This is a genomic window from Aliiruegeria lutimaris (assembly GCF_900099935.1).
GTDB lineage: Bacteria > Pseudomonadota > Alphaproteobacteria > Rhodobacterales > Rhodobacteraceae > Tropicimonas > Tropicimonas lutimaris.
The window spans coordinates 1-57,217 of sequence record NZ_FNEK01000028.1 but is presented as its reverse complement, the minus strand read 5'-3'; the positions used below and the strand labels follow the sequence as shown (position 1 = coordinate 57,217).

52 protein-coding genes and 1 pseudogene (1 of these 53 cut by a window edge) are annotated in these 57,217 nt (G+C 63.2%); 33 read left to right on the top strand and 20 right to left on the bottom strand.

What is annotated here, in order from left to right:
• Positions 1-1,526, bottom strand: the 5' portion of a protein-coding gene (locus tag BLR85_RS14425) for a glycosyl transferase family 90 (protein ID WP_139188401.1). The gene continues 214 nt to the left of window position 1, outside the view; the window shows 1,526 of its 1,740 coding nt (coding positions 1-1,526); the start codon lies at positions 1,524-1,526; the stop codon falls past the left edge of the window.
• Positions 1,527-1,832: 306 nt separating this feature from the next.
• On the opposite strand from BLR85_RS14425, the gene BLR85_RS14420 reads away from it, so the two are divergent.
• Both BLR85_RS14420 and BLR85_RS14415 read left to right on the top strand, forming a co-directional pair.
• Complete coding sequence (locus BLR85_RS14420; protein ID WP_139188400.1) at positions 1,833-4,676, top strand: calcium-binding protein; 2,844 nt, start codon at positions 1,833-1,835, stop codon at positions 4,674-4,676.
• 87 nt (positions 4,677-4,763) lie between these two features.
• Complete coding sequence (locus BLR85_RS14415; protein WP_093157289.1) at positions 4,764-5,600, top strand: 3-oxoadipate:acetyl-CoA acetyltransferase; 837 nt, start codon at positions 4,764-4,766, stop codon at positions 5,598-5,600.
• Between the two features lie 80 nt (positions 5,601-5,680).
• Here BLR85_RS14415 and BLR85_RS14410 read toward each other — a convergent pair whose 3' ends face one another.
• Positions 5,681-5,992, bottom strand: coding sequence for an ETC complex I subunit (locus tag BLR85_RS14410; RefSeq protein WP_068311042.1), 312 nt, complete (start codon positions 5,990-5,992; stop codon positions 5,681-5,683).
• A 379-nt stretch (positions 5,993-6,371) separates the two neighbouring features.
• Between BLR85_RS14410 and uvrB the strand changes: the two genes are divergently transcribed.
• The 4 genes from uvrB to BLR85_RS14390 all read left to right on the top strand — a co-directional run bounded on the left by uvrB (position 6,372) and on the right by BLR85_RS14390 (position 10,523).
• Positions 6,372-8,567, top strand: coding sequence for an excinuclease ABC subunit UvrB (gene uvrB, locus BLR85_RS14405; RefSeq protein WP_093157286.1), 2,196 nt, complete (start codon positions 6,372-6,374; stop codon positions 8,565-8,567).
• A gap of 200 nt (positions 8,568-8,767) precedes the next feature.
• Entirely contained in the window at positions 8,768-9,073 is a 306-nt protein-coding gene (locus BLR85_RS14400; protein WP_139188399.1) for a hypothetical protein, read from the top strand.
• Positions 9,074-9,148: 75 nt separating this feature from the next.
• Positions 9,149-9,886, top strand: a complete 738-nt coding sequence (locus tag BLR85_RS14395) for a hypothetical protein (RefSeq protein WP_139188398.1) — start codon at positions 9,149-9,151, stop codon at positions 9,884-9,886.
• 67 nt (positions 9,887-9,953) lie between these two features.
• On the top strand, positions 9,954-10,523 hold the full coding sequence (locus BLR85_RS14390; protein ID WP_244520736.1) for a YdcF family protein: 570 nt from the start codon (positions 9,954-9,956) through the stop codon (positions 10,521-10,523).
• A 4-nt stretch (positions 10,524-10,527) separates the two neighbouring features.
• On the opposite strand, the gene BLR85_RS14385 is transcribed toward BLR85_RS14390, so the two are convergent.
• The 4 genes from BLR85_RS14385 to BLR85_RS14370 form a co-directional block, all read right to left on the bottom strand.
• The gene (locus tag BLR85_RS14385) at positions 10,528-10,935 is read right to left on the bottom strand and encodes a universal stress protein (RefSeq protein WP_093157278.1); all 408 of its coding nucleotides are present in this window, start codon (positions 10,933-10,935) and stop codon (positions 10,528-10,530) included.
• Positions 10,936-11,012: 77 nt separating this feature from the next.
• Positions 11,013-11,762: an NAD(P)H-dependent oxidoreductase gene (locus BLR85_RS14380; RefSeq protein WP_093157275.1), complete on the bottom strand. Its 750-nt coding sequence runs from the start codon at positions 11,760-11,762 to the stop codon at positions 11,013-11,015.
• 7 nt (positions 11,763-11,769) lie between these two features.
• Positions 11,770-12,090, bottom strand: a complete 321-nt coding sequence (locus tag BLR85_RS14375) for an antibiotic biosynthesis monooxygenase family protein (RefSeq protein WP_093157272.1) — start codon at positions 12,088-12,090, stop codon at positions 11,770-11,772.
• Positions 12,091-12,261: 171 nt separating this feature from the next.
• Complete coding sequence (locus tag BLR85_RS14370) at positions 12,262-12,669, bottom strand: universal stress protein (RefSeq protein ID WP_093157269.1); 408 nt, start codon at positions 12,667-12,669, stop codon at positions 12,262-12,264.
• Between the two features lie 217 nt (positions 12,670-12,886).
• On the opposite strand from BLR85_RS14370, the gene BLR85_RS14365 reads away from it, so the two are divergent.
• On the top strand, positions 12,887-13,387 hold the full coding sequence (locus tag BLR85_RS14365) for a HugZ family pyridoxamine 5'-phosphate oxidase (RefSeq protein WP_093157266.1): 501 nt from the start codon (positions 12,887-12,889) through the stop codon (positions 13,385-13,387).
• Between the two features lie 4 nt (positions 13,388-13,391).
• On the opposite strand, the gene BLR85_RS14360 is transcribed toward BLR85_RS14365, so the two are convergent.
• A complete protein-coding gene (locus BLR85_RS14360; protein ID WP_093157263.1) occupies positions 13,392-13,985 on the bottom strand; it encodes a hypothetical protein in 594 nt (197 codons plus the stop codon).
• Between the two features lie 221 nt (positions 13,986-14,206).
• Here BLR85_RS14360 and BLR85_RS14355 point away from each other — a divergent pair, with 221 nt between their 5' ends.
• Positions 14,207-15,415, top strand: a complete 1,209-nt coding sequence (locus BLR85_RS14355; protein WP_093157325.1) for a trans-sulfuration enzyme family protein — start codon at positions 14,207-14,209, stop codon at positions 15,413-15,415.
• A 215-nt stretch (positions 15,416-15,630) separates the two neighbouring features.
• Here the strand turns inward: BLR85_RS14355 and dnaE are convergent, their stop codons facing one another.
• The gene (gene dnaE / locus BLR85_RS14350; protein ID WP_093157261.1) at positions 15,631-19,086 is read right to left on the bottom strand and encodes a DNA polymerase III subunit alpha; all 3,456 of its coding nucleotides are present in this window, start codon (positions 19,084-19,086) and stop codon (positions 15,631-15,633) included.
• A gap of 133 nt (positions 19,087-19,219) precedes the next feature.
• Between dnaE and BLR85_RS14345 the strand changes: the two genes are divergently transcribed.
• The 8 genes from BLR85_RS14345 to BLR85_RS14310 all read left to right on the top strand — a co-directional run bounded on the left by BLR85_RS14345 (position 19,220) and on the right by BLR85_RS14310 (position 29,804).
• Positions 19,220-19,987 (top strand): sulfite exporter TauE/SafE family protein, encoded by a 768-nt coding sequence (locus BLR85_RS14345; protein ID WP_093157258.1) that lies wholly within the window; start codon positions 19,220-19,222, stop codon positions 19,985-19,987.
• A 195-nt stretch (positions 19,988-20,182) separates the two neighbouring features.
• Positions 20,183-21,571, top strand: coding sequence for a xanthine dehydrogenase small subunit (xdhA, locus tag BLR85_RS14340; protein ID WP_093157255.1), 1,389 nt, complete (start codon positions 20,183-20,185; stop codon positions 21,569-21,571).
• On the top strand, positions 21,568-23,952 hold the full coding sequence (xdhB, locus tag BLR85_RS14335) for a xanthine dehydrogenase molybdopterin binding subunit (protein ID WP_093157252.1): 2,385 nt from the start codon (positions 21,568-21,570) through the stop codon (positions 23,950-23,952). The genes xdhA and xdhB overlap by 4 nt, the downstream gene beginning before the upstream one ends.
• The gene (gene xdhC, locus BLR85_RS14330) at positions 23,949-24,911 is read left to right on the top strand and encodes a xanthine dehydrogenase accessory protein XdhC (RefSeq protein WP_093157249.1); all 963 of its coding nucleotides are present in this window, start codon (positions 23,949-23,951) and stop codon (positions 24,909-24,911) included. Before xdhB ends, xdhC begins: the two co-directional genes overlap by 4 nt.
• Positions 24,908-26,470: an ABC transporter ATP-binding protein gene (locus BLR85_RS14325; protein WP_093157246.1), complete on the top strand. Its 1,563-nt coding sequence runs from the start codon at positions 24,908-24,910 to the stop codon at positions 26,468-26,470. The genes xdhC and BLR85_RS14325 overlap by 4 nt, the downstream gene beginning before the upstream one ends.
• A complete protein-coding gene (locus BLR85_RS14320; RefSeq protein ID WP_093157243.1) occupies positions 26,467-27,549 on the top strand; it encodes an ABC transporter permease in 1,083 nt (360 codons plus the stop codon). Before BLR85_RS14325 ends, BLR85_RS14320 begins: the two co-directional genes overlap by 4 nt.
• 214 nt (positions 27,550-27,763) lie before the next feature.
• Positions 27,764-28,696, top strand: a complete 933-nt coding sequence (locus BLR85_RS14315; RefSeq protein WP_093157241.1) for an ABC transporter permease — start codon at positions 27,764-27,766, stop codon at positions 28,694-28,696.
• Positions 28,697-28,730: 34 nt separating this feature from the next.
• On the top strand, positions 28,731-29,804 hold the full coding sequence (locus BLR85_RS14310) for a BMP family ABC transporter substrate-binding protein (RefSeq protein WP_093157238.1): 1,074 nt from the start codon (positions 28,731-28,733) through the stop codon (positions 29,802-29,804).
• A 114-nt stretch (positions 29,805-29,918) separates the two neighbouring features.
• On the opposite strand, the gene BLR85_RS14305 is transcribed toward BLR85_RS14310, so the two are convergent.
• Positions 29,919-30,389 (bottom strand): papain-like cysteine protease family protein, encoded by a 471-nt coding sequence (locus BLR85_RS14305; protein ID WP_139188397.1) that lies wholly within the window; start codon positions 30,387-30,389, stop codon positions 29,919-29,921.
• Between the two features lie 519 nt (positions 30,390-30,908).
• Here BLR85_RS14305 and BLR85_RS14300 point away from each other — a divergent pair.
• From BLR85_RS14300 to BLR85_RS14285, 4 genes are all read left to right on the top strand, one after another.
• Positions 30,909-31,682, top strand: a complete 774-nt coding sequence (locus BLR85_RS14300) for a DeoR/GlpR family DNA-binding transcription regulator (protein ID WP_068311085.1) — start codon at positions 30,909-30,911, stop codon at positions 31,680-31,682.
• A gap of 144 nt (positions 31,683-31,826) precedes the next feature.
• Positions 31,827-32,411, top strand: a complete 585-nt coding sequence (locus tag BLR85_RS14295) for a TRAP transporter small permease (RefSeq protein ID WP_342028789.1) — start codon at positions 31,827-31,829, stop codon at positions 32,409-32,411.
• The gene (locus BLR85_RS14290; RefSeq protein WP_093157229.1) at positions 32,411-33,910 is read left to right on the top strand and encodes a TRAP transporter large permease; all 1,500 of its coding nucleotides are present in this window, start codon (positions 32,411-32,413) and stop codon (positions 33,908-33,910) included. Before BLR85_RS14295 ends, BLR85_RS14290 begins: the two co-directional genes overlap by 1 nt.
• A 34-nt stretch (positions 33,911-33,944) precedes the next feature.
• Complete coding sequence (locus tag BLR85_RS14285) at positions 33,945-35,003, top strand: TRAP transporter substrate-binding protein (RefSeq protein ID WP_093157226.1); 1,059 nt, start codon at positions 33,945-33,947, stop codon at positions 35,001-35,003.
• A gap of 44 nt (positions 35,004-35,047) precedes the next feature.
• Here the strand turns inward: BLR85_RS14285 and BLR85_RS14280 are convergent, their stop codons facing one another.
• Positions 35,048-35,521: a tetratricopeptide repeat protein gene (locus BLR85_RS14280; RefSeq protein ID WP_093157223.1), complete on the bottom strand. Its 474-nt coding sequence runs from the start codon at positions 35,519-35,521 to the stop codon at positions 35,048-35,050.
• A gap of 15 nt (positions 35,522-35,536) precedes the next feature.
• On the opposite strand from BLR85_RS14280, the gene BLR85_RS14275 reads away from it, so the two are divergent.
• From BLR85_RS14275 to comE, 10 genes are read left to right on the top strand one after another with little or no spacing between them, the layout of a single operon-like run.
• Positions 35,537-36,829 (top strand): cytochrome-c peroxidase, encoded by a 1,293-nt coding sequence (locus BLR85_RS14275; RefSeq protein ID WP_425284483.1) that lies wholly within the window; start codon positions 35,537-35,539, stop codon positions 36,827-36,829.
• On the top strand, positions 36,829-37,713 hold the full coding sequence (locus tag BLR85_RS14270) for a PfkB family carbohydrate kinase (RefSeq protein WP_093157220.1): 885 nt from the start codon (positions 36,829-36,831) through the stop codon (positions 37,711-37,713). Before BLR85_RS14275 ends, BLR85_RS14270 begins: the two co-directional genes overlap by 1 nt.
• A complete protein-coding gene (locus tag BLR85_RS14265) occupies positions 37,713-38,738 on the top strand; it encodes a tagatose 1,6-diphosphate aldolase (protein WP_093157217.1) in 1,026 nt (341 codons plus the stop codon). Before BLR85_RS14270 ends, BLR85_RS14265 begins: the two co-directional genes overlap by 1 nt.
• Positions 38,739-38,748: 10 nt before the next feature.
• Complete coding sequence (locus BLR85_RS14260) at positions 38,749-40,131, top strand: L-fucose/L-arabinose isomerase family protein (protein WP_093157214.1); 1,383 nt, start codon at positions 38,749-38,751, stop codon at positions 40,129-40,131.
• 3 nt (positions 40,132-40,134) lie between these two features.
• The gene (locus tag BLR85_RS14255; protein WP_093157211.1) at positions 40,135-41,226 is read left to right on the top strand and encodes a Gfo/Idh/MocA family protein; all 1,092 of its coding nucleotides are present in this window, start codon (positions 40,135-40,137) and stop codon (positions 41,224-41,226) included.
• Positions 41,223-42,230: an aldose epimerase family protein gene (locus BLR85_RS14250; RefSeq protein ID WP_093157208.1), complete on the top strand. Its 1,008-nt coding sequence runs from the start codon at positions 41,223-41,225 to the stop codon at positions 42,228-42,230. The genes BLR85_RS14255 and BLR85_RS14250 overlap by 4 nt, the downstream gene beginning before the upstream one ends.
• Positions 42,227-43,681: an NAD-dependent succinate-semialdehyde dehydrogenase gene (locus tag BLR85_RS14245; protein ID WP_093157205.1), complete on the top strand. Its 1,455-nt coding sequence runs from the start codon at positions 42,227-42,229 to the stop codon at positions 43,679-43,681. Before BLR85_RS14250 ends, BLR85_RS14245 begins: the two co-directional genes overlap by 4 nt.
• Positions 43,678-44,604 carry a hydroxyacid dehydrogenase gene (locus BLR85_RS14240; protein WP_093157202.1) on the top strand — a complete coding sequence of 309 codons (927 nt, stop codon included), beginning with the start codon at positions 43,678-43,680 and terminating at the stop codon, positions 44,602-44,604. Before BLR85_RS14245 ends, BLR85_RS14240 begins: the two co-directional genes overlap by 4 nt.
• A 12-nt stretch (positions 44,605-44,616) precedes the next feature.
• Positions 44,617-45,123 (top strand): sulfopyruvate decarboxylase subunit alpha, encoded by a 507-nt coding sequence (gene comD, locus BLR85_RS14235; RefSeq protein ID WP_093157199.1) that lies wholly within the window; start codon positions 44,617-44,619, stop codon positions 45,121-45,123.
• A complete protein-coding gene (comE, locus tag BLR85_RS14230) occupies positions 45,120-45,674 on the top strand; it encodes a sulfopyruvate decarboxylase subunit beta (RefSeq protein ID WP_093157196.1) in 555 nt (184 codons plus the stop codon). The genes comD and comE overlap by 4 nt, the downstream gene beginning before the upstream one ends.
• A 60-nt stretch (positions 45,675-45,734) precedes the next feature.
• Here the strand turns inward: comE and BLR85_RS14225 are convergent, their stop codons facing one another.
• Positions 45,735-45,992, bottom strand: a complete 258-nt coding sequence (locus tag BLR85_RS14225) for a hypothetical protein (protein ID WP_093157193.1) — start codon at positions 45,990-45,992, stop codon at positions 45,735-45,737.
• Positions 45,993-46,132: 140 nt separating this feature from the next.
• A complete protein-coding gene (locus tag BLR85_RS14220; protein ID WP_093157191.1) occupies positions 46,133-46,627 on the bottom strand; it encodes a MarR family winged helix-turn-helix transcriptional regulator in 495 nt (164 codons plus the stop codon).
• A gap of 140 nt (positions 46,628-46,767) precedes the next feature.
• Here BLR85_RS14220 and BLR85_RS14215 point away from each other — a divergent pair, with 140 nt between their 5' ends.
• The 3 genes from BLR85_RS14215 to BLR85_RS14205 are packed head-to-tail and all read left to right on the top strand — an operon-like array spanning position 46,768 to position 49,546.
• Positions 46,768-47,718 (top strand): MBL fold metallo-hydrolase, encoded by a 951-nt coding sequence (locus BLR85_RS14215; RefSeq protein WP_093157188.1) that lies wholly within the window; start codon positions 46,768-46,770, stop codon positions 47,716-47,718.
• Between the two features lie 23 nt (positions 47,719-47,741).
• The gene (locus tag BLR85_RS14210) at positions 47,742-49,352 is read left to right on the top strand and encodes an FAD-dependent oxidoreductase (protein ID WP_093157186.1); all 1,611 of its coding nucleotides are present in this window, start codon (positions 47,742-47,744) and stop codon (positions 49,350-49,352) included.
• A complete protein-coding gene (locus BLR85_RS14205) occupies positions 49,349-49,546 on the top strand; it encodes a DUF2783 domain-containing protein (protein WP_093157183.1) in 198 nt (65 codons plus the stop codon). The genes BLR85_RS14210 and BLR85_RS14205 overlap by 4 nt, the downstream gene beginning before the upstream one ends.
• 21 nt (positions 49,547-49,567) lie before the next feature.
• Here the strand turns inward: BLR85_RS14205 and BLR85_RS14200 are convergent, their stop codons facing one another.
• From BLR85_RS14200 to BLR85_RS14165, 8 genes and pseudogenes are all read right to left on the bottom strand, one after another.
• Complete coding sequence (locus BLR85_RS14200) at positions 49,568-50,698, bottom strand: S8 family serine peptidase (RefSeq protein ID WP_170844575.1); 1,131 nt, start codon at positions 50,696-50,698, stop codon at positions 49,568-49,570.
• A gap of 293 nt (positions 50,699-50,991) precedes the next feature.
• Positions 50,992-52,014 (bottom strand): hypothetical protein, encoded by a 1,023-nt coding sequence (locus BLR85_RS14195; RefSeq protein WP_093157177.1) that lies wholly within the window; start codon positions 52,012-52,014, stop codon positions 50,992-50,994.
• Positions 52,015-52,074: 60 nt separating this feature from the next.
• A complete protein-coding gene (locus BLR85_RS14190) occupies positions 52,075-52,308 on the bottom strand; it encodes a hypothetical protein (RefSeq protein WP_139188395.1) in 234 nt (77 codons plus the stop codon).
• 71 nt (positions 52,309-52,379) lie between these two features.
• A complete protein-coding gene (locus BLR85_RS28515; RefSeq protein WP_139188394.1) occupies positions 52,380-52,742 on the bottom strand; it encodes a hypothetical protein in 363 nt (120 codons plus the stop codon).
• Positions 52,743-52,837: 95 nt separating this feature from the next.
• Positions 52,838-54,190, bottom strand: coding sequence for an HlyD family type I secretion periplasmic adaptor subunit (locus tag BLR85_RS14180; RefSeq protein WP_093157169.1), 1,353 nt, complete (start codon positions 54,188-54,190; stop codon positions 52,838-52,840).
• Positions 54,187-55,941, bottom strand: coding sequence for a type I secretion system permease/ATPase (locus BLR85_RS14175; RefSeq protein ID WP_093157167.1), 1,755 nt, complete (start codon positions 55,939-55,941; stop codon positions 54,187-54,189). Before BLR85_RS14175 ends, BLR85_RS14180 begins: the two co-directional genes overlap by 4 nt.
• Positions 55,942-56,322: 381 nt before the next feature.
• Entirely contained in the window at positions 56,323-56,607 is a 285-nt protein-coding gene (locus BLR85_RS14170; protein WP_093157165.1) for a hypothetical protein, read from the bottom strand.
• Positions 56,608-56,902: 295 nt separating this feature from the next.
• Positions 56,903-57,217, bottom strand: a pseudogene (locus BLR85_RS14165) (IS630 family transposase); the annotation flags it as partial.

Here is a 57,217-nt window from a genome sequence, read left to right as displayed (position 1 = left end):
CCATCCTCCTCCTTCAGGACAACCGAATTGGAGTTGGCCGCGGTGAAGAAATTCGAGCCGGTATCATGCCCCGACAGGCTGGCGATGTAGCGGTAGCCATAGACCCAGGAAAGCGGCACGCGCTCCGTACAGTAGAGCGACAGCAGGGACTCCTCCCGCAGCGTCCTGAACTGGTCCGGCAGGGTGAAACCGATATCGAAATCCGGGTGGCCGAAATAGCGGCTGACGAATTCGTATCGTGTCAGCTGCATCAGTTCCGCCTCCAGTAACGTCTCCGCCTCCCCGCCCCGCTCCGCCTTCATCAGGTCCTGCAGGATCTGGTGCGACGGGCGGCGGATCTTCTGTTCGGGGAAGCGCCCGGCCAGCGCGCGACCGGCGAGGTTGCCGCGCCAGGCCAACGCGTCCTTCTTCTCCTCGAACGGGATCGGGTCCGGCGTCACCGCCTGCGCGAAATGGCGCTCGCCGATCGTGTGGTAACCCGGCAGGGGCCAGAGCACGAGATTGGCCGCCCCGGGGCGCCGGTTATAGGTGACGATCCGGTTGTCGGGCGCACGCATCCCGTCCGCGCCGAGGTTGCGCCCATCCTGCATGTCGATTTCCATCGCCCGCGGTCGGTGCAACGCCAGAACCTCGTTCAGCACCCCCTGCACCCGGTCGAGCTTGGGCATGCGCGGCCGCGCGAGGAAACGGTCCACCTCCCAGCCTAGCTCCCGATAAAGAGGCAGCGGTTCGCCCTTTCGGTCGAGCACCTGCGCCCGCCCGTCCCAGACTGCATGCACGGCGGAATGGCGGTTTGCGTCGAGCAGGGCATCGGGGGCGGGGTCCAGCGCCGCGCAGTGGCGCGCCACCGATTCCACGAAAAGCCGATCGATCGGCGCCGCGCCACGTTTCGGCCCGGCAACCTCCATCCCACCGCGCAGCGCCACGAGTTGCCGCTTGCGCTTCTCCCGGATCTTGCGCCCCGGCCCGCCCGGGATCTTGCGCAGCTCGAACCACGGCGCCAGCCGCTCGGCAAGGTCGCCCGGCTGGTCGCTGTCTATATTGTACCGGATGAGCCGTTCATTGCCTTCGAAATGGGTCAGCACATCCGAGATATGCCGCTCCCAGTCCCGCAACCAGAATTGCGGCACTTCGTTGATCGGCAGACCCAGGTGATGAGCGTGGAAGCGGATATATTGCCCGTCGTGATGGCTCGCCCGGCTGGCGGCCCAGGCCTCCGGATCGCGCTCGTTCAGAAGAAAGACCGCCTCGGGGAACTGTTCCTCCAGGAAGCGGAACTCCTTGAAGGCTTCCAGCATGGGCCGGTCGTAACGGTGCACACTTTCGAGATCCGAAAACAGCCGCGCCTTAGGCCAATCCGTTAACGGAACCTGACCGGTCGCCTTGGCATAGAAGATATCTTCGGCCAGCCCGCCCTGCCCCCAGTGGCGTGCCTCGTAGCCATTTGCCTGAAACAGCTCGGTAATGAATTTCGTTCCGCATCGGTTGAATCCGATCTGAAAAACGACAGGGGCGGGCGATGCCATAAGGCGATCCTTGTGTTGAAAGGGCTTTCGCGCCGAACGCTCCGGCGCTGCATGCATGGGTTGAACTTAGTTCCTTGAAAAGTCGCAAACAACTTGGTCGGAAATTTGGCCCGAGCGTGCCCATTGGGTGCGCGTCGCGCCCTTGCACCGGCGATGTCCCCGCGCCGTTGAGGCAAATCGTAACGGGATGCCTTTCTTTTGCCCCAATTCGTTAAGTCGCGGGAAAGCCAGATATCATCACCTCAACCCATCGAGTTGATCCGCAGCAGAACCTTTCTGGATACGGACAATACGGTGGGGCAGAAGATGACAACGACCATCTCTTTCGAAACTTCCGATACGTCTCTGGGGACGGTCTCCGAAGACATGTTCGGCGGCAATTTCCTCATCGACCGCGACCGCATGGGCGATGGAACCTATGACGAGGCGATCACCGATCTCGGCCTGAGCAACCTCCGCTATCCCGGCGGCACGGTGACCGAATGGTATTTCGACCTCAACGACCCCAACAAGACCTGGGGCTGGGATCCCGAACGCGGGGCATGGCGCGAGCTGGAGCCGCTCTCCGATTTCCTGGCCGATGCAGCGGCGATGGGCGTTGGCGTCGACATGGTCATTCCCACCGGTTGCCTGCTGACCGAGGGCGATGTCGGCAGCCGCGTGCCCATCGATACCGCCTACCAGGATGTCTACAATTTCGTCTACCACCTGCTGTCGGGCGCCTATGGCGACGCCGATATCGTCACTCTCGAGATTGGAAACGAGTACTGGCTGGGCGGCGGCATGGATGTGGTCGAGTACGCCCAGGTCGCCTCCATCATCGCCGAGGCCTCCCAGGCAGCCATCGACCAGTTGAAGGCCGACGGTCTTGTTCCCGCCGATTGGGACGAGCCGGAAATTGCCATTCAACGCGGCCAGTACGGCAAGTATTCCACCGAAAAGGGCTGGGTTCAGAACGATTACCTGATCGACGCGATCTCCGACGAGGCCGCCGCCGCGATCGACGCCGTCGTGACCCATTACTACGCCTCGGGCGATTACGCGGACCTCGCCAACACAGCCTATCGCTTCGACTATCTCGACAGCTGGAACGAGAGCGGGCGCTTCGGCGACCTGGAATACTACGTCACCGAGTGGAATGTCGCCGGCAACAATTCCGACGATCTTGGCATGCGCGGCGCCTCGGTCATGTTCTACATCTTCTCCGAGATGGTGATCCGGGGCGTGGACGCCGCCTATGCCTGGCCCGTCCAGCAGACAACCGACATCACGCTCACCGGCAACGAGGGCGATACATCCCTGACCATTTCCGGCGAAGCCTTCGCGATGCTGGCCGACAACACCGCCGGAAAGGACCTGGTCGCGCGGTACGACTATGGCGACGGGCATGTCTATGTCTACGAAGACGCCGATCAGACCGTGGTCTATATCGCGTCCCGCAACGGGGGCGACAGCGAGGTGGAACTGGACCTCACGGCGCTCGGGCTGGACGGTTACTATTACACCACCACCGCGCTCGGCACCGACGGCGCGCTCGATGATCCCGATGCCGAGCCGATCCTCTCGATCGAGGCCGGCTTCACCAATACCGGCGGATCGGCCGTTTTCGACATCGGTGGCTATGGCGTCGTACAGATCGTTTTCGAGCGCAGCAATACCTTCAACTACGAACTCTACGGCACGGAGGGCAGCGACGTGCTGACGGGTTTCTATGCCGAAGACACGCTTTACGGGCTCGGCGGGAATGACACCATTTCCGGGGAAGGTTCCAACGACTGTCTCTTTGGCGGCGATGGGATCGACACGATCTCCGGCGGTGAGGGGCATGACAGGATCTTTGGAGAAGGCGGCGCCGACAAGCTCTACGGGGGCTCCGGATGCGACTGGATCGAAGGTGGCGAAGACAATGACCGGATCTATACCGGCACCGGCGCGGATATCGTGGGCGGCGACGCGGGCGACGACCAGATCATCGATGGCGGCGGAGCGGACCGGATCTGGATGGGCGATGGCAACGACAAGTTCGAGGATTGCGCGTTCTACGACAATGCCAGTGACGAGATCTATGGCGGCGCGGGAAACGACCGGATCGTTGCCTTTGCCGGCGATGACCTGCTCATGGGCGAAGACGGAAACGACCGCCTCTACGGGGGCACCGGCCATGACATTCTGGACGGCGGCACAGGCCGGGACGAGCTTTGGGGCGGCGATGGGCGGGACCAGCTGTTTGGTGGCGACGAGGACGATACGCTTTGGGGCGAGGGACAGGATGACCAACTGAACGGCGGCGCAGGCCGGGACAAGATGTATGGCGGCAATGGCCAGGACGCGCTCTATGGCATGGAGGACGATGACTGGATGTATGGCGAAGGCGGCGCCGACATCCTGGATGGCGGCGATGGCAGGGACTTCCTGGATGGCGGTGTCGGCGCAGACGTGCTGATCGGCAACGCCGGCAATGACAAGCTCTACGGCGGCGCCGGCGACGACTCGCTCGATGGCGGAACCGGCAGGGATTATCTCTATGGCAGTACAGGGAACGACACGCTCGCGGGTGGCGCCGAGGATGACCGCCTTTATGGCGAGGATGGCAGCGACCAGATCTTCGGAGACGATGGAAACGACCGGCTCGATGGCGGCCTCGGTTCCGACAGCCTCGACGGCGGCAATGGCAGGGATATCCTTGAAGGCGGCGCCGGCGACGACCTGCTCCACGGCGGCGCCGACGATGACTGGCTCTATGGCCAGGACGGCAATGACATGATGCACGGCGGTTCCGGGCGGGACCTGCTTCTGGGCGGCATCGGCGACGACCGCCTCTACGGAGACGACGAGAACGACTTCCTCGCCGGCGGTGACGGGCAGGACCTGCTTGTCGGCGGCGATGGCGACGACATCCTGGTTGCCGGCGACGACGGCGGTTGGCTGCAGGGCGGCGAAGGCCATGACACGTTCGTCTTCGACACGTCCGAGGCCCTGCACAATGTCTACGATTTCGAAGAAGGTGACACGATCCGGATCGCCGGGGGCGGCGAGATCGACATCGAATACCAGGAGAACGGCAATATCGAGATCACCTGCGGCGATACGACGATCGTGCTCTACGGCACCGATCCCGGCGTTATTGCAGACGATTACCTTGTCGCCTGATGCCGATTTGTCTCGGCCTTAGGCCTTGCCTTGGCATGTATTCGGCGCGATGAACCTGCGACCGAAGCTTCCAGGAGGGTCTGGGCCATGGCCAAACCATGCATCATCTGCGTCGCGATCACCGGATCGGTTGCAACCAAGCAAAACAATCCCTCCGTTCCGATCACGGTCTCCGAACAGATCGAGAGCGTCCACGAATCCTTCGAAGCCGGGGCGAGCATCGCGCATTGCCACGTCCGCAACGATGACGGCTCCCCCAGCTCGGACCCGGAGAAATTCGGCCGCCTGAAGGAAGGGCTGGAAAAGCACTGCCCGGGCATGATCCTGCAATTCTCCACCGGCGGCCGCTCCGGCGCCGGCGCAGCGCGCGGCGGCATGCTTCCGCTGGCGCCCGACATGGCCTCGCTGTCGGTGGGTTCGAACAACTTCCCGACCCGCGTCTACGAGAATCCGCCCGACCTGGTGGACTGGCTCGCCAGCGAAATGCGCAAATACGACGTGAAGCCCGAGGTCGAGGCCTTCGATCTCAGCCACATCCATCAGGCCGTCGCCATGAACCGCGACGGGCGCATTCCCGGCACGCTCTACGTGCAATTCGTCATGGGTGTGAAGAACGCCGTGCCCGTGGATAAGGATGTGTTCGACTACTACATCCGCACCATGGAGCGCCTCGCCCCCGAGGCCGAGTGGTGCGCCGCGGGCATCGGCCGGTTCCAGATCACCGTGAACGAGTGGAGTATTGCCGCGGGCGGCCACACGCGCACGGGCCTTGAAGACAACGTCCGGCTGGACGCCAACACGCTTGCCCCCTCCAACGCGGCGCTGGTCAGGCGCGCGGTCGAGCTTTGCGAGAAATACGAGCGCCCCGTCGCCACCTGGCAGCAGGCGCGCGAGATCCTCGAACGGCCGCTCAAGACCGCCTGAACCGGACCATCTTCGCAAATACAGGCAAACCGCCCGGAGCCACGCTCGGGCGGTTCTTCATGTCATCCCGATGCGATGGATCAGTGCGTCCAGACCGTGCGGCGGTTGGTGGCGAAATTCTCGCCATAGCCATTCTTGCGAATGACCGGCTTGCGCTTCTTGGGCTCGACCAGAACATAGTCGATCCCCTTGGCTTTCGCATAATCCACGGCGGCTTCGCGGCTGTCGAATTTCAGCTTGATCTGGGCGGCCATGTCCGAATTGCTCGGCCAGCCCATCAGCGGATCAATCGCGCGGCCCCCCTCGGGTACCATCTCGAGCATCCAGACCTTCGTCTTTCCGGTCCCCGATTGCATGGCATTCTTTGCAGGCTGATAGATACGCGCGCGCATGGGCACTCTCTCCTTGGATCCTGGCGAATATATCGCCAAGCTGGCCCCTTTGTGCAAGGGGCCAATCTGTCTCGGGAGGGTGGAGGGAGGTTGCCAGCCGGCGTCGAGGGAATGGGGGTGGGTCGTGAGGCGAACCGGCCGACAACCGTACTGCTGCGTGGACTTAACGTAGCGTCATTTTGTTCGAATCGCCAGCCAATTCACCCCATCCGGGAACTAATGATCCCCCACGCGGCGCATTTCCGCCACCCTGGAAACAAATAAGCGGGCAAGAACAAGCGCCTGCCCGCCCGTTCACAAGGCGCTTACTTGCACTTTGCCCTTGGGCAGTTGAAATGGAACAAAACCGGACCATTGCCCCAACCAAGGCGACTCGCCCATGCCCTATGCCCATTCCGACAAGCGCGAACCGACCCTTCACAGCCCTGCGCCCGATGTCAGGGCGCGGGAGAAACTGGAAGGCGGCAAGCACTTCGAGTTGCATGCGTCATTCGAGCCGGCCGGGGACCAGCCCCAGGCCATCGTCGAGATAACGGAAGCCCTCCGGCAGGGAGAGCGCGACCAGGTTCTGCTCGGCGCGACCGGCACCGGCAAGACCTTCACCATGGCCAAGGTGATCGAGCAGACGCAGCGCCCGGCGATCATCCTTGCGCCCAACAAGACGCTCGCCGCCCAGCTTTATGGCGAGTTCAAGAGCTTCTTTCCGAACAACGCGGTGGAGTATTTCGTCTCCTATTACGACTACTACCAGCCGGAGGCCTATGTCGCCCGATCGGACACCTATATCGAGAAGGAATCCCAGATCAACGAACAGATCGACCGGATGCGCCACTCCGCGACCCGGGCGCTTCTGGAACGCGATGACGTGATCATCGTCGCCTCCGTCTCCTGCATCTACGGTATCGGTTCGGTCGAGACCTACGGGGCGATGACGCAGGACCTGCATGTCGGCAAGGAATACAACCAGCGCGAGGTGATGGCCGACCTGATTGCCCAGCAATACCGCCGCAACGATCAGGGCTTCCAGCGCGGCTCCTTCCGGGTGCGCGGCGACGTGCTGGAGATCTGGCCCGCCCACCTCGACGACCGCGCCTGGCGGCTCTCTTTCTTCGGCGAGGAACTGGAAGCACTGACGGAATTCGACCCGCTCACAGGCGCGAAGACCGACACGTTCGAGCGCATCCGCATCTACGCCAATTCCCACTACGTCACGCCGAAGCCGACGATGAAACAGGCCATCAACGGCATCAAGAAGGAGCTGAAGCAGCGCCTCTCCCAGCTTGTCGACGAGGGCAAGCTGCTGGAAGCCCAGCGCCTCGAACAGCGCACCAATTTCGACCTCGAAATGCTGGAAGCCACCGGCGTCTGCAACGGCATCGAGAACTACTCCCGCTACCTCACCGGCCGCGCTCCCGGCGAGCCGCCGCCCACGCTGTTCGAGTTCATCCCCGATCGCGCGATTGTCTTCGCAGACGAAAGCCACGTCTCCGTGCCCCAGATCGGCGGCATGTATCGCGGCGACTACCGGCGCAAGTTCACGCTGGCCGAGCACGGCTTCCGCCTGCCCTCCTGCATGGACAACCGCCCGCTCAAGTTCGAGGAATGGGACGCGATGCGCCCGCAATCCGTCTTCGTCTCCGCCACGCCCGCGGCCTGGGAACTGGAGCAAACGGGGGGCGTCTTCACCGAACAGATCATCCGCCCCACCGGCCTGCTGGACCCGGAAGTGGAGATCCGCCCCGTCGAGATGCAGGTGGACGACCTCCTCGACGAGATCCGCAAGGTCACCGCGCGCGGCTTCCGCACCCTCGTCACCACGCTGACGAAACGCATGGCCGAGGACCTCACCGAATACCTGCACGAACAGGGCATCAAGGTCCGCTACATGCATTCCGACATCGACACGATCGAACGCATCGAGATCCTGCGGGACCTCCGCCTCGGCGCCTTCGACGTGCTGGTCGGCATCAACCTGCTGCGCGAGGGGCTCGACATCCCCGAATGCGGCCTCGTGGCGATCCTCGATGCCGACAAGGAGGGTTTCCTGCGCTCGGAAACCTCCCTCATCCAGACCATCGGCCGCGCCGCGCGCAACGCCGATGGCCGGGTGATCATGTATGCCGACCGCATTACCGGCTCGATGGAACGCGCGCTGAAGGAGACCGAGCGCCGCCGCGTCAGGCAGATGGCCTATAACGAGGAACACGGGATCACGCCGGAGACCATCCACAAGAATGTCGAGGACATCCTGCAGGGCCTCTACCAGGGCGATGTGGACATGGCGCGGGTCACGGCACAAGTCGACAAGCCGCTGCACGGCGCAAATCTCGAAGCCCATCTCCACGGGCTGCGCACCGAAATGCGCAAGGCCGCCGAGAACCTCGAATTCGAGGAAGCCGCCCGCCTGCGCGACGAGATCAAGCGGCTGGAAGCCGTGGACCTGACCATCTCCGACGACCCGCTGGCGCGCCAGAGCGCCGTCGAAGCCGCCAGCGAAGCCGCGCTGAAGGGTCAGGGACGCTCAACGGCTGGCAGGCCGGGACAGCGCGGGGGAGTTAAGAGGCGGAAGCGTTAGCTATCTGCCAGTGACTTCCAATCTCCGTAATCCACTAGGCTCTGGACCCATTAATTTGGTTGCGGTCTCCGCGTGATCTTGATTCAAGCTCCCAAACTTCAGGGGGCGTGATGAGCAATCTTTTCTGGCTGACTGACGAACAAAAGGCGCGGCTCCGACCTTAGCCTGCCATCGGCGGACTGGCTATGGGTGCAGATGCCATGGCGAAGACCACGGGAAGAATACCTCAGGCAGAAACCGCCGAGGGCTTGGGGAAGTTCATGGTGGTTGGTCTGGTTCTGGTGTCGGCCCTGATCGCAGCGAGCTGCGCGGGCCTGTCACTCTATGTCGGCAATGGTTGGCTGAGAACGATCGCGATTTTTTTCGCGACCGGCGTTGCCTCGTCCTTCGTGTTGTTGCTCTACGTGATCTTCAACGAAATGCGGAAGCAGGATCCGGACACGCAACCGGCGATCTCCCCGCACGCCCATGCGCAACCGCACGAGCGCTTGCACAAAGTGGCCTGAGCCCGGCGGCCGGCAAAGCTCCGGCAAGGCGAAAAGGGTAACCACTTCTTAACCGAGATGAACGAGCGTCGGGGCATGTGGACTCGTGCCGTTCTCCTGATTCACGGCGTGCTCGCCATGATCTTCGCAACAGCGCCCGCTTGCGAGGCCGGTGGCGGTTGGCCACGTGGAACGGATCGCGTTTTCGCCTCCGTCTCCTATTCGACCTTCGGCGACATGCAAGGTTACGTGACCGGTCTTACCTATAAAATTCCCGGCGTCGAACCTGTCGAGCTTACGGAAGAACTCGGTTTCTTCGTCGAGCTTGGCCTTTCCGAAACGCTGACCTTCGGTCTCGACCGGAACAGCCGCCCGAAGCAGGAAACGCAGAGCTCCGTCTTCTTCCTGCGCAAGAACTATTCCCGTCCCAACTGGCGCAGCAGCTACGGAATCGAGATCGGGCTTGGCGGGTACAGGGACTGGCGGCAAATCAACGACACCCAGTTGCGACTCGGCCTCGCCTGGGGGCGCGGCTTCGAAACACGCTGGTTTGACGGCTGGGCCGAGGTGGATGCGAAAGTGGCGACGCTCGAAAAGACGGAGTCCGTCTACTGGAAAGTCGATTCGACCCTTGGTTTCAAACCGACTGAACGCTCCACGTTCTTTCTCCAGATGCAATCGGGCGCCATGGACGATTTCGACATCTATACCCGCGCGGTTCCGACCTACGTGATGCGGATCAACCGGCACATCAGCCTGGAATCCGCCGACACGGTTGGCGTGCGAAATGACGACGCGCAGGGGATTAAAGTCGGCGCGTGGCTCGAATTCTGACCGCAGAACGACCGCTTCCGGGCGCAGAGCCCTTTTGAACCCGCGCGGATCGGCTATATCTCGACCCATGTCCGATCCGCATCCCGAGCTGCCCCCCGCAGCCAGTCCAACCACGAATGAGCGCGCCGCGATTCCGCCCGCCACGCCAGACACCCGTCTGGTCGCCGCGCTCGTGCTGGGCGCCGCCGTCTGGGCGGACGGACAACCGTCCCCCACTCTGCGTCGCCGCGCCCTGCACGCCGCGCGCCTTTTCCGGGACGGTCATGTCACGCATATCATCGGCTGTGGCGGGCTCGGGAAGAACCCGCCCAGCGAAGCTTCGGTGATCGCCGGGATCTGCCGGCAGGCCGGGATCCCGGAAGCTGCAATCCGGCAAGAGGCGCATTCGATGCGCACGCTCGAAAACATCGCCTACGCCCGGCCGATTCTACAGGAAATCGGCACGCACCAGGTGTGCATCGTCACCGACGGATACCACCTCCCGCGCGCGCGCCTTATTGCAAGGCGATTGGGCCTTAGCTGCATGGACGCACCGCCAGTGCCGCCCGGCCCTCTCACCGCGCGCAAGCTGAAAACCATGCTCCGCGAAGCATTTGCCTATCTGTGGTATCTGCTGCGGGCGCCATCTGCGCCCTGACGCGTCAGCGTACGACCATCACCGCGCAGGCGGCATGACGCACGACCTGCGCCGCTGTGCTGCCGAGCAGGTAGTCCGCCATACCCGGCCGATGGCTGGCAATGATAATGCAATCCTTGCCGTGCTCCTCGGCATAGTCGAGGATCGTTCGGCCTGCATGGCCTTCGACGAGCACACCATGCCCGTTCGGCACCTGGGCGGCGAACCGGGCAAGTTCGGCCATCAGCCCTTCGCGTGTGGCCTCGGACAGATCGAGCGGCATGTAATGCATGGCATAGGCAGGAATATGCTCCATGACATGAAGTAGGGTGATCTCCGCTTCGGGCGCCGACAGGGCACGCGCGACATCAAGCGCAGCGCTGATCTTTGCGTCATCATCGAAGGACACCGGCACGAGGATCTTGTGGTACATTTTTCCCTCCCGTACACGCGGCGAGTATCTACCGAAAATCAATCACCTACATTGATACAGGTCACTTTCGCGAAAAATCACGCGTGGCGGATGAAGGGCGACAGGACCGGCGCGCCGGGAAGGAGCCGCCCAAGGCTGTCGAAATCCGAAGACGGGTTGGACGCCCAGACCGGCCGGCTCGCCAGCCCGTCTATCACCGCGGCCTGCTGTTCCAGAACGCAGGCGATGCGTGCGGCGAAGGCATCGCGCGCGGGCGCTTCGTGATACCCGTGAACCTCATGCACGCAGACCGGCTCCAAGACGGTGAAACCGCAATAGCGCAGCGCATGGGCCAGCGGCCAAAGCAGCAGGCGCAGATCGCCCTCCCGCCCGTCCGGCCCGCATTCTTCCGCCCGGCAGCCGGTGGAGACGCACATCAGTGCGCGCTTCCCCGCGCAAGGGCCGTCCTCGAAACGCCGCTCGACAGCGTGCAGCGCCCCGTGCACCAACGCCCTGTCGAACCACCCTTTGAGCATCGCGGGCGGCCCGAACCACCAGATCGGGAAATGCAGGATCAGCAGGTCGGCGGCACGGATCTTGGCCACCTCCGCTGCCAGTTCCGGCGGAAGCGTGCCGGCGGCGGCCGCCGCCTCCTGGACCCGCAATGGATCGAAACGCCCTTCGTGGCGATAGAGTTCCGCCCGCTCGGCAGGGTCGAACCCCATCGCGTAGAGATCGGAGGTGGCAACGTCGCCCGCACCGGCAGCCGCCTCGGCGGAGGCCCGCGCCCAGGCGGCAGTGAAGGAGTCCGGCTCGGGATGAGCCGAAACCACGAGCGTGTTGGTCAAGGCGTCCTCAATGGAAACTGGATGCGACGTCATACATGACCGGTTCGAAGCTCCGGCACAACTCGTTGATCCGCCGGTTCCGGGCGCGCATTTCGTCGCTGCGCAGCATGGCGAGGAAATCTTCCCGCCGCGCCCATTGCGAGTAATTCGCGATCCGCGTCTGCGCGTCGTTCACATGCAAGCCCGCGCCCACGAAGCCGGGCTGCTTGGAAATGAAATTCTCGTATGCGTCGACCAGTTCGTCCATCAGGTCCTGGCAGGTGCCCGGCGTCATCTCGAACGTTGTGATGACGGTCTGGACATCGTTGGCTGTGGAAATTGTCGGCATTGCACCCTCCCCTTCTTTCGGCCAGCCTATCATGCGAAAGCGCGCGGCAGAGCGTGAAATTCACGCGTCGCTCGCTCCGGACCCGAAATTCCAATACCGCGATGACGGACACATGAAAAAAGGCCCGCCAGTTCCGGAAAGGCGGGCCGGGTTTCGCTAATTCTCGCCGGATCAGCGGACGACATGCACCGCGCATTTGGCGTGGCGAACCACCCGTGCTGCGGTCGAGCCAAGGAAATAGTCCTGCATGCCCGGCCGGTGCGACGCGATCACGATGCAGTCGACCTTTGTTTCGTCGGCATAGTCGAGAATCGTGCGGGCGGAATGGCCTTCGACCACGACAACCTCGGCATCCTCGACATTCTCGGACAGCGCCGACAGCCCGCCGGTGATATCGGCGCGGGCCTTCTCCAGGTGATCGGGCGGCAGGTATTCGGTCGCATATTGCGGCAGGTGCTCCATCACGTGCAGCAGCGTTATCTTTCCGCCCTCGGCACGAATGGCCTGGGCGATATCCATCGCCTCGCGGGCATTGCGATCCGCCTCGAAGGAAACGGGGACGAGGATGTTGTCATACATGATGCGATATCTCCTTAGATGGCGTCAGGGTAGACCTCAATCCGGCCCTGTTCCTTGATTCATGTCAGCCCGAAGGCCGTAAAGCCGTGCATCCGCCCGAACCGGACGGACAAGACCGGAGAGCGGGTTGAATCGTCGTTTGCATTTGTCATGGATCCCTTGCGCGCGCGCCTCCGAACGCTACCCTGCGACGGGAAGGAAATTGACGCAAGAGACGATGTCCACAAAGAAAACCGACCCGATCCGCCCGACGGATGACGCCGCCAGAGCAATGGCGCAGGATCTGCTGGCCCAGGCCCGCTTTGCCGCGCTTGGCGTTCTGGAACCTGGCAGCGGCGCGCCGTTCGTCTCCCGCATCGCCATCGGGCAGGCCCCCAACGGGACACCGCTCACGCTTGTCTCCTCCCTGTCACAGCATACCGGCGCGCTCAGGGCCAATCCCGCCTGTTCGGTGATGGTCGGCGAGCCGGCGGCGAAGGGGGATCCGCTGACCCATCCCCGGCTCACGCTGCAATGTAGGGCGCGTTTCGTGGAGCGGCAGTCGCCCGAACACGGGATCCTGCGCGCGAGCTGGCTCGCAAGCCACCCCAAGGCGAAACTCTATGTCGATTTCGGGGATTTCTGTTTCGCGATGCTGGAGGTGGAGCGGGCCTTCCTAAATGGCGGTTTCGGCAAGGCCTATCAGCTATCACCGCAGGACCTCGCTCCGCGCACGTAGGCGTCTATTTCTGCGACAGCGCCGCCAGCTTGCCACGGCTCATCAGGAGTTGCGTCCGGCGCGGACTGCTGGCCGATGCATAGACATCGACGAAAACAGCCTGCTTTGTGAGCTTGCGCAGCGCACCCGGCTTGCACGCCATCTTGGCCGACCCGCAGGCCCGCGCCCGCATCTCGGCATAGGCCTTGTCGGTGTCCGTTCCCTTCGGTTTCATCCCGACGGGGCCGTAATGGACGAGTTCATACAACTCGACAGAACCGAACATCGCCACGGCGCCGCTCACTTTTCGGGCACAGCCATCGGAGAAGCCGGTCACGTGGAAATCCCGCACAGCGGTGCTGCCGGGAGCGGTGTCGTACAGCTTCCAGCCTCCCGGCCCTTTCTCAACCACCTTGCCGAGCGCCTTGCCGCGCAAGCCGCAGGCTTTTGCGACCGGGCCGGACTCCGTGTTCACCTCACTTGTCGCCGTCGGCGACTTGCTCGAAGCACGAAACAGGCCACCAATGCCCTTCTTGCCCTCGGCCGACAGGCTTGCCGGGAGAGCGAAGACAAGGATGAGCACAACGAGACCCCGCGCGAGAACGTGCGAAATCGGCATGATGGAAAACCTCTGGTTGAAAACGGATCTTGAATAACCCGCACGGACAGTTCGCGCAAGCGCCGGACTTACCCATTGGGAAAGCAGGCATGATCCCGCCAAAGCGCGATCCGGCGCGCCCCCTTGACTTCGCGGGGCTTCGCCTTCTGCATGCACATATCCATGATCGCCGGGCGCTCCACGCCAGCAATCGAGCACTCCAACTCTCCCAAAGGCTCCCCATGACCAAGCTTCAGAATACGCGCGGCCCGATGACGACAGCCATTCATGCCGGGGAAGCGCCCGACCCGACAACCGGTGCCTCGGCCCCGCCGCTGCACATGACATCGACCTATGTCACCGATCAGGTCGCCGGCTTCTCGGCGCATGATATCGGCGAGGAGAGCGGCTATCTCTACACCCGCTGGGGCAACCCGACCGTGGACATGTTCGAAAGGAAAATGGCCGCGATGGAAGGCATGGAGACCTGCCTTGCCACCGCCTCCGGCATGGCCGCGGCCTCGGCGATCTTCCTCACCTTCCTGTCGGCGGGCGATCATGTCGTCGTCTCCGACGTCTCCTATGCCGGCGTGGCCGAACTGGCGCGCGACACGCTCCCACGGCTCGGGATCGAGGTGAGCCTTGTCGACATGTCGGACCTTGAGGCCGTGGCCGCCGCGATCCGTGACACCACGAAACTCGTGCATTGCGAGACCCCCGTGAACCCGATCATGCGGCTCACCGACCTGGCCGCGGTCTCCAGGCTGGCCCATGATGCCGGCGCGCTGCTCTCCTGCGACGCGACCTTCGCCTCGCCGCTGGGGCAGGACAACGCGGCCCTCGGCGTGGACCTCGTGATGCACTCGGTCACCAAGTATATCGGTGGCCATGGCGACGCGGTGGGCGGCATCGTGGCCGGCTCCGCGGAGTTGATCGCGCGGCTGCGGCTGGAAGCGGGTATCCATCACGGCGGCATCCTCTCGCCCTTCAACGCCTGGCTCATCGCGCGCGGCGCGGCCACCCTGCCGCTACGCATGCGCGCGCATGAAGCGGGTGCGCTGCAAGTCGCCCACTGGCTCGAAACCCGCGACAGCATCACGCGCGTGTTTCACCCCGGCCTCCCCTCGCACCCGCAGGCCAACCTGGCCGCGAAGCAGATGTCCAATACCTCCGGCATGATCTCCTTTCAGGTGGGCAGCGCCGCCCGCGGGCAGGAACTGGCGCAGCAGATGATCGACCGGCTGGAGATCATCCATTACGCCGTCTCCCTCGGCCATCATCGCAGCCTCATTTTCTGGATGGAAACCGATGGCCTGATGGAGACGTCCTTCCGCTTGAGCGGACGCAATCTCGACAGCTACCGCGCCTTCGCCGGGGACGGGATTTTCCGGCTGTCGGTCGGGCTGGAAGATGCCGAGGACCTGATCGCCGACCTGGCAAAGGTGCTCTAGAAGGGACAATCGCCGAGCAGATCGGCCATTCGGGGGCGCGCGCGTTCCGCGCGCGAAAACGATCCTCCGGATCGTGCCTCCGGCGGGGATATTTCACGGAAAGATGAAACCAGACGGCGTCTGCATCATCTTTCCCTAAATATCCTGGGGGGAGCGCTCGAAAGAGCGCGGGGGGCAAAGCCCCCTTCCCCCGATCGACGCCAAGATTTTCGCCTTCAGCGCGCGTCCAGATCCTCGATATCTATGACGCCGGCAACAGATTTCATTGCACCACGCACCTGGGGGCTGACCGGCAGGTCCGTGCCCAGTTCCATTTCCACCTCTCCTGGCAGTCCCGGGTCGATCAGCGTCACCCGGATCGGCCCCTTCGCGCGGACAGGTCCGGCGTCCCGGGTCCGCATCAGGATGGAATGGAGCGTCGGCAGCGCCCGCCCGTCATTCAGGAACAGGCGGAAACCGCCCCCGCCGCCACTGCTGCTCTCGGCATCGACGGGGCGCGCGCCCTTGCAAAGCAGCTTGAGCTGTTCGCTTTCCTGCGTTGCCTCGACCGTGACGACGACATTCTGCCCCGGCTCGAGGTATTCGCGCGCCTTTTCCAGCGTGTCGGAGAAAACGGTCATCTCGTAGAGCCCCGTCGGGTCCGACGCTTGCACAAAGGCGAACCGGTTGCCGCGGGCCGATTTCCGCTCCTGCTTGCCGGCAATCGAGCCTGCCATTTTGACCACCGCCGGCCCATGCTTGACCAACTCGGCGACCTCAGAGACGGTTTTCACGCCGCGCCGCCGCAGCATGCTCATGTAATCGTCCAGCGGGTGGCCGGAGAGGTAGAAGCCGATCGCGGCGTGCTCCTCGCGCAGACGCTCACCGGGCAGCCAGTCATCGACCTCCACCAGCCGTGGCTCGGGCAGGTCTTCCCCCGCCTCGCCGAACAGCGAGACCTGATTGGAATTGCGCTGCTCGTGGATTGCCGCCGAATACGCAACCAGCGCGTCGAGCGATTTCAGCACCCGGTGGCGGTTGCGGTCCAGAACGTCAAACGCGCCGGCGCGCGCCAACATTTCCAGCGGCCGCTTGCCGACATGTTTCAGGTCCACCCGCCGGGCGAAATCGAACAGCGTCACGAACGGGCCGTCCTTTCGGCCCTCCACGATCAGGTGCATCGCCTCGTGACCCACGTTCTTTAGCGCCGCCAGCGCGTAGACGAGCTTGCCGTCTTCCACGTTGAAAGTCTCGATGGAGCGGTTGATGCAGGGGGCCACGATCTCGATATCCAGCCCCCGCCGCACCTCCTCTGCATAGACCGAGAGCTTGTCCGTCAGGTGGATATCGCAGTTCATGATGCCCGCCATGAACTCGACCGGGTAATTCGCCTTGAGATAAGCCGTCTGGTAGCTCACCACCGCGTAAGCCGCGGCGTGGGACTTGTTGAAGCCGTAATTAGCGAATTTCTCCAGCAGGTCGAACACCTCGCTGGCCTTCTTCTTGTCCACCCCGTTCTCGCCCGCGCCCTTCTCGAATTTCGGCCGCTCGGCGTCCATCGCCTCCTTGATCTTCTTGCCCATCGCGCGGCGCAGCAGGTCGGCGCCGCCAAGCGAGTAGCCCGCCATCACCTGGGCGATCTGCATCACCTGCTCCTGGTAGACGATGATGCCCTGTGTTTCCTCAAGGATATGGTCGATCAGCGGGTGAACGGATTCGCGCTCCTTCACCCCGTTTTTGACCTCGCAATAGGTCGGAATGTTCTCCATCGGGCCGGGACGGTAGAGCGCCACGAGGGCCACGATATCCTCGATACAGGTGGGCTTCATGCGCCGCAGCGCGTCCATCATGCCCGAGCTTTCCACCTGGAACACGGCGACGGTCTTGGCGGCGGCGTAAAGTTCGTAGGTCTTCTCGTCATCGAGCGGGATGTGGTCGATATCCACCTCCACGCCCCGCAGCTTCAACAGGTCCAGCGCGTTCTGGATCACGGTCAGCGTCTTCAGCCCGAGGAAGTCGAACTTCACCAGCCCGGCCTGCTCCACCCATTTCATGTTGAACTGTGTGGCCGGCATGTCCGAACGCGGATCCTGGTAGAGCGGCACCAGCTCGTCGAGCGGCCTGTCCCCGATCACGACGCCGGCGGCGTGGGTCGACGCGTTCCGCAGCAGCCCCTCGACCTGCTGGCCATAGGTCATCAGCCGCTCGACCTGCTCGTCATTCCTCGCCTCCTCGCGCAACCGCTCCTCGGTGGCCAGCGCCTTCTCGATGGAGACGGGCTTTACCCCCTCCACCGGGATCATCTTGCTGAGCCGGTCCACCTGACCGAAGGGCATCTGCAACACCCGGCCTATGTCCCGCACCGCCGCCTTCGACAGCAACGCACCAAAGGTGATGATCTGGCCCACCTTGTCATGGCCGTACTTGTCCTGAACGTAGTGGATCACCTCCTCGCGGCGATCCATGCAGAAGTCGATATCGAAGTCCGGCATCGACACCCGTTCGGGGTTCAGGAAGCGCTCGAACAGCAGCGAATAGCGCAGCGGGTCCAGGTTGGTGATGGTCAGCGCATAGGCCACCAGCGAACCCGCGCCCGAGCCCCGCCCCGGCCCGACCGGAATATCGTGCTCCTTGGCCCATTTGATGAAGTCGGACACGATCAGGAAGTAGCCGGGGAAGCCCATCGACTCGATGATGCCCAGCTCGAATTCCAGCCGCTCGTTATATGCCTCGACACTGGCGGCATGCGGGATAACGGCGAGCCGTTTCTCCAGCCCTTCATGCGCCTGCCGGCGCAACTCTTCCACCTCGTCGGCGGCAAAGGTCGGCAGGATCGGCTTGCGCAGTTGTGAAACGACATGGCAACGCCGCGCGATCTCGACCGTGTTCTCGATCGCCTCCGGCAGATCGGCAAACAGCGTCGCCATCTCCTCGGGCGTCTTCAGGTAATGCTGCGGGGTCAGGCGCCGCCGCGCCTCCTGCTGGTCGACATAGGCCCCCTCGGCGATACAGATCAGCGCGTCATGCGCTTCGTAGAATTTGGATTTCGGGAAATAGACGTCATTGGTCGCCACCAGCGGCAGGTCCAACGCGTAGGCGTTCTCGACGAAGAACCGTTCGGTCAGCACCTCGGACTCCGGCAGCCCGTCCTCGCCCGGATGCCGCTGCAACTCCACGTAGAGCCGGTCCGGGAAAGCCGCCCTGAGCTTGTCCAGGAACTCCCGCGCCTTGGGCTCCTGCCCGGCGCGCACCATCCGGCCCAGCGCGCCATCCGGCCCGCCCGTCAGGCAGATCACGCCCTCGGAATGCTGCGCCAGCTCCTCGGCCGTCACATGCGGCAACTGGTGATCGCCGCGCAGGTAGAGGCAGGAATTGAGCTTCATCAGGTTGCCGTAGCCCGCCTCGTCCTGCGCCAGCAGGACAACCGGCGCAGGCGGCACCGGCTTCTGCCCCGGCAGGACCGGCTCGTATTCCAGGTCCACCTGGCAGCCCATGATCGGCTGGATCCCGGCCTTGCTCGCCGTGACGGAGAATTCCAGCGCCGCGAACATGTTGTTGGTATCCGTCACCGCGACCGCCGGCATGCCCATGTCGCGGCACAATCCCGGCAGTTTCTTGGTCCGGATAGCTCCTTCGAGGAGCGAGTATTCGGTGTGAAGGCGGAGGTGAATGAATCGGGGGGCGCTGCTCATGGAGGGACCCTACGCGAGCGGTTGTCCGGAAGGAAGGAAAGAGCTTGTTCGCGGGCGCAAGATAACCATTGCGAATCGCCCGCGTTAAGTGACATTTGCTTGTCTTTTGTTTTCGGTTCAAGGAGCCGCCTTGGTGGGTGACTTCGTCTTTTTCGCCCTGGTGGGATTCGTCGCCCAGCTTGCCGACGGCGCGCTCGGAATGGGCTTCGGGATCATCAGTGCCTCGATCCTGTTCGGAAGCGGCGTTGCGCCGCCGCTCGTCTCGGCGACGGTGAACGCCGCCAAGATCCCGACCGGGACAATCGCCGCGCTCTCGCATTGGCGTTTCGGCAATATCGACACCGCGCTGCTGCGCCCGCTGGCAATTGGCGGCGTTCTGGGCGGGCTGGCCGGCGCACTCACGCTCAGCCACCTGAAGGGCAACCTGCTGACGGTGCTGATCTCCTGCTATCTGCTGCTGATCGGCATGACGGTGATCCTGCGCGGGCTGCGCAACCGCCCCCCGCGCCCGGTCAGGAGCGGCAACGCCTCGCTGATCGGCGCCGCCGGCGGGCTGATCGAGGGAATCGGCGGCAGTTGGGGGCCCATCGTCACCCCGGCGCTGACGGGCGCAGGCCACCCGCCAAACCGCGCCATCGGCAGCGGTGCCGCGGCCGAGCTCTGCGTGTCCGTCGCGGTTTTCGTGACGCTCGCGCTCACCTACTTCGCCGGCACCTGGGCCCCGCAGCCCGGCCGCGGGCTGCTCATTCCCACCGCCGGACTGCTGGCCGGGGGCATCCCGGCCGCCGTTTTCGGTGGCTGGCTCGCCTCCCGGGCACCGCGCAGGGCGCTGACCATCGCCGTGGGCCTGCTCACGCTTGGCATCGGAACCTACCGCCTGCTGGACCTGTTCCTACATTAGCGGGCCTGTCCAGGCCGGCCAAGCCGTGCCCAAATATCGGGCAGCTGCAATTCTACCGGGCAGTTTGCGCCAGCATCTCCTTGCATTGGTAAACCGATTTGTCTTTGCTGAAGGTCGCAACAGGACCGCGCACCTTCTACGCCGCATCGAAGGCGCGCCGGGAAAGCAATTCAGGTATTGCGGCGGACGACCCGTATGAAGATCACTTTTCGTCTCAACGGAAAGACCGAGACCGTGCAGGCCGCGCCGACGCGGAGCCTTCTGGACTGGCTGCGCGAGGAGCGCGGGCTGACCGGCACCAAGGAGGGCTGCAACGAAGGCGATTGCGGCGCCTGCACCGTCATGGTCAGCGATGCCGAAGGCCGCGCGCAGGCGCTCAACGCCTGCATCCTCTTCCTGCCGCAGCTTGAGGGCAAGTCGGTGCGCACGGTCGAAGGGCTGGAGGGGCCGGACGGCGCACTCCACCCGGTTCAACAGGCACTGATCGACCACCACGGCAGCCAGTGCGGCTTCTGCACGCCCGGGTTTGCCATGTCCATGGCCACGGCCCACCTGAACGGACAGACCGATTTCAACGACCGGCTGGCCGGCAATCTCTGCCGCTGCACCGGCTATGCGCCCATCGTGAAAGCCGCCGAGAGCGCGGCCAGCGCCCCCGTCCCCGACTGGATCCGGGAGGGACCCGCCCCGCGCCCAGAGGGGCACAGCCCCGACGCGGGCGCGGAGGCGGAGGTGGCCCTGCCCACCTCCTCCGACGCGCTCGCCACCTGGTACGCGGCCCATCCCGATGCCACCCTGGTCGCAGGCGCCACCGATGTCGGGCTATGGGTGACAAAGGGCCTGCGGGAGCTTCCCGAGATGGCCTTTCTCACAGGTTGCACCGACCTGGCGCAGATCACGGAGACCGACACGGAAATCCGTATCGGCGCCATGGTCACGATGTCAGACCTGCGCCCCGTCATGGCCCGCCACCACCCGAGCCTTGCCGAATTGCTCCGCCGCTTCGCCTCCGCGCAGGTGCGCGCCGCCGCCACCGTCGGCGGCAATATCGCCAATGGCTCGCCCATCGGCGACACGCCTCCGGCCCTGATAGCGCTCGGCGCGAACCTGCACCTGCGCCACGGCGACAGCCGCCGCACGATTCCGCTGGAGGAGTTTTTCATCGCCTATGGCAAGCAGGACCGCGCGCCGGGCGAGTTCGTCGAGGCGGTCAGCATTCCCCGCCAGCCGGACAATCTGCATTGCTACAAACTCTCCAAACGTTTCGACCAAGACATTTCCGCCCTCTGCGGCTGTTTCAACATCGCGTGTGAAGACGGGCGCGTCCGCAACGCCCGGATCGCCTTCGGCGGCATGGCCGCCACGCCCAAACGCGCGCGCCATGTCGAGGCGGCCCTTCTCGGGCAGGAATGGACCCCGCAAACGGTGGACCGCGCCGCCCATGCCTTCACGCATGATTTCTCACCCATCAGCGACATGCGCGCCTCGGCAGACTACCGGCTGGAGACCGCCGCCAACATGCTGCGCCGCTGCCTTGCCGAAACCCAAGGCACGGCCACGAACGTGCTGGAGGTCCGCCCATGAGCGTCTCCCGCCCCCTGCCCCATGACGCCGCCCGCCTGCATGTGACGGGAGCCGCCCGCTACGTGGATGACATCCCCGTGCCGGCCGATTGCCTGCACGCCGCCTTTGGGCTGTCGGAAATCGCCGCTGGCACCATCACCGAAATGGATCTCAACGCGGTGCGCGCCGCCCCGGGCGTGATCGCCGTGCTGACCGCCGCCGATCTGCCCGGCCATAACGACGTCTCTCCGGCCCCCGGTTTCGTCGAGGAGATGCTCTCCTCCGGCGAGGTCTATTATCTCGGACAGCCGATCTTCCTCGTCCTCGCCGAGAGCCACCTTCAGGCGCGCAAGGCCGCGCGGCTGGGAGTGATCCGCTACGAGGAACGCAAGCCGATCTTCACCATCGAGGACGCGCTGGCCGCCAATTGGCGTTTCGAGGACGGTCCGCGCGTCTATGAGAGCGGCGATCCGGAGGACGCGATTGCCACGGCGCCCCGGCAGATCGACGGCTCGATCGAGATGGGCGGGCAGGAGCATTTCTATCTCGAAAGCCAGGCCGCGCTGGTGCTGCCGCAGGAGAATGGCGACGTGGTCGTGCATTGCTCCTCCCAGCATCCGACCGAAATCCAGCACAAGGTTGCCGAGGCGCTGGACGCCCCCATGCACGCCGTGCGGGTCGAAGTGCGGCGCATGGGCGGCGGTTTCGGCGGCAAGGAGAGCCAGGGCAACGCGCTGGCCTGCGCCTGCGCCGTCGCCGCGCGCCTGACGGGCCGCCCCTGCAAGATGCGCTATGACCGCGATGACGACATGGTCATCACCGGCAAGCGGCACGATTTCCGCATCGATTACCGGGTCGGCGTGAGCGCCGAGGGAAAGATCCTCGGCATCACCTTCGAGCAGTATTGCCGCTGCGGCTGGGCACAGGATTTGTCCTTGCCGGTTGCGGACCGGGCGATGCTGCATGCCGACAACGCCTATTTCCTGCCAAATGTGCGCATCACCTCGCACCGGCTGCGCACCAACACCCAATCCGCCACGGCCTTCCGCGGCTTCGGCGGCCCGCAGGGGATGTTGGGCATCGAGCGGGTGCTCGATCACATCGCCCATGATCTTGGCCGCGACCCATTGCAGGTGCGTCGGCTGAATTACTACGCGGAGGCGCCCCTTGGCGAGGCGGGGGGGCTGTCTGCCCCCGCCGCCCATCGGGCTCGAACCGATGGCGCCTCGATGGACGGCCCCCCCGAGGATATTTCCGGAAAGGCGATCGATAGAACGCGCACCCCATATCACATGGAGGTGGAGGATTTCTGCCTTGGCGCACTGACCGAAAGGTTGGCGGAAAGCTCCGGCTACGCGGCGCGCAGGGCGGCGGTAGCGGAGTGGAACGTGGCCAACCCGATCCTGAAGAAGGGGATCGCGCTGACGCCGGTCAAGTTCGGCATTTCCTTCACGCTGACGCATCTCAACCAGGCGGGCGCGCTGGTGCATGTCTATTCCGACGGCTCGATCCAGTTGAACCATGGCGGCACGGAGATGGGCCAGGGCCTGTTCCAGAAGGTGGCGCAGGTGGCCGCGCAGGCTTTCGGCGTCGGCATGGACCATGTCCGGATCACCGCCACCGATACCGGCAAGGTGCCCAACACCTCGGCCACGGCAGCCTCCTCGGGGACGGATCTGAACGGGATGGCGGTGAAGCTGGCCTGCGACGAGATCCGGGAGCGGATCGCCGCGGTTATTGCCGAACGTTACCAGGCCGCGCCCTCCGATGTGCGGTTTGCCGGAGGCATGGTCCATGTGGGCGCTGAGGCGCTGTCTTTCGCGCAAGCGGCGCAGGCAGCCTACCAGGCGCGGGTCAGCCTGAGCGCGACGGGGTTCTATCGCACGCCCAACATTTCCTGGGACAGGATCGCGGGGCGTGGCCGACCGTTTTTCTACTTCGCCTATGGCGCGGCGGTGACCGAGGTCGTCCTCGACACGCTGACCGGCGAGAACCGCATTCTGCGGACCGATATCCTGCATGATGCCGGGGCCTCGCTGAACCCGGCCATCGATATCGGCCAGATCGAGGGCGGCTACGTGCAGGGCGCGGGCTGGCTGACCACGGAAGAGCTGGTCTGGGACACGAAAGGCCGGCTGACGACGCACGCGCCCTCCACCTACAAGATCCCGGCCTGTTCGGACCGGCCGGAGATCTTCAACACCGAACTCTGGGAGGCGCCGAACCGCGCGGAGACGATCTATCGCTCCAAGGCGGTGGGCGAGCCGCCCTTCATGCTTGGCATCTCGGCCTTCCTCGCCCTGAGCGATGCGGTTGCCGCCTGCGGGCCGGGCTATCCCTCGCTCGACGCCCCGGCCACACCGGAGCGGGTCCTGCGGGCAATCGCGAGGGTGCGCCAATGAGCTTCGCGCTTCGGGACGTCGCGGAGGCCGTCGAACGGCACGGTCGGATCGCGCGCGTTGTTCTGGCCGAGATCGCCGGCTCCGCGCCCCGCGAGGCCGGTGCATCCATGCTGGTCTGGCCGGATGGGCAGAGCGGCACGATTGGTGGCGGCCAGTTGGAACTGGAGGCAACCCTTGCCGCCCGGGATGCCCTGCGCTCCGGCAAAGCCGCCCTGCGGCGGGTGCCGCTCGGCCCTGCGCTCGGGCAATGCTGCGGCGGGGCGGTGACGCTGGCGACCGAGATACTTGATGCAGACAGCCTCGCCCGGCTCGCGGGAACCGAGAAAGCGGGCTGTCTTGCGCGCCCGATCCAGGGCGCGCAAGACGCCCCTCCCCTCGCGGTCGAACGGCTGCTCGGGCAGATCCGCAATGGCTCGAGCGCTGCCAAAACCACGCTTCTGGGCGATTGGCTGATCGAACCGGTCCTGCGTCCCTCCCACGCGCTCTGGGTTTACGGCGCGGGCCATGTCGGCCGTGCGATCGTCGACATGATGGCGCCGATGCCGGAATGGGCGGTGACATGGGTCGACACCGATGCCGCGCGTTTCCCCGAACGGATCGCGCAAAACGTCACCCGCCTCGTGGCCGCGGAGCCGCAGCGCGTCGTGCCCCATGCGCCTGCCGATGCGCATCACCTCGTGCTCACCTATTCCCACGCACTCGACCTGGAATTGTGCCACGCCCTGCTGGAACGCGGCTTTGCCAGCGCCGGCCTGATCGGCTCGGCGACAAAATGGGCGCGCTTCCGCCAGAGGCTGCAAAAGCTCGGCCATGCCGATGCCTCAATTTTACGCATTGCCTGCCCGATAGGCGACCCGACCCTCGGGAAGGCACCACAAGCCATTGCGGTTGGCGTCACAGCCTTGTTACTTAGAGCAACAAAAGCGAGTCCCGAAGCTGCCATGGACCGTCCCGCGTGACCGATCTTCTCTCCGTTCAGGGGCTCACCAAGGCCTATCCCGGGGTCGTCGCCAATGACGACGTCTCCTTTTCCATCGCCCCCGGCGAAATCCACGCTCTTCTTGGCGAGAACGGCGCCGGGAAATCGACGCTGGTCAAGATGGTCTACGGGCTGGTGAAGCCCGATACCGGCAAGATGGAACTCTTTGGAAAGCCCTTTGCCCCACCGGAACCGCGCTCGGCGCGTGCGGCCGGCGTGGCGATGGTGTTCCAGCATTTCTCGCTTTTCGAGGCGCTGACCGTGGCCGAGAATGTCGGCCTTGGCATGGAGAACCCGCCGCCACTGGGCCAGCTCAGCCGCGAAATCCGCGAGGTGAGCCACGCCTATGGCCTGCCGCTGGACCCGCGCCGGCTGGTGGGCGACCTGTCGGCGGGCGAACGGCAGCGGGTGGAGATCGTGCGCTGCCTGTTGCAGGATCCCAAGCTGCTGATCATGGACGAGCCGACCTCGGTTCTCACCCCGCAGGAGGTCGAGATCCTCTTTGCCACGCTGAACAAGCTGAAGGCCGAGGGCACCTCGATCCTCTATATCTCGCACAAGCTCGAAGAGATCCGCGCGCTCTGCGACGGGGCGACGATCCTGCGCCGGGGCAAGGTTGTCGCCAGCTGCGACCCGCGCGAGAATTCGGCCGCCGAGCTGGCCGAGCTGATGGTGGGCGAGGCGCTTCAGGTGCCCGACCGCGCACCGGGGGAGACGGGCAAGGTCGTGCTCACGGTGGCCGGCCTGACCAGCGAGCATGTCGATACCTTCGGCACCAAGCTGCAGAATATCGGCTTCGAAGTGCGCGCGGGCGAGGTTCTGGGCATTGGCGGCGTGGCCGGCAACGGGCAGGACGAGCTTCTGAGCGCGCTTTCGGGCGAGACGATCGGATCGCCCGAAACCGTTCGCTTTCGTGGCAAGCCCGTCGGGCACCTGCCGCCGAATGCGCGGCGGCGCCTTGGCATGCTGTCCGCGCCCGAGGAACGGTTGGGCCATGCCGCCGCCCCCGACATGAGCCTTGTCGAGAATGCCATACTGTCGGGCTGGCAGCGGCAAAAGCTGACCAGCGGCGGCGGTTTCCTGCGGTGGGGCGCGGCAAGGAGCTTCGCCGAGGAGATCATCGCCGCCTTCGACGTCCGCACGCCGGGCGCGCATGTCGCCGCCCGCGCGCTCTCGGGCGGCAACCTGCAGAAATTCGTCATCGGCCGCGAGATGCTCCAGCGCCCGGACCTTCTGATCGTCAACCAGCCGACATGGGGCGTCGATGCCTCTGCCGCCGCCGCGATCCGGCAGGCCCTGCTGGATCTGGCCAGCGCCGGGGCTGCCGTTGTGGTGATCAGCCAGGACCTCGACGAGCTGATGGAAGTCTCCGACCGTTTCGCCGCGCTGAATGCCGGCCATCTTTCGGCGCCCAAACCCGCGCGCGGACTGAGCATGGAGCAGATCGGCCTGATGCTTGGCGGCGCGCATGACATGGATGTCGCCAATCCCGACGAGGCCCATCACATCATCGAAACCTACGAGGAGGGCCACCCGTGATCCGGCTGGAGAAACGCCCCACGCCGTCGCGGGCCTGGACCTATGCGACACCCGTTCTCGCCGTGGCCCTGACAATGCTGGCCGGCGGCCTGATGTTCGCGGCCCTTGGCAAGAACCCGTTCCTGGCGATCAAGACGATCTTCTACGATCCGATCCTGGGCGAGTTCGCCTTCTACTATCGCGGCCAACTGCTGGTGAAGGCCGGGCCGCTGATCCTGATCGCCGTCGGGCTCGCCATGGGCTTCAAGGCGGGCATCTGGAATATCGGGGCCGAAGGGCAATACATCATGGGCGCCATCTTCGGCGCCGCGGTGGGGCTGGCCTTCTACCCGGCCGAGCATTGGTACATCTTTCCGCTGATGGTGATCGCGGGCGCCATCGGCGGGCTGCTCTGGGCGATGATCCCGGCGCTCCTGAAGGTGAAGTTCAACACCAACGAGATCCTCGTTTCGCTGCTGCTGGTCTATGTCGCCGAGCAGTTGCTGGCCGCCATGGCTCTCGGCGCGCTGCGCAACCCCGATGCGACTGGCTTTCCCGGCTCGCGCAACCTCCAGCAATACCCGGCCGCCTCGAACCCCGAGATCTGGGCCGGCACCGGCATCCATATGGGCGTCGTCGCGGCGCTGATCGCGGTGATCTTCGCCTATATCCTGCTGTCACGGCACCTGATGGGCTTCCATATCCAGCTCGCCGGCCAATCCCCCAAGGCCGCCCGCTTCGGCGGCGTGAACCCGACCGCGCTGGTCGTGTTCTGCATGGGGCTCTCCGGCGCGCTCGCGGGGCTTGCCGGCATGTTCGAAGTCACTGGCCCCGCCGGCCAGATCGCCATCAGCTTCAACTCCGGCTACGGCTTCACGGCGATCATCGTCGCCTTCCTCGGCCGCCTACACCCGATCGGCATCCTGCTCGCCGGCCTGCTCATGGCGCTCACCTATATCGGCGGCGAGGCCGCGCAGGCCACCCTGCAGATCCCCGCCGCCGCCATCCAGGCCTTCCAGGGCATGCTGCTCTTCTTCCTGCTCGGCGTGGACGTCCTGTCGAACTACCGCATACGGCTGGTGAAGGAGGGCGTGGCATGATCGACGGAACGGTAGCCGGGCGCGCGCCTGCCCGTGGGATGGCGCCGCAACGCAGGTTCGGGGCGCTTTATGGAACCAGATCCGCAAAAGCTCAGAGCGATGCCCTGACTTCACCAAAGCGCCAGCCCGCCGGAACGGGCAGGCGCTCGCACGGCGGCTTCGCCTTGATTCCGTGCGCATTGGCGCTTCGTTCCACTCCCGCCGGAGACCAGTCATGAACCTCGATTCCATCAACTGGATCCTGCTCCTCGCCTCCCTCATGGTCGCCTCCACCCCGATCCTGCTCGCCGCCATTGGCGAGCTGGTCGTGGAACGCGCGGGCGTGCTCAATCTCGGCGTCGAGGGGATGATGATCACCGGCGCCATCTGCGGCTTCGCCATCTCGGTCGAAACCCAGTCGGCCACGCTCGGCTTCATCGCCGCCGCCATCGCCGGCGCCGCCATCTCCATGCTCTTCGGCCTGCTCACGCAATACCTGCTCTCCAACCAGGTCGCGACAGGGCTCGCGCTCACGCTGTTCGGCCTCGGCTTCTCGGCGCTGATCGGACAGGGCTATATCGGCATCAAGGGCCTCTCCGCGCCCAATATCCATATCCCCGTCATCTCCGATATCCCCATCATCGGCCCGGTCCTGTTCCAGCACGACCTCATGGTCTATGTTTCCATCCTGCTCATCGCCGCCACCTGGGCCACGCTGAAATACACCCGCGCCGGCCTCATCCTGCGCGCCGTGGGCGAGAACCACGAAGCCGCCCACGCGCTCGGCTACAAGGTCATCCGCATCCGCCTCACGGCCATCGCCTTCGGCGGTGCCTGCGCCGGACTCGGCGGCGCCTATCTCTCCATCGTCCGCGTCCCGCAATGGACCGAAGGGCTTACCGCCGGCGCCGGCTGGATCGCCCTCGCGCTCGTTGTCTTCGCTTCCTGGAAGCCCTGGCGCGTGCTGATCGGCGCCTATATCTTCGGCGGGCTCACCGTGCTGCAGCTCAACCTGCAGGCCGCGGGCTTCAAAATCCCCGTGGAGTACCTCTCCATGTCGCCATACCTGATCACGATCCTGGTGCTCGTGGTCATGTCATCCGGCCGCTCCCGTGCAGCGCTCAACGCGCCCGCCGAGCTCGGCCGATCCTTCCATGCCTCATCCTGAGGCTGCTGCCTGAAACCACAACGGGAGAAACAACATGAACTTCAAGACCCTGCTCGCCGGCACCGCGCTGGCGCTTGGGCTCGCCGGCGCCGCGGCCGCCGAAGGTCCGGTCAAGGCCGGCTTCATCTATGTCGGCCCGCGCAATGATGGCGGCTGGAGCCAGCACCATCACGAGGCCGCCGTGGAAATGATCGAGCATTTCGGCGGCGCCGTCGAACTGGTCGAGCAGGAAAGCGTGCCCGAAGGCCCCGATGCCGAACGCGCCATGACCCAAATGGCGCTTGGCGGCGCCGATGTCATCTTCACCACCTCCTTCGGCTTCATGGACCCGACCATCAACGTCGCGGCCAAGTTCCCGGATGTGAAATTCGAGCATGCCACCGGCTACAAGACAGCGGACAATGTCGGCGTCTACTCCGCCCGCTTCTACGAGGGCCGCGCCGTTCAGGGCTACCTCGCCGGCAAGATGACCAAGACCAACAAGATCGGCTATATCGGCTCCTTCCCGATCCCCGAGGTTATCCGTGGCATCAACGCCTCCTTCCTGCATGCCAAAAAGGTGAACCCCGATGTCGAGATGTCCGTCATCTGGATCAACACCTGGTTCGACCCCGCCAAGGAAGCCGACGCCGCCCAGGCGATGATCGACCAGGGCATCGACGTGGTGCTCCAGCACACCGACTCCACAGCCCCCCAGATCGCCGCGCAAAAAGCCGGCAATGTCTACACCTTCGGCCAGGCCGCCGACATGGCCGAGTTCGCGCCCATGCCGCGCATTTCCTCCATCATCGACGTCTGGGCGCCCTACTATATCGAGCGCGTTCAGGCCGTGCTGGACGGCACCTGGGAGAGCGATAACACCTGGGACGGCATCGGCGCCGGCATGGTCGGCATCGGCGAAATCTCCGACGCGGTTCCCGCCGACATCAAAGCCGAAGCCGAAGCGCTGCGCGATTCCATCGCTTCGGGCGAATTCCACCCCTTCACCGGCCCGATCAACAAGCAAGACGGCTCCGTCTGGCTGGCCGAAGGCGAAGTGGCCGATGACGGCACGCTGGCCGGCATGAACTTCTACGTCGAAGGCCTCACCGGCGAGATCCCGCAGTAATCCTGCGGCACGACCCCGACAAACCGGAAGGGCTCGCCATCGGCGGGCCCTTTTCCTTTTCTACTGGAAGTGCCGCCAGCGCCGCGCCCGGCTCAACACACGATGGCGGTCATGCTATACCCAATGCCCAATCGTTCTGGGCGGATAGCCACGGACCAGCATGGTTCCTCGAATGCGTTTTTCGTTGAACCAACTCACCGAACGCGATTTCTCCTGACCATCGCCCGGGTCATTGAACGCGACCGCCCCTTCGCCAGAATCGTTGCAGCCGATAACCACGACTGCATGGGCCACGCCAAACCACATACCAGCGGCCCATATCGGGCCATACCGGGTAAGCGTCGCGATCAGACTTGCAGCCGTGAACTCATGGTCGCTCGAATTCAGAAGCTTCAGGCCTTCGAACTTGGCCAGTTTCTTGACTTCATCGACGGTGATGCCGGTGTTCGAGACATAAGCCGCCTCAAGCGCGATCTGCCGAGGACCGACTTCATAGGTATACCCAATCATCATTGCCGCCGCATTCCAGCAAGACATTGATTTAGCCTGCTGAAGACGCGGCACATCATACTTGATTGATCCCAATTTCCGTTCCTCCCGAAATTGCTGCGCAGAATTCCCGCGAGCTTCAAAAAATCTCCTAAAATGGCCGATACCATGCAGGATTTTCGCATCTTCATGGGATTCTCCCAAGAGAAATTGACCCGAAACTCCGAGTTCGAGATTTCGTCGCCGGGCTATGGGTGCTCGAGCCGCCGACAAGCAGATAGAGCGCGCCCGGAATCCTCACGTCGATGATTGACCAAACGTTCCCCGCCACACCCTGTACGCGTAAACGAACGAACCCCACGGCCAAAACGACCGAAATTCCGGTCAAAACCGGGTTTTCGCTCCCTCTTCTCTTTCCCGATCGACCGAAACGGAAGTCAAACCGGTCGTTTCGGTCCGATTTTCGGTCGTTTCGACCGCCCCTTTGTGACGTTTCGACCGGTCTGAACCGCCCGTCCGGCTGCGTTTCCGGCTCAACGAGGCGCGGATTTCCCCTTCCCAAAAGCTTTCGTTTGATGTTTCATTCGAAAGAACTGACCGGGATAATCGTACAAAATGAAAACCGGACGAAACACCAAGGCGCGGCAGCAGGCGATCCTGCGGCATCTGCACCAGAACGGACGCGCCATGGTCGAGGATCTGGCGGCCTTTTTCGAGACCACGCCACAGACCATTCGCAAGGATCTCAACATCCTTGCGGAGGAAGGTCGGGTGATGCGCTTTCACGGCGGTGCGGCGCTGCTCGCGGGGAGCGAATATACCGGCTACGAGGTGCGCCAGCAGATTGCGCGCGATCAGAAGGAACGGATCGCGCGCGCCGCCGCGAAGCTCGTTCCGAACAATACCGCGATCATCATCAATACCGGCACCACCACGGCGGAGGTCGCACGCTGTCTTGGCCAGCATTCGGGACTCAAGATCGTCGCGGATTCCGTGCTCGTCGCCAATGAAACAAGGCATTTTCCCGGTGTGGAAGTGATGGTTCCCGGCGGCGTCGTCCGCGGCTCGGACGGCGCGATTCTGGGCGAGAGCGCGGTGGAGTTCATCCGGCAGTTCCGGGCCGACCTCGCCATCGTCGGCTGTGCCGCCATCGCCTCGGACGGCGCCCTGCTCGATTACGACCTGCGCGAGGCGGCGGTCGCCCGCGCGATCCTAGGCTGTTCGCGCAATGTCATCCTGACGGCGGACTCGTCGAAATTCGAACGCATGGCGCCGGTCTGCATCGGGAACCTGCAACAGATGCGCACTTTGGTGACCGACAAGGCCTGTCCGGCGGAATTACGTAATCTTTGTCGCAGCTTGGGGGTCGGACTAGTTCTCGCGGAGTAAGCCCGGCTGTGCCACAAAGACCTTGCCGACCATTTCGACGGTTGACAGGTACATTCGTTTGGAACAGCATTCGATAAATTCGAAACATAAAACGCGCGCATCGAATCGCGCACCGGTTTCGAATTCCTAGGGAGGAGATAACTGGTGCTAGCACTGCTGCGTCCGGTTTGTTGGCTCAATACTAAGCTTTTGCGTGTTGGGCGCAGCATTGGCTGGGTTGCCCTGGCCCTTATGGTGTTTGTCATCCTGCTGCAGGTGTTCTTTCGCTACGTGCTCAACAGTGCGCTTAACTGGCCTGATGAAGCGGCGCGGTTCCTGATGTTGTGGATGACCGGGCTCATGGCGCCCTCGGCCTATCGTTGGGGCGGGTTCGTTGCCATCGACATGCTGCCCCAGGCGTTGCCGCGCGTCCCCGGCTTGCTGCTGTCGCTCGTCATCCTGGTGCTGTCGCTCTTCGTGCTCGTCATCGGCGTGCAGCATGGATACGAGCACACGTTCGGCTTCGGTGGAAAATTCAACTCCTCCAGCCTGCGCATCCCGCTCGAATGGTTTGGGATGGAGACGATCAAGGTCAAGCTGCGCTTCATGTACATGTCGCTCTTCATCTGCATGGTGCTGCTGATCGCGGTCAATGTGGAGCTGATCCTGCGCAACCTGATCCTGCTGGGCGACGCCGATGCGGATCTGCCCTCCGACGACGCCCCCGACATGCTGCAGAGTGCCGATTGATGCTTGCCCTGTTCCTTCCGCTCTTCCTGATCTTCCTGCTCATTGGCATGCCGGTCTTCTTTGCGCTGCTGGTCTCGCCCGGCGCGCTTCTGTGGCTGAACGGTCAGGAGCGTGACATCGCGCTGCTCTATCGCAACCTGTACAACGGGATGGACAGCTTCCCGCTGATGGCCCTGCCCTTCTTCGTGCTCGCGGGCGAATTGATGAACAAGGGCGGGATCACGACCCGTCTCGTCGAGTTCTCGCAAGCACTCATGGGACATCTGCGCGGCGGGTTGGCGCATGTGAACATCCTCTCGTCCATCTTGTTCGCCGGCCTCTCAGGTTCGGCGGTGGCGGACACCTCCGCGCTCGGATCGACACTAATCCCGGCAATGGAAAAGAACGGCTATACCCGGACCTTCGCGGCTGCCGTAACTGCCGCCTCCTCGGTCATCGGGCCGATCATCCCGCCCTCGGGCATCATGATCATCTATGCCTATGTCATGGGCGAGAGCGTTGCGGCGCTGTTCCTGGCCGGGATCGTGCCGGGTATCCTGGTCGGCATCGGGCTGATGCTCGTGGTGCGGATGATGGCCGACAAGTACGACCTGCCCAAGGCCGAACGCATCGTCACCGCCGGACAGACGATCAGTCCGCTGGAAGACAAGGTTTCTTTCGTCCTGTTGCGGTTGAATTTCGCCGGCATCCTGATGGTCGGCTTCAATCTCGTGGCCTCGGCGCTGGAGGCCATGACGGGCACCGTGGTCTCGATCAATGGCTGGCTGATCTTCATCGTCTTCCTGCCGATTGCGCATCTTTTCCTGATGCGGATGCGGCGCAACACGTCGAATGATTTCCGGATCATCTGCAAGAAGGCCGTGGCCCCCCTTCAGACACCGATCATCATTCTCGGCGGCATCCTGATCGGCGTTTTCACCCCGACCGAGGCCTCGGCCATCGCGGTGGCCTATGCGCTGATCATCGCCTTTTTCGTGCTACACTCGATGAAGCTCGGCGATTTGCCCGCGATCATCACCAAGGCCGCGCTCTCGGCCGCAACCGTGCTTCTGCTGGTTGGTGCCGCCGTGTCGTTCAAGACGGTCGTGTCGCTCAGCCACGCGCCCGAGCACATGGCCGTCTTCATCCTCGGGCTGTCCGAGAACCCGTTGATCCTGCTGTTCCTGATCAACATCCTGCTCTTCATCGTCGGAATGTTCCTGGACGCCGGCCCCGCGATCATCATCCTCGGCCCGATCCTCGGCCCCATCTTCGTCGATCTCGGCGTCCACCCGGTCCATTTCGCCATCATCATGTCGGTGAACCTGACCGTCGGCCTGGCGACGCCACCCATGGGGCTGGTGCTCTTCGTGGCCTCGGCCGTGTCGGGCGAGAAGGTGGAGGCCATTTCCAAGGCCATCCTGCCATTCCTGGCGGTCGAAGTGCTGGTGATCTTCCTGATCACTTATTTCCCGGCCATCTGCATGACGATCCCGCGCCTGACCGGTTTCGTGCAATAATCGATTGAATGCTCTCAAAGGGAGGAAAGAAAGCATGTTCGGAGCAACCATCAAGACCCTGACGGCCGCCGCCATTCTGGCGGGCTCGACCATCGCGGCAACGGCGGCGGATTACACGCTGCGCGCGACGGCGAACTCGAACGAGAATGACGAGGATTACGACGGTCTCGTCGTTTTCAAGAACTATGTCGAAAGCGCCTCCAACGGTGCGATCGAGGTCGAACTGTTTATCGGCACCCAGCTTTGCGGCAATGGCGCGGAATGCCTTCAGGGCGTGGCCGATGGTTCGGTGGATATCTACATCTCCACCTCGGGCGGCGCTTCGGGCATCTTCCCGTATGTCCAGGTGCTCGACCTGCCCTACCTGATGACATCCGACCGGATCGCCGAGGCCGTGCTTCAGGGCGATTTCACCCGCAAGATGCGGGACATGGCGCTTGAGGATTCCGGCGGCATGATCCGCCTGATGACCATCGGCAACACCGGTGGCTGGCGCAACTTCGCCAATACCAAGAAGCGCATCCAGATGCCGGCGGACATGGAAGGGCTGAAGATCCGTACCGTTGTCGCCGACCTGCCGCAGGAACTGGTCAAGGCGCTCGGCGCATCGCCCACCCCGATCCCGTGGCCGGAGTTGTTCACCTCCTTCCAGACCGGCGTGGTCGAAGGCTCCAAGAACGGCATCACGGACATCATGTCGATGAAATTCCCCGATGCCGGCCTGCAATACGTCACTCTGGATGGGCATGCCTACATGGGTGCGCTCTGGTGGATGAACAACGCCAAGTTCATGGAGATGCCCGACGAGCTGAAGATGGTGGTCAATGACGGCTTCTATGCCCTTCAGCAGGCCACGTTCGCCTCGCCCAAGCGGAAATCCATCGCCGCCTACGAGGCCTTTGTCGAAGGTGGCGGCGACCTCTACGTGCCGACGCCTGAAGAAAAGGCCGCGTTCAAGGAAGCCGCCGCGCCCGTCTATGACTGGTTCAAGGCCAATATCGACGGTGGCGAAGCGATCTTTGCCGCGCTGACCGAAGCCGTTGCCGAGGTCGAGGCGGAAATCGCCGCCGCCAACGAGATGGATCTCAAGTGAATCCTGCGTCCGGAGCCTTTCGGGGCTCCGGACCCCCTGGCCTCCTACCGGAACGGGTAGAGCCACACACGATAGTCATCAATCAGTACGTGGGCATGTTCGATTTGTTCGGGCGTCATCTTCTTTACGACTTCTTCCTGAGAAATCGCGGCATCGGGGTCCCCCCCGATGGCGGAGAGCGCATACCACATATAGGCGCGCACGAGGTCCGGGGCGGGCATGCCGCGGCCGACTTCGTAGTACCAGCCGATGCCGGATTGCGCCCCCGGATGCCCCTTGAGCGAGGCGCGCAGATACCACTCGAAGGCGCGCACATCGTCCTTCTCAACGCCCAGCCCGCTGGCATACATCACCCCGATCAACTCCTCGGCCTCGGCATTTCCCGCCCGCGCCGCCGGCAAAAGCTCTTCCATCGCCTCCGGGTAGCGCTGCGCGTCCATCAGGTCTCGGGCGGTTTCGATCTCGGCCAGCGCCGGGCTGGAAAGGGACAGGGCAAGCGCAAGGCACAGGCGTTTCATGGGATCCTCCTCGGGCTGACACTGGCAGCCTTCGGCGCTCAAGCAAGCGATCTTCCGCGCCAATTGCAAGCCTCCGATTTCCCGGTCTTCCCCGATGCGCAGGTGAAACTCGGCCAATTGCTGTTTTTCGACCCGATCCTCTCCGGGAACCGAAATATCTCCTGCGCCACTTGCCATTCTCCCGAGCACGGCACGACGGATGGCCTGCCGCTCGGTATCGGCGAGGGGGGCCATGGCGTCGGCCCGAAGCGCAGCGCCGGCACCGGCGATGACAGGATCAAGAAACGCATCCCACGGAACGCCCCCGCGCTGTGGAATCTTGGCGCAAAGGACATCCACACGATGTTCCATGATGGCCGTGTGCATGTCTCCGATCTCTATGGCAACGGCTTCAACAGCCCCGCGCAGGAATGGCTGCCCGAGGGGTTGGATTCGGTGCTGGCCGCGCAGGCACTGTTTCCCATGACCTCCGAATTCGAGATGGCGGGAAACCCGAAGGAGAACCAGGTCGCCGGCGCCGTCTATGACCGGATCGACAATGTCTGGCCTATCCTGGCCAAGCGGGTGCGGATCATCCCTGAATACGCGCAGATGTTCGAAGCCGCCTATGCGGATGTCGAAAGCCCACTCGATATTGACATCACCCATATCGGCAACGCCCTCGCCGCGTTTCAGGCGACGGAATTCCAGAGCTTCGACAGCCCCTTCGACGTCTATCTCGCCGGAGAGGGAAACGCGCTGAGCGCGGAGCAGAAAGCCGGGATGGACCTCTTCTACGGCAAGGCTGGCTGTTCCGCTTGCCATTCCGGCCCGCTCTTCACCGACCAGGAGTTCCACGCGATCACCCTGCCGCATTTCGGCCCGGGCCGGACGCGCATGTGGGATCCGATCGTGCGTGACGTGGGCCATATGGGCGTCTCGGACCGGCTGGAGGACGCCTATCGCTTCCGCACGCCGTCCCTGCGCAATGTCGCGCTCACCGCGCCTTATGGCCACAACGGGGCCTATGCGACGCTTGAAGGCATCGTCCGGCACCATTTGGACCCTGCCGCCGGTTTCGCCGCCTGGACACCGGAAGAAGTAACGCTGCCCGAGGTCCCGTGGCTGGCCAGAGTGGATTTCGTGACCCTGCAGGACAAGCAGGAGCGTGCCCGGCAGGCTGCGGCAGGCGATCTGGAACCGGTCGGCCTGAACGACGAGGAGGTAGGCCAGATCGTCGCTTTCCTCGAGGCGTTGACCGGCACGGACTCGATCAAGGGCCGGCTCGGCCGCCCTCATCGCGTTCCCAGCGGGTTGGAGGTGGATTGATGGCACAGATCCTCGTACTCGGCATGGCGGCGGTGGATTTCGTTCTCTCGATGGACGCCTTCCCGACCGACGCTGCGAAATACCGCGCCAAGGCGGCCGATATCGTCGGCGGCGGCCCGGCCGCCAATGCTGCCGTTGCCATCGCGCGGTTGGGCGGCGAGCCCAGCTTCATCGGCCGGCTGGGCAACGATCCGCTGGCCGATCTCGTGCTGGGCGATCTCGAGGCCGCAGGTGTCGGAACCGCGCATGTACACCGCGCGACAGGTGGCCGGTCTTCCTTTTCCTCGGTTTATGTAGACGCGCGGGGCGAGCGACAGATCGTGAATTTCCGCGGTGACGGCCTGACCGAAGAGGTGGACTGGATCGCCCGCCTTCCCGCCGCGCGCGCCGTGCTTGTCGACACCCGCTGGCCGAATGGCGCCGCTGCCGCCTTGCGAATGGCGCGCGAATGGGGCGTTCCGGGCGTTGTTGACGGCGAAGCGCCGATCGATCCGCGCCTGTTGGAGAATGCCTCGCATCTCGCGCTCTCGGCGCAGGGGCTGGCGTCGCTGGAGCCGGGGGACGACCTCGCCGCCGCGCTCGAAAGGCTCGCCGCGCGCGTTCCAGGCTGGGTCTGCGTGACCGATGGCGCGAACGGCGTCTGGTACACCGGCGCGAGCGGTATCGACCATATCCCGGCTTTCCGTGTCGATGTGGTCGACACGCTGGCCGCCGGCGATGTCTGGCATGGCGCCTTCGCGCTGGCGCTCGCCGAGGGGCAGGCGGAGGCGGAAGCGATCCGCTTCGCCAATGCCACCGCGGCCCTGAAGTGCATGACCTTTGGCGGACGATCGGGCACCCCCGACCGCGCCGCCGTCCTGACCTTCCTCAAGGAGTACGTATGATGGAACTCACACCCGGCAAGCTGTGGGGCCTGCGTCGCATGGCCGGTGAGAACGGTATCTTCAAGATGACGGCAACCGACCAGCGCCCGCCGATCAAAAACCCGATCAAGGCCCATCTGGGTCTGGACGAGGCGCCCTGGGAGGAAGTCGCCCGCTTCAAGGGCCTGTTGATCGAGACGCTGCAGGCGCAATCCACCGCGATGCTGGTCGATCCGCATTACGCCATTCCCTATGGCATGGATACGCTCGATCCGGCGAAGGGCCTGATCGTGACGCTGGAGGATTCGGTCTTCGCCGAGACACCGGGCGGGCGGCTGTCGAGCGATATCGACGACTGGTCGGTCGCCAAGATCAAGCGCATGGGCGGCGACGCGGTGAAGGTGCTGGCCTGGTATCGCCCCGATGCGGACGCCGACGTGGTGCAGGCCCAGAACGATTACGTGAAGCGGATCGGCGAAGAATGTGCCCGCTACGACATCCCCTTCCTGCTGGAAATGCTGGTCTATCCGCTCGCCAAGGATGCGCATCAGACCAAGGAATACGTGGAGATGAAGGGCAAGAAATCCGACGACGTGCTGGCCACGGTCGAGGAGTTCGCCAAGCCCGATTACGGCGTCGATGTCTTCAAGCTGGAAAGCCCGGTGAATGCCGAGGATGCGGACGGCTCCGCGGATGTTCAGGCGATCTTCGACGAGATGGGCCGGCTGGCGGGCCGCCCCTGGGTGATGCTCTCGGCCGGCGCCGGCAAGCCGGAATTCCGCAAGGTGCTGGAACATGCCTTCGCCGCCGGAGCGTCGGGTTTCCTTGCCGGTCGCGCGATCTGGCTCGACGCTTTCCAGTCCTATCCGGACTGGGCCGCGATCGAAGCCGGGTTGCGCGGCGAAGCCTGCGACTACATGGCCGATATCTCGGCGCTGGCGGATGCGAAGGCGACCAACTGGGCGCAGCACGCATGCTATGGCGAAGGCGGCGCGCGGTTCAAACCCGCCGATGCCAGCTTCCGTCACGGCTATGACGCGTTCTGAGGTCGGGACCATGAAAATCGGGATCCTTCCCCTCGGGCGCCCCACTTTCGACGTGCCCTTCGCCGAGGAGAAACTCGCCGCGATGCTGGCCGCGCTGGACGCCACCGGCCACGAGATCATCGGCCCGCGTGAGTTGCTTTTCGACGAAGCGTCCACCCGCACCGCCATGTCGGACCTGGAGGCCGCGGAAATCGACCAGCTATTGCTGCTGCAGGTCACCTTCACCGATGCCTCGATGGCGGTGGCAGCTGGCAGCGGGTTCGAGCAACCCATGGCGATTTGGGCCGTGCCCGAGCCACGCCTTGGCGGGCGGCTGCGGCTCAACGCCTTTTGCGGGCTGAACCTCGCCTCCCACGCGCTCGGCCTTTCGGGGCGGGCGTTTTCCTGGCTCTATGCCGATCCGGAGGGCGAGATCGCCGAAGACCTCGCCGCTCTCCTGTCGGGAAATCGGTTGGCCGGGCGGCTGGACGCCAAGCCCGTCTCCGAGCGCAGCGCCGAGGGCCGGCGGGTCGCAGAGGCCCTCAAGGGTCAGAAGATCGGGCGGATCGGCGAGCATCCCGTGGGCTTCGATACCTGTGCCTATTCGGCGGAGGCGCTCGAAACTCTGACCGGGGTCGGGGTCGATGCGCTGGCGCTGGACGACCTTTTCGACGCCGCGAAAGCCGTGCCGGAAACCGTCGCGGCCAAGGTCCGCGTGGCGGCTGAAGCCGATGTGACGGGGTTGGCCGAGGTTGACCAGGCCGAGCTGGACCGCTCGCTCAGGCTCAAGGCTGGGCTGGACAGCCTCCGGGCCAATGGCGGCTACAACGCCTTCGCCATCCGCTGCTGGCCCGAAACCTTCACCCAATATGGCGGCGCGGTCTGTGGACCGGTGGCGATGCTGGGCGAGGGCAAGGTGCCCTGCGCCTGCGAGGCCGATGTTTACGGTGCGCTGACGCAACTTATTCTGCTGGAAGCCGCGCAGGCCCCCGTTTTCCTCACGGACCTCGTGGACATGGATGCCGCAGACAACACCGGCGTTGTCTGGCATTGCGGTCAGGCGCCGATCTCGATGCGCGACGATCAGGCCGAGGCGACCGCCACGATCCACACCAACCGCAAGCAACCGCTGCTCTACCAGTTCCCCCTCAAGCCCGGGCCGGTCACCTTCGTCCGGATCAGCCAGGCCTTCGGGGAGACGAAGATGGTGTTGGGTTTTGGCGAGATGCTGCGCCGGCCGATGGCTTTTACCGGCACCTCGGGCGTGGTCCGCTTCGACCGCAACGCGCGAGACGTGCTGGACGACATCATCGCCAGCGGGCTCGAACATCACATGGCGCTGGCCTATGGCGACCACCGCGCGACACTCCGCGCCGTGGCCGCCGAGCTTGGCCTGCCAGTTCTGGAGATCTGAGGAATGACACTACGATACGGGCTTATCGGGTCGGGCATGATGGGCCAGGAACATATTCGCAACATCCACCTGCTGGGAGGTTGCGAGGTGACGGGCATCGCCGATCCGGATGACGGCATGCGCCAGCTTTCGGTCGAGACCGCGGGCGGCACGGCGCGCGGCTTCACCAATCACAAGGATCTTCTCTCGGCCGATATCTGCGATGTCTACATGGTGATCTCGCCCAATGACACGCATTACCAGATCATGCTGGACATCATGGATAGCGGCAAACCGATCCTGTGCGAGAAGCCGCTCTGCACCACCTCGGACGATTGCCGCGACCTGGTGGCCAGGGCCGAGGGGCGTGCCGCGCCGATCTGGGTGGCGATGGAGTATCGCTACATGCCCCCCATGCAGCGCCTGCTCGACGAGATGGCGCATGGGCGTATTGGCACGCCGCGGATGATGTCCATCCGCGAGCACCGCTTTCCCTTCCTGCCCAAGGTCGGGGACTGGAACCGTTTCAATGAGCGGACGGGCGGCACGCTCACCGAAAAATGCTGCCATTTCTGGGACTTGATGCGATTCACCCTTCAGAGCGACCCGGTGCGGGTCTATGCCTCGGGCGCGATGGATGTGAACCATGTGGACGAGGAATATGGTGGGCGGAAGCCGGACATTATCGACAATGCCTATGTCACCATCGATTTCGCCAACGGCACGCGCGGCATGCTCGATCTGTGCATGTTCTCCGAGGGCGCCTGGTGGCAGGAGAAGATCTGCGTGACCGGGGATACCGCCCGCATCGAGGCCAAGGTACCCGGGCCCTCGCGTTTCTCGCCCGATGGCAAGGAGCGCGATGCGCAGGTGGTGATGTCGGTGCGAGAGACCAAGCAGACCCATGTCGAAGTGGTCCATGTCCCCAACGAGGTGCTGGAGGCGGGCGACCATCACGGCTCGACCTATTTCCAGCACCAAAAATTCCGCGACCTTGTGCTTTCGGGCAAGGGAGAGCCGGAAGTGTCGTTGAAGGACGGGCTCTGGTCCGTCATCGTCGGCGAAGCGGCCGAAACGTCGGCCCGCACGGGCCAGGCCATCGAGGTATCGTTATGACTGTTGAAACATTCGGCCAGATGCCGAACGGAACGCCGGTTGGGCGTTACACCATCTCGGGCGGCGGGCTGACCGCGCGCTTCCTGACTTCCGGCGCGGCGCTGCAGGACCTGCGGCTGGAAGGACATGCCGCCCCGCTGGTGCTGGGCTTCGAGGAGTTCCCAGCCTACCTGGAGCATTCCAAGAGCTTCGGCATCACCGCTGGCCGCTATGCAAACCGCATTCGAGATGGCCATGTTGAGATCGATGGCGAGACCTATCAGCTCGACACCAATTTCCTCGGCAAGCACCTGCTGCATGGCGGCTCCGCGGGCACCGGCAAGCGCGTCTGGGAGGTGGATCACCACGGGGCGGACAGCCTCGCCCTGTCGATCCGCCTCGCCGATGGCGAAATGGGATTTCCCGGCAACATGGTGATCCACCAGACATTCACCCTTCTGGAAGGCGGCGTGCTGGATATCCTTCTGGAGGCGGAAACGGATGCGCCGACGCTCTGCAACCTCGCCCATCACAGCTATTTCAACCTCGGCGGCGAGAACGTGGCCGATCACCTGCTTCAGATCGACGCCGAGACCTACCTGCCCGTCGATGCGGAGTTGATCCCGACCGGCGAGCAGGCACCCGTTGCGGGCACGCGGTTCGACTTCCGCCACCTCGCCGAGATCGGCCCGCGCAGCGCGCAAGGCCTGATCGACCACAATTTCTGCCTCTCGCAGGAGCGGACCACGCTGCGCAAGGTGGCCTCGCTTGCCTGCCCGGCTTCTGGCGTCGCAATGGAAGTGCGCACCACGGAACCCGGGCTGCAGGTCTTCGATGGCTCCCCGCTCAACGTGCCCGTGCCGGGGCTCGACGGGCGGCGAATGGGGCCCGGAGCGGGTATTGCAATGGAGCCGCAAATATGGCCCGACTCCCCGCATAACCCGGATTTCGCCCAAGCCATCCTGCGCCCCGGCGAGACCTATGAACAGCACACGCAATACGCATTCAAAAAGGACGCCCGATGACCGATTTCACCACCTACATGTGCCAGGCCAACCTCATCGGCGGTGCCTGGACCGGCGCCGACAGCGGCAAGACCATCGACGTAACCAACCCAGCCACCGGCGAAGTGATCGGCACCGTGCCGAATTGCGGCGCAGACGAGACGAACCGCGCCATCGCCGCCGCCGCCAAGGCCTTCAAGAGCTTCTCCAAGACCGACCTGCTCTATCGCGTGAAGCTCTTGCAGGACCTGCATGACGCGTTGATGGACAACCAGAAGTCGCTGGCGTTGCTGCTGACCACCGAGCAGGGCAAGCCGCTCTTCGAGGCCATGGGTGAGGTCGCCATCTCGGCCGCCTATATTCGCTGGTACGCCGAGGAAATCCGTCGCGCCAAGGGCGAGATCGTGCCCGCGCCGAGCGCCGGGCGACAGCTGCTCGTCACCCGCCACCCGGTTGGCGTGGTCGCGGCGATCACGCCTTGGAACTTCCCCTCCTCCATGCTTGCCCGCAAGCTCGGCCCCGCGCTCGCCGCCGGCTGCAGCGTGGTTGCCAAGCCCGCGACGGCCACGCCCTATTCCGGCCTTGCCTGGGGCAAGCTCTGCGAAGAGGTCGGCTATCCGGCCGGCGTGGTGAACATCCTAACAGGCTCCGCCCGTGCAATCGGCGGCGCGATCATGGAGAGCCCGGATGTGCGCAAGGTCACCTTCACCGGCTCCACCGAGATCGGAAAGCAGCTCATCCGCCAGAGCGCGGACACGGTGAAGAAGGTCTCGATGGAGCTCGGCGGCAACGCGCCCTTCATCGTCTTCGACGACGCGGATCTGGATGCGGCCATCGAAGGCGCGATGATCGCCAAGTTCCGCAACATGGGCCAGACCTGCGTCTGCACCAACCGCTTCTATGTGCAGGCCGGCATCCATGATGCCTTCGTCGCCAAGCTCAAGGAAGCCGTGGCCGCGCTCAAGGTCGGCAATGGCGCCGAGGACGGCGTGCAGCAGGGCCCGATGATCGACATGGGCGCGGTAGAGAAGGTCGAGGAATTCATCGCCGACGCCACCAAGAAGGGCGCGTCGATCGTGGAAGGCGGCAAGCGCCACGGCAATGGCGGCACCTATTTCGAGCCGACCGTGGTGACCGGCGCCACCGCCGACATGCAATTCGCCACCGAGGAGATCTTCGGCCCGCTCGCCGCCGTCTTCAAGTTCGACGAGGAAGCGGAAGCCATCGAAGCTGCCAACGCCACAGATTTCGGCCTCGCCGCCTATGCCTACACCCGCGATGTGGGTCGGGTGTTTCGGCTCAACGACGCGCTGGAATACGGCCTGATCGGCATCAATGCCGGGCTTATCACCACCGTCGAAGCGCCCTTTGGCGGGCTAAAGGAGAGCGGCATGGGCAAGGAGGGCGGCAGCCAGGGTCTCGATGACTATCTCGAAACCAAATATGTCTGCGTCGCGGGGCTGGGGTCATGACCGTCCTGATCACCGAGTTCATGGATGAGGGCGCCGTCGCGGCGCTCAAATCCAAGGTCGAAACGCAATACCTGCCGGACCTCGCGGACCGGCAGGGCGATATCCCGGCGATGATGGCGGGGATCAAGGCGCTGATCGTGCGCAACCGAACCCAGGTGACGCCGGAACTGCTGGCCGCTTCGCCCGATCTGAAAACCGTTGGCCGGCTCGGCGTGGGGCTCGACAATATCAACCTGCCAGCTTGCGCCGAGAAGGGTGTGGAGGTGATCCCGGCCACGGGCGCCAACACGATTTCGGTCGCCGAATATGTGGTCACGAACGCGCTGATTCTGATGCGCGACGCTTACCAGGCCAAGCATTCCATGCTGAAAGGCGGCTGGCCGCGCATGGCCTGTTCGGGGCGCGAGGTGGGCGGCAAGACGCTCGGGTTGATCGGCTTCGGCGGCATCGCGCGGGAGACGGCTCGGCTCGCCCGTGGACTGGGCATGGATGTCTGCGCAACGGACCCGCTTCTGCCGGCCGACGACCGCGCCTGGGAAGGCGTGGAACGTCTGGACCTGGAGAAGGTTCTGGCGAAGGCGGATATTGTGAGCCTGCATGTGCCGCTGCTCGACACGACGCGACACATGATCAACGCCACGTCGCTTGGCCAGATGAAGCAAGGCTCAGTGCTGGTCAACGCGGCACGGGGCGGCGTGGTGGACGAGGCGGCGCTGGTCGAGGCGATGAAGGCGGGCCGGCTGGCTGGGGCCGCGCTCGATTGCTTCGAGACCGAACCTCTGACCGAGGAAGCGGCCGAGAAGTTCCGCGGCTGCGAGAACCTGATCCTGACGCCGCATATCGCCGGCGTCACCGAAGAATCGAATGTCCGTGTAAGCACGATGATCGCCGATCTGGTGCTGGACAGGCTCGGCAAGTCCTGAGGAGGAAACAACATGGCCAAGGAGATAGACCGGCGGATCATCCAGGATCTGCTCGATAACGGGGTGGATTTTGCCACCACCGTGCCTTGCAAGCAGCTCGCAGGGCTGATCGAGGTGCTGGAGGAGACGGACGCCATCAAGCACGTCCCCTGCAACAAGGAAGACGAGGGCATGGGGCTTTGCGCCGGTGCCTTCATGGGCGGCATGAAACCTGTGATCCTGATGCAGAACACCGCGCTTGGGGTGACGCTCAACTCGCTCGCCACGCTGATCCAGTTCTATCAGATCCCGCTGCCGATGATCATTTCCTATCGCGGAGAAGTGGGCGAGCCGGTGGCCTGCCAGGTGGAGATGGCGCTGCATACCAAGGCGCTGCTGAGCCAGCTGCACATCCCGACCTATCACTTCCACAACGCGACACAGGTCGAGGAGCTTCCGGGTATCCTCAAGCACTGCCAGATGTGCTCCAAGCCCGTCGCCGTCCTGACCGATGCCAGTTTCTGGGGGAGCGCGAAATGATCCGTTACGAGCTGCTTGAACTGCTGAAGCCGATCATCACCGACGAGCTTGTGGTCTGCAATATCGGCTCCCCGAGCCAGGAGTTGCACGCCATCGACGACCAGCCGTCGAATTTCTATATGCTGGGAACGATGGGCCTGTGTTCGTCCATCGGGCTGGGACTGGCCATGGCGACCGACAAGAAGGTCATCGCCATCGACGGCGACGGCTCGGTGCTGACCAACATGGGCACATTGGCGACGATCGGGAACAACCATCTGGACAATTACATCCTGCTGATCGTCGATAACGGCTCCTATGGCTCGACCGGCGACCAGCCCACCTATACCGGCGCGCGCACGTCGCTGGCCAAGGTGGCCGAGGCCTGCGGTTGCGACAATGTCGTGGAATGCTCTGCCGCCGACACGCCGGAGGCCGTGAAAACAGCGCTGGCCGGCCAGAAGATGACGATCATCGTGTCCAAATGCGACAGCGGAAATCGCAAGTGCCCGGTCATCACCATGAACCCGATCATGATCCGCGAACGGTTCATGGCCGAAGTGGCGCGCTGATCCAGGTCAGAAAGAACACCCACGGGCAGGGCGGTGCCAGCAGCGCCCTGCAGTTCCGGCTCAGTTCACCTTGCCCGGCGCGCCTTGGTTCGCTTCGAGCCGATCCGCCAGATCGGCCATTTTCTTGCTCAACTCGCGCACCTGTTTCGCATTCATCAGGAATTGCTTCGCCTCGCGCTTCGTGAGCGTCGGCTCCTTGCCGTACTCGATCCGCAGCACACCGGCCGTTCCTTCCAGCGCCGTGCCGATCTTCATACCTGTCACGGCAACCACCGCTGCACCACCAAGCGGATGTCCATCCCAACCCTTGTCAGCCATCCGTTTCCTCCTTGCCTGTCCGGCGCTGTATTGCCCGGAATATCCGCCCTCATTGCCCCAAATACCGGCCCCTCTCAAGCAGAAGCGCCCCAACCCACCAACCGAGTGGTTCGTGATGAACACCCTTCAACAGGCGCGGGTCAGGCGGGGCCGTCGCTGTCGCCAAGGTCCATGCGCGAACGCGTCGCCGCCCTCGGGTCCGCGTCCAGCACCGAATGCAGCCGTTCCATCAACTCGAGAAGGCGCTCCCGATCGCCCTCGGAAAGTCCGGAAAGAAGTTGCTGCTCCACGGCAAGCGCCTCGGGCACGATCGCGTCGAGCAGTTTCCAGCCGGCCTCGGTCAGCGAAATGTCGACAAGGCGATGATCTCGCTGGCTCTCTGTCTTGTCGACTAGCCCGACCGCTTCCAGCCTCGCCACCGCGCGGCTGACTCGCGGTTTTTCAAGATTCACGCAATTATGGATCTCCCGCACGGAGACCTGCCGGCAGCGCGACAAATGCACAAGCACCCGCCATTCCGGCACCGTGAGCCCGTGGCTCTCGCTGTAAGCAAGCGCAACCCGCTTGCTGACCCGCTCCGACAGGACGGCCAGCCGGTAGGGCAGGAACTCGGAAAGATTGAACTGGTCGCGCATTGAAACAGCCTCGAGCAAATTCGTTTCAAACGAAACGAGATTGACACTCGTTGCAAGTGAAACGATATTGCATCGAACCTAACGGGACAGATCCGCCAATGCAACACAGGCGCGGCGGCACACATGAGGGAGGACAGACCGTGAGCAAGGCATTCGCGTCCCAAGGGGACACCGGCGAGAAGACGATCAGCTTCACGGAGATCGGCGAGGGCCTTTACGCCTTTACCGCCGAGGGGGATCCGAATTCCGGCGTCATCATCGGCGATGACAGCGTGATGATCGTCGAAGCGCAGGCGACGCCCCGGTTGGCGAATAAAGTGATCGAGAAGGTCCGCGAAGTGACCGACAAGCCGATCAGCCATGTGGTACTGACCCATTACCATGCCGTACGCGTTCTCGGTGCCTCGGCCTTTGGCGCGAACCAGGTGATCATGTCCGACACGGCCCGCGCCATGGTCGTCGAGCGCGGCCAGGAGGATTGGGACAGCGAGTTCCAACGCTTCCCCCGTCTCTTCGAAGGCCATGAGAGCATTCCCGGCCTGACCTGGCCCACGACGACCTTCTCCGACAGCATGACCGTTTATCTCGGCAATCGCCGGGTGGACCTCATGCATCTCGGCCGTGCGCACACGGCGGGCGATATCGTCATCCATGTGCCCGATCAGAACGTCATGTTCACCGGCGACATCGTCGAATATCACTCTGCCTGTTACTGCGGCGACGGTCATTTCAGCGACTGGTCCGACACGCTCGACAATATCGGGTGGTTCGATGTCGACGCCATCGCCCCCGGCCGCGGCAACGCGCTGCAAGGCAAGCAGATGGTGAACGCGGCCATCGAGAACACCCGCGATTTCGTCCTCTCCACCTATCGCCCCGCCGCCCGTGTCGCGGCACGCGGCGGCTCGCTCAAGGAAGCCTGGGACGCGGTGCGCGCGGAATGCGACCCGAAATTCGCCGATTACGCGATCTACGAACATTGCCTGCCCTTCAACGTGGCCCGCGCCTATGACGAGGCCCGCGGCATCGACACCCCCCGGATCTGGACAGCCGAACGCGATCTGGACATGTGGGCACAGCTTCAGGGCTGACGGACACGACGAGGGGGGAGAAAATGACGAAAATCTTCGAGGAGCCGCTCTACCCGTATGAGCGCAGCCCGGATCAGGACGCACCCCATGCGATCCGCCATCCGGTCGTCGTGATCGGCGCCGGCCCGGTGGGGTTGGCCGCCGCGATCGACCTCGCGCAGCAGGACGTGCCCGTCGTAGTGCTCGACGAGAATGACAAAGTGAGTTTCGGCTCCCGTGCGATCTGTTTCGCCAAGCGTCCGCTGGAGATCCTCGACCGGCTCGGATGCGGCCAGCCGATGGTGGACAAGGGCGTGAAATGGGAGGTCGGCAAGGTCTTTTTCGGCGACAGGCAGGTTTACGAATTCAACCTTCTGCCGGAGGAGGGCCACGAACGGCCGGCCTTCATCAACCTGCAGCAATACTATTTCGAGAAATATCTCGTGGACCGGGTGCGCGAATTGCAGGCCGCTGGAAAGCCTGTGGAAATCCGTGGCGGAAGCAGGGTGCTGGATGTCTCGGACAAAGGCGATCACGTAGCGCTGAAAGTGGACACGCCGGAGGGCGCCTACGATCTCCAAGCAGAGTGGCTCATAGCCTGTGACGGCGCAGGCTCGCCCACGCGCGCCATGCTCGGCCTAGATTTTGTGGGCCGCGTCTTCGAGGATAATTTCCTGATCGCCGACGTGGTGATGGAGGCAGACTTTCCGACCGAACGCTGGTTCTGGTTCGACCCGCCCTTCAACCGCGGACAATCCGCACTGCTGCACAAGCAACCCGACGGCGTCTGGCGGATCGACCTGCAACTTGGCTGGGCCATCGACAAGGAACGGGAGAAGAAGCCGGAAAACGTCATCCCGCGGCTCAAGGCCATGCTGGGCGAAGAGGTGGAATTCGAGCTGGAATGGGTTTCGATCTACACCTTCCAATGCCGGCGGATGGAAAAGTTCCGCCATGGGCGGGTGATATTCGCCGGCGATTCCGCACACCAGGTCAGCCCCTTCGGTGCGCGCGGCGCCAATTCCGGCGTTCAGGACACGGACAACCTGGCCTGGAAGCTCAAGCTGGTGATCGACGGGAATGTCCCCGAGACACTGCTCGACAGTTACGACATCGAGCGCATTCACGGCGCGGATGAGAATATCCTCAACTCCTCCCGCTCCACTGATTTCATCACGCCCAAATCGGACATGAGCCGCCTGCTGCGCGATGCGGTGCTGGACCTGTCCGAGCACCATGCCTTCGCGCGCCCTCTGGTCAATTCCGGGCGTCTTTCTGTGCCCTGTACCTATGATGGTTCCCCGCTCAATTCAGTGGATTCTCTTCCGGGCGCTCCGGAACGAACGCGCCCTGGCGCGCCCTGCCCCGATGCGCCCATCGGGGACGGCTACCTTCTGCGCCGACTTGGCGATGCCTTCACCATCCTGGCGATCAACCGGGATGGACCGTCGGAGTTGATCGAAGATGGCGTGTGCGCGCGTCTCGTGAAGGTTCCGGCTGACGATGCCCTCGTGGAAAGGTATCTGGGCACGGCTTCCGGCGCCGTTTACCTGATCCGGCCCGATCAGCATGTGGCCGGCCGTTGGGAGCAATACGACGAGAACGCGATGCGCGCCGCGATCCAGCGGGCGACAGGCAGGGAGGATAGGGTATGAGCGAACTCGTCCTGACACCAAATATCGAGGCCGCGGATGATTTCTATGCCGAGTTGCTTGCTGCCCATGAGGGGTTGAGCAAGGCCGAGAGCGATGCGCTTAATGCGCGCCTGCTGCTCGTTCTGGCCAACCATATCGGTGATCGCGCGGTGTTGACCCAGGCGCTCGAAGCAGCGAAGGCCCCGCCTCGCTGATCTACGCTGCCGCATCCCCGGCTACTTTGAACGCAGGATCCGCTCGGTCAGAACCGGCATGCCCTCGACGGTTTGTCGTGACCCGCTGGCATTGCTGAGGATCATCTGCTTGAGTTCCGCCCCCGAGATCCCCGGGTTTTCAGCAATGAGTTTCGCCGCATAGGCCGATACCTTCGGTGCGGCGAAGCTGGTGCCGGACAGCGCAGCGGACTCCCCGTCGAACTTTCGCAGCGCCACATTCTCGGCGCTGACCGCGATCTCGACAATGCCGCTTCCATAATTGCTACCCTTCCACAGGCTTCGCTCATTGGAAGAGGTCCCGGCCACAACCAGCAGATTCGAGGTCTGGTAAGCCGGTGGGTAGAGTGGCATCCGGTTGAGATCCGTCCGGTTGTTCCCCGCTGCCACGACGAAGAGAATCTCCGGATGTGCCTGCATCGCGCGCTGGAAGTCCGGCCAGGGCTGGCGGCGGCTGCTTTGCAAAGAAACGACCTTTACGCCCTGTTTAGAAAAGAAATCCGCGGCCTTTGACACTTCGTTGCCGGTCGACATCGGGTAATACCGCACCGGAACGATGCAGGCCGTTTCGGGGGCGTAATCCAGGATCACGCTGGCCACCATCGAGCCATGCCGGTTCGGATTGAAGATCGAAATACGCGGATCGCGGCTATTTTCGGGAAAACCGTAGTCGAAGGGGCGACCGTCATTTTCCCAGACATCCAGCCCGATCAAACGACCGGCGTTATCATAGGCCAACCCCTTGGCGATATCGGAGCGCGTGTAGTTGACACCGTTGTCCAGCAATCCGACCCGAACACAGTTCCGCGCGCTCCCCTTCGGCGGCGCCGGGTTCAGCGGCTGTACCTTGTTATTGGGAGCGAGCGACTGGTCAAGTTCAAGAATGTGAGTCGGGACGACCCTGCCCGAAACCTTGCCGTATTCGACAAACCGGCCACCGGCCACCGAACAATCGTCACGCGCAACGCCGCGCAGCACGGCGCGTTCCTCGCCCATGATCTTGCTGTAAAGGTCCACGAAAGTGAGCTGTCGGCCTTGCTGGGAAAGGCTGGACACCCGCAGTTTGTCGCCGGAATCCAGACGCCATTCCGTGATGCTGCGCTGGCCGGCTCCCTGTGGCATTTGGCGTTGCATGCCGGGCTGCATTTGCCGAGGCGCACCTTGCGGCATATTCCCCGGCGGCGACTGGCGTTGCATCCCCGGCGGCGCTTGCCGCTGCTGTGGCAGGCGCGACCCCTGCGGGGCCTGCATTTTCAAACGGCTTGCTCCGGCAACCGGCTGCTGGGCCGGCGCGGAGCAAGTATTGGCCAACGCCTGCCGCACCACGGCCCGGTCATTTGCCGATTGCGCTATTGCTGGCCCCGCCAAAGCAGCGGAGACAGTCAGGAAAACAAACGTAGTCAGGCTACGCATGCGCCAGTCCTCGTTCAGAGGCGGTACCCATATTGCTCCAGATCGAAGCCTGCGAGTTCCTGAAGACGGCGGTTGGACGCCGCAAACATCTCGGTCATACGTGCTTCCAGACCCTCGGGGATCTTGAGGCTGAGATCGCTAACCGGCGAAATCTCACTGATCTTCTGGGCCGCTTGGTTGATCGGAATCCGAAGTATATCGTCCGCCAGACGATCATGCGGAACCGCGACACCCAACTCGTTATGGAAATAGGCCCGCATACGGTTCATGTTGAATGGCTCGAAGAATTTCGTACCGAACTCGCGCGGGAACTTTTCATTGTAGCGACGCAACTGTTCGTACCACCCCATAGACTCGGCCTGGGTGTTCACCGCCCGCATTTCCTGGATGTCGGTCGAGATCCCGATCGAATTGGCGATCGTTGTCAGGAAAGCCGCCGGATCCTTCTTCAGTTGTTCGAAGACAACCATGCAGACATTCTCCTTGCCGAACTCGTTGACATAGAGATTGTACATGTTGTCGTAGCAGATATCCGTGCACCAGCTCCGCACCTGATAGAGATAGGTGTATTCAAGGTATTTACGGTAGGTGCCGCCATAGCCGCCCTTGAGCAGCTCAAGGTAGAGCGATTTCAGGAAGCTGAACTGCTCCCGGATCACGATGATCGCCTTCGTGCCGTCGCCAAAGAGTTGGCGAAGCCGACGCGCCTTGTCGGCGGTGTCGACCTCGTTTCCGAGCGCGAAGGAGTGGAATTCGTTGGAGAGCCCGACAGCCTTGTAATTGTTTTCCTTGGCATAATCGAATGCCGGCTGCATCAGCTTCTGGCAATCCTCCAGATCCCAGAGAAATTCCTTCTTAAGGCGGATGTCCACTTCGGAAACCCGTTCTACACCTTCATCGAAATAGGTGTTTCCTTTGCTTTCGTAACCCAGCCCGAGATGCAGGCAGTCAGGATGGACCCCAAAGTAGAAATTCTGCAGGGAACTGGACGCACTCTTCGGGAAACCGACGTGAACATATCGTTGCGGTTCAGACATTTTTTGGCCTTATAAAATTGGAACCGTTCAATTCCGCAGTCACCTGAAGTGACCGTCAGGTCACTTCTCGGTAAGATCCTTGAGATTGGGGTTCATGCCGGGACGTCCTCCGCCGCCGCCGGGACGTCCTCCGCCACCTTGGCCAAAAGTCTTCTGCATCGTCTCGCCAACCGTCTGGAACGATTGATTGAGGTTGTCCACCGGAACAATCAGCTGCACTGCATCCTGCGGCTTGCCGTTTTCCTTGATGTGAAAGGTAATCTTGACGATTCCATTCGACTTGTCAGGATCCACTTTGGAGATCCCTTCCACGAAATACCTGGGAACAGACACAGGCATACTCCTATAGTTGTTTCCTAAGGTTCTCAGACGAGATGATCGTCGTCATCCGAACGGTTTTCCTCGCTCAGGTCTTTGAGCTGCGGACGACCTTGTCCACCGCGCTGACCACCCCGGGCGCCGCGGCCCTGACCGCCGGGAGCGCCGCCGCCGTCGCCTTGTCCCTTGATCGTGCCGTCTTCCTGGAGCTTATTGACCAGTTCCCGCATCACACCGATGGAGCGCATGAACCCCTGAAGCGGCAGGTTCACGGAAAAGGTCGTGTCCTCCGGCTTGACGCTGTCGGGGTGGTACTCACCTTTTTCGTCGGGACGGAGGATAGAGCACTCGAGACGGACGACACCGTTCACGTACTCTGCATTGTGAATTCTGTGGGCGAAGAGATCCATTTTTTACTCCCTTGTCCGGCCTGGAAATGGGCCAGTATCGTTATTAAGAACAAACACTAATTTGCGCCAGAATCTTGATCTTACTCCTGAAATCATCACTCGCGAAACGCTCTGTTGCTGTAGCGTAGAAGCGGTTCGAAGAGGTAGTCAAGGAAGGTTCTCGGCGCCATCTGAATCATCACTTCGACCGACATGCCCGGAACGAGAGCGACGTCCTCCCCGAGGCGCGCGATTTGCGCGTCCTCGATCTCGATCTTGGCGAGGTAGTAGGACTCGCCGGTTGAAGAATCCACGAGGCTGTCCGCCGAAATGGAGGTGAGCGTGCCATAGATCTTCGGCAGGTTCCGCCGCGGATAGGCCAACAGCACAACCGCCGCTGTCTGACCCGGCGCGATCACATCGATATCATTGCGGTCGATCCGCGCTTCCAACGTCAGGGCCTCGTCGCTTGGGACGATCTCGACAATGGTCTCGCCAGCGCCAACCACGGCTCCCTCGGTATTGACGGACAGCGAAATCAGCGTGCCGTGGATCGGCGATTTGATAACCGTCCGCTCCAGCGTGTCGACATAGGTGGCGTAGGTCGTGCGGGCATCCAGAAGGTCGCGCGCCACGGAGAGAATCTCGCTGGTGCTGGCTTCCAGTTCACCCGCCCAGACATCTTCTGCTTGCAGACGCGCCTGACTGATGGATTCGACCAGGCTGCTGATCCGTGATTCCCGCTCGACCCGGACCTGCTCGATCTGGCTACGGTTCAGCAGATTATCCGCAGTTGTCCGTCGCACTTCGAGCCCACGATCGCGCAACGATTGCAGGACGTCACCCTCTTCTTCCAGCAGGGCAAGCTGGCCATTGACGCTTTCGAGTTCAAGCCTCAGACCTTCGATCTCGACTTCGTAGCCATGGATCGTCTGCTTCAGAAGCTCGTCCGAGGCGCGCAGCGCGGCCTGGCGGCTTTGGTAGTGGAAGCGCTGAAGCCGAAGGATCTCCGCGAGAGTTCTTTCAGTCGCCGCACGCTGTTGCAGTTCTTCGGAGAAAACCAACTCGCGACGCAGATCCCGTTCGACGAGATACTCGCTCTCATGTGTCAGCCGCTCCAACTCGGCCTGCAGCGAGTCGATCAGAAGCCCTTGCTGCTCCACCGAGGCACGCGCCCGCGTATCGTCCAGCAGCACCAACGTTTGGCCAACTGAAACGATATCCCCGTCGCGGACGAGAATTTCCTTGATCACGCCGCCTTCGAGGTGCTGGATCGTGCGCCGCGAATTCTCCGGGCTCACGGTTCCGGTCGCAATGGCTGCACCGTAGATCGGTGCGACGGTCGCCCAGTAGCCAAAACCGCCAAAGAAAATCAGCACAACCAAAATGCCGACCATCATTGCCGGCCGGACACGGCGTCCCAGCGATGTAATCACAGGTTCCGGGCCTGCTTCCGCGACGCTCGTCATGATTTCCTCAGGTTCCGGTTGCCCTGCCCCTGCCGTGGATCCTGTTCGATACGCCGCGGACCGGGATTGACATTGCCCTGCGAGAGTTCACGCAGAACTTGCTCGCGGTCACCGACAGTGACGAGGCTGCCTTCACGCAGATAGATCAGCCGGTCGCACTTGTTCAGCAGGTTTGCCCGTTGAGTGACCAGCACTATCGTCGCGCGCCGTCCGCGGGCCGCGTCGAGCGCGGCAATCAATGCACCTTCGGCCGTCTTGTCAAGAAAGGCCCCGGGCTCGTCCATCACGATATAGGATGGATCCTTGTAGAAGGTGCGGGCGATGAGAATTTGCTGGATCTGCCCGCGGGACAACACGGCGTCTGCGCCCCGGCCGATCGTCGTGCTGAAGCGCTGCGGCAGCGCTAGGATCGCTTCGTTGATACCTGCAAGCTTTGCCGCCGCAGCCACGGCCGCATCGGTATCGGTGCCAGAGCTGCTTTCGAACCGGGAGATATTTTCGGTGATGGTCCCGACCAGCGGTTCCTCGGCCTGCCCTAGGTAGCCAACCCGCTGACCAAATGCTTCTCCGGACAGGCGGACAAGCTCGACATCATTCGCACGCACGCTGCCGCTGCTCGGCGCGGTTGCGCCGGCCAGCAAACGGCAAAGCGTGGATTTCCCCGCTGCGACGGGGCCGATGATACCAATGCTCTCTCCTTCCGCGATCTCCAGCGACACCGGGCGAAGTACCGGGCGTCTTTGCCCCTGCGGCATGAACATCGCCTGGCGCACGGAGATGGAGATCCCGCCTTTCAGCGGCAGGCTGGCGGCATCGGCCGGGGTGAGTTCGACAGCAAGTTGGTTATTCAGCATTTCCACGCTGCGCTTCATTCCCGTCAGGGCTTTGAGCGAGCCCACGGCCTTGTCGACTGGCGACAGGGCGAGGCCAAGCAGGATCGATCCCGCGATCATGGTACCCATCGTAACTTCGTTCTGCAAAACGAGATAGGCGCCGGTGCCCAGAATAGAAATCTGCGCGAGGGTACGCAGGAAACGGGTGCTGTTCTGAATGATCGTCGTGCCGCGCGACGCCTTGGTCATTTTGCCGGACGTCTCGACATTCTGCTTGTGGAGCTTATCGGCGATGCGATCGGTCATCCCCATTGCCCGAACAGCGTCGCTTGACTGAACAGCCGCTTCCAACGCGCCGACCGCCATTTCCTTTTCCCTCTGGCCTTCGCGCGTGCGCGGCTGCGAGGAGCTTTCACCGACAATGGAAATCGTCAGCAGAATGATCGCCGCCGCCGTGGCAACCATGCCGATGGTCGGGTGGAGATAATACAGGATCGCGATGAAGACGAAGGACCACGGCACTTCGAGCACCGTGGATATCGTGGGCGACGAGAAGAACTGCCTGAGTTGACCCAACTCGCGCACAGGCCCGCCGGCGCTGCGCGGATCCGCCGGAACAGACGGGCCCAGCGTGTTTTTCACGACGTTCCGGTACAGTTTCTCGTCAAGCCATGCGCCGATCTGGTTCTGCATCAGCGCAATCGAGGTGGACAGGAAATTCGATGTCGCAAGGGCTGCGAAAGCTACGATGGAAATGGAGACGAGCGTCTCCTCGCTCTCGCTGGACAGGACGCGGTCAATGACCTGCAGCATGTAGAGGGGAACCGTGAGACGCAGAAGGTTGACCAGGATACTAAACAACACCACGGGCAGGGCGAGAGGCCAGACCTTGGCCATCATCTTGGAGACCTTACCCACCTGAACGCGCCGCGCGCGCCGGTTCGCGTTTTGAGCTTGCTGTGCTATGACAATTACTCTTTCGTTCTAAAAGGTAGGCGCTTTTCAGCATCGCGCTTCCCACCGGTAAGTCAAGCCGATTATGGCCACCGTTCCAGCCTAGCCGACAAACTGATAGCTTTTCGTTAATCGCCCTCATGGCACCAAAATAATCGTTTTAATTCAGGTATTTCCGAGAAAATGATCGTTTCTCCCGGTTGTGTCTCGACAGCCGATCAAGGTGCAAACCGCAAGCCGCGACTCCCGCTCTCTCTTCTCGACGTAAAGACGCCGCCAAACTGGCGGCGGCCCTTTTTTGTCTGGTCGGATAGGAGCAGGCCAAAGCCGGCCCCTCGCCTACGATCAGTAGTAGTAGTCGTAGTAGTCGTAAGACATCCCGCACGATCCGAAGTCCCAGCCGTAGTAGTAGCCGTAATCCCAGAACCAGCCCACATTCCAGCCGTAGTTCCAGTAATAGTAGAAGTCGATGTGGGCACCGTAATCCCATCCGTACGCTACGTCATAATACCAACTGGCCGTATAATCCCAGTGCCAGCCGTAGGCCGAGTCGAGGTAGTACTCGTAGTAATAATCGTAGTGCCAACCGTAGTACCAATCTACGTCATATCCTGGCGGTCGCGCGTGCAACCTCTGGCATCGTAGTCAGGATCGCGGCAGAGGAGGCTCCGGAAATGCCGGCAAGGTCTTGTCCGAGCGAATCCAATTGAGTGGTGCAGGGTGGTCACTAAACATCTCAGGATGACGAAAGAAGTCTTAAAGCGGTTCCAGTTCACGTTGAAGCGTAACCGGCGGCTTGGAACATGCATCTATCCCAAAAGTAATCCCCTATGATTCAAGGTGAGATGGAACCGCTTTAGGAGGTTAACGCACATCTCTAGATTGGTGTTAATACTTTCTTAACGGTGACGCTAGTCACCCGAATCTAAAGTTCGCCGCATAGGGTTTGGGTTCGCTGGCAGAACCGCTTGACCGATGCGAGGATTTCATCGGCGGACTTGACCCATCTGTATGGTTTGGGGTTCTCGTTGTGTGCTTCGATGAAGGCGGCAATGTCGGCCTCCAGTTCGGCAGTCGAACGATGGACCCCGCGCTGCAACTGCTTGCGGGTCAATTCAGCGAACCAGCGTTCGACCTGATTGATCCATGATGCCGAGGTGGGCGTGAAGTGGACATGCCAGTGCGGACGGCGGGCGAGCCATGCCTTGATCCTGGGCGTCTTGTGCGTGGCGTAGTTGTC

What these genes read in the sequence shown, in the direction of transcription:
- BLR85_RS14420 (WP_139188400.1), top strand. Translation starts at nt 1,833, where the DNA reads ATGACAACGACCATCTCTTTCGAAACTTCCGATACGTCTCTGGGGACG.
- BLR85_RS14415 (WP_093157289.1), top strand. Translation starts at nt 4,764, where the DNA reads ATGGCCAAACCATGCATCATCTGCGTCGCGATCACCGGATCGGTTGCA.
- BLR85_RS14410 (WP_068311042.1), bottom strand. Translation starts at nt 5,992, where the DNA reads ATGCGCGCGCGTATCTATCAGCCTGCAAAGAATGCCATGCAATCGGGG.
- uvrB (WP_093157286.1), top strand. Translation starts at nt 6,372, where the DNA reads ATGCCCTATGCCCATTCCGACAAGCGCGAACCGACCCTTCACAGCCCT.
- BLR85_RS14400 (WP_139188399.1), top strand. Translation starts at nt 8,768, where the DNA reads ATGGCGAAGACCACGGGAAGAATACCTCAGGCAGAAACCGCCGAGGGC.
- BLR85_RS14395 (WP_139188398.1), top strand. Translation starts at nt 9,149, where the DNA reads ATGTGGACTCGTGCCGTTCTCCTGATTCACGGCGTGCTCGCCATGATC.
- BLR85_RS14390 (WP_244520736.1), top strand. Translation starts at nt 9,954, where the DNA reads ATGTCCGATCCGCATCCCGAGCTGCCCCCCGCAGCCAGTCCAACCACG.
- BLR85_RS14385 (WP_093157278.1), bottom strand. Translation starts at nt 10,935, where the DNA reads ATGTACCACAAGATCCTCGTGCCGGTGTCCTTCGATGATGACGCAAAG.
- BLR85_RS14375 (WP_093157272.1), bottom strand. Translation starts at nt 12,090, where the DNA reads ATGCCGACAATTTCCACAGCCAACGATGTCCAGACCGTCATCACAACG.
- BLR85_RS14370 (WP_093157269.1), bottom strand. Translation starts at nt 12,669, where the DNA reads ATGTATGACAACATCCTCGTCCCCGTTTCCTTCGAGGCGGATCGCAAT.
- BLR85_RS14365 (WP_093157266.1), top strand. Translation starts at nt 12,887, where the DNA reads ATGTCCACAAAGAAAACCGACCCGATCCGCCCGACGGATGACGCCGCC.
- BLR85_RS14360 (WP_093157263.1), bottom strand. Translation starts at nt 13,985, where the DNA reads ATGCCGATTTCGCACGTTCTCGCGCGGGGTCTCGTTGTGCTCATCCTT.
- BLR85_RS14355 (WP_093157325.1), top strand. Translation starts at nt 14,207, where the DNA reads ATGACCAAGCTTCAGAATACGCGCGGCCCGATGACGACAGCCATTCAT.
- dnaE (WP_093157261.1), bottom strand. Translation starts at nt 19,086, where the DNA reads ATGAGCAGCGCCCCCCGATTCATTCACCTCCGCCTTCACACCGAATAC.
- xdhA (WP_093157255.1), top strand. Translation starts at nt 20,183, where the DNA reads ATGAAGATCACTTTTCGTCTCAACGGAAAGACCGAGACCGTGCAGGCC.
- xdhB (WP_093157252.1), top strand. Translation starts at nt 21,568, where the DNA reads ATGAGCGTCTCCCGCCCCCTGCCCCATGACGCCGCCCGCCTGCATGTG.
- xdhC (WP_093157249.1), top strand. Translation starts at nt 23,949, where the DNA reads ATGAGCTTCGCGCTTCGGGACGTCGCGGAGGCCGTCGAACGGCACGGT.
- BLR85_RS14315 (WP_093157241.1), top strand. Translation starts at nt 27,764, where the DNA reads ATGAACCTCGATTCCATCAACTGGATCCTGCTCCTCGCCTCCCTCATG.
- BLR85_RS14310 (WP_093157238.1), top strand. Translation starts at nt 28,731, where the DNA reads ATGAACTTCAAGACCCTGCTCGCCGGCACCGCGCTGGCGCTTGGGCTC.
- BLR85_RS14300 (WP_068311085.1), top strand. Translation starts at nt 30,909, where the DNA reads ATGAAAACCGGACGAAACACCAAGGCGCGGCAGCAGGCGATCCTGCGG.
- BLR85_RS14290 (WP_093157229.1), top strand. Translation starts at nt 32,411, where the DNA reads ATGCTTGCCCTGTTCCTTCCGCTCTTCCTGATCTTCCTGCTCATTGGC.
- BLR85_RS14285 (WP_093157226.1), top strand. Translation starts at nt 33,945, where the DNA reads ATGTTCGGAGCAACCATCAAGACCCTGACGGCCGCCGCCATTCTGGCG.
- BLR85_RS14280 (WP_093157223.1), bottom strand. Translation starts at nt 35,521, where the DNA reads ATGAAACGCCTGTGCCTTGCGCTTGCCCTGTCCCTTTCCAGCCCGGCG.
- BLR85_RS14270 (WP_093157220.1), top strand. Translation starts at nt 36,829, where the DNA reads ATGGCACAGATCCTCGTACTCGGCATGGCGGCGGTGGATTTCGTTCTC.
- BLR85_RS14265 (WP_093157217.1), top strand. Translation starts at nt 37,713, where the DNA reads ATGGAACTCACACCCGGCAAGCTGTGGGGCCTGCGTCGCATGGCCGGT.
- BLR85_RS14260 (WP_093157214.1), top strand. Translation starts at nt 38,749, where the DNA reads ATGAAAATCGGGATCCTTCCCCTCGGGCGCCCCACTTTCGACGTGCCC.
- BLR85_RS14255 (WP_093157211.1), top strand. Translation starts at nt 40,135, where the DNA reads ATGACACTACGATACGGGCTTATCGGGTCGGGCATGATGGGCCAGGAA.
- BLR85_RS14250 (WP_093157208.1), top strand. Translation starts at nt 41,223, where the DNA reads ATGACTGTTGAAACATTCGGCCAGATGCCGAACGGAACGCCGGTTGGG.
- BLR85_RS14245 (WP_093157205.1), top strand. Translation starts at nt 42,227, where the DNA reads ATGACCGATTTCACCACCTACATGTGCCAGGCCAACCTCATCGGCGGT.
- BLR85_RS14240 (WP_093157202.1), top strand. Translation starts at nt 43,678, where the DNA reads ATGACCGTCCTGATCACCGAGTTCATGGATGAGGGCGCCGTCGCGGCG.
- comD (WP_093157199.1), top strand. Translation starts at nt 44,617, where the DNA reads ATGGCCAAGGAGATAGACCGGCGGATCATCCAGGATCTGCTCGATAAC.
- comE (WP_093157196.1), top strand. Translation starts at nt 45,120, where the DNA reads ATGATCCGTTACGAGCTGCTTGAACTGCTGAAGCCGATCATCACCGAC.
- BLR85_RS14225 (WP_093157193.1), bottom strand. Translation starts at nt 45,992, where the DNA reads ATGGCTGACAAGGGTTGGGATGGACATCCGCTTGGTGGTGCAGCGGTG.
- BLR85_RS14220 (WP_093157191.1), bottom strand. Translation starts at nt 46,627, where the DNA reads ATGCGCGACCAGTTCAATCTTTCCGAGTTCCTGCCCTACCGGCTGGCC.
- BLR85_RS14210 (WP_093157186.1), top strand. Translation starts at nt 47,742, where the DNA reads ATGACGAAAATCTTCGAGGAGCCGCTCTACCCGTATGAGCGCAGCCCG.
- BLR85_RS14205 (WP_093157183.1), top strand. Translation starts at nt 49,349, where the DNA reads ATGAGCGAACTCGTCCTGACACCAAATATCGAGGCCGCGGATGATTTC.
- BLR85_RS14200 (WP_170844575.1), bottom strand. Translation starts at nt 50,698, where the DNA reads ATGCAACGCCAAATGCCACAGGGAGCCGGCCAGCGCAGCATCACGGAA.
- BLR85_RS14195 (WP_093157177.1), bottom strand. Translation starts at nt 52,014, where the DNA reads ATGTCTGAACCGCAACGATATGTTCACGTCGGTTTCCCGAAGAGTGCG.
- BLR85_RS28515 (WP_139188394.1), bottom strand. Translation starts at nt 52,742, where the DNA reads ATGGATCTCTTCGCCCACAGAATTCACAATGCAGAGTACGTGAACGGT.
- BLR85_RS14180 (WP_093157169.1), bottom strand. Translation starts at nt 54,190, where the DNA reads ATGACGAGCGTCGCGGAAGCAGGCCCGGAACCTGTGATTACATCGCTG.